The 54,777-nt window shown below is 64.6% G+C and carries 52 protein-coding genes and 3 pseudogenes (1 of these 55 cut by a window edge); 30 read left to right on the top strand and 25 right to left on the bottom strand.

What is annotated here, in order from left to right:
* On the bottom strand, positions 1 to 224 hold the 5' end (the start) of the coding sequence (locus ACYVD0_RS07320; protein ID WP_460426204.1) for a Bug family tripartite tricarboxylate transporter substrate binding protein. 757 nt of this gene lie to the left of the window's left edge; 224 of the gene's 981 nt are visible here — the first part of the coding sequence; it begins with the start codon at positions 222 to 224; the stop codon falls past the left edge of the window.
* A 387-nt stretch (positions 225 to 611) separates the two neighbouring features.
* On the opposite strand from ACYVD0_RS07320, the gene ACYVD0_RS07315 reads away from it, so the two are divergent.
* The 4 genes from ACYVD0_RS07315 to ACYVD0_RS07300 are packed head-to-tail and all read left to right on the top strand — an operon-like array spanning position 612 to position 4,589.
* Positions 612 to 1,283 (top strand): response regulator, encoded by a 672-nt coding sequence (locus ACYVD0_RS07315; RefSeq protein WP_460426203.1) that lies wholly within the window; start codon positions 612 to 614, stop codon positions 1,281 to 1,283.
* 13 nt (positions 1,284 to 1,296) lie between these two features.
* Entirely contained in the window at positions 1,297 to 2,700 is a 1,404-nt protein-coding gene (locus ACYVD0_RS07310) for a sensor histidine kinase (RefSeq protein WP_460426285.1), read from the top strand.
* A gap of 54 nt (positions 2,701 to 2,754) precedes the next feature.
* Positions 2,755 to 3,381 (top strand): IS607 family transposase, encoded by a 627-nt coding sequence (locus ACYVD0_RS07305; RefSeq protein ID WP_460426202.1) that lies wholly within the window; start codon positions 2,755 to 2,757, stop codon positions 3,379 to 3,381.
* Positions 3,378 to 4,589, top strand: coding sequence for an RNA-guided endonuclease InsQ/TnpB family protein (locus tag ACYVD0_RS07300; RefSeq protein WP_460426201.1), 1,212 nt, complete (start codon positions 3,378 to 3,380; stop codon positions 4,587 to 4,589). The genes ACYVD0_RS07305 and ACYVD0_RS07300 overlap by 4 nt, the downstream gene beginning before the upstream one ends.
* Positions 4,590 to 5,209: 620 nt before the next feature.
* On the opposite strand, the pseudogene ACYVD0_RS07295 reads toward ACYVD0_RS07300, so the two are convergent.
* Positions 5,210 to 5,560 (bottom strand): annotated as a pseudogene (locus ACYVD0_RS07295) (hypothetical protein); the annotation flags it as partial.
* Positions 5,561 to 5,685: 125 nt separating this feature from the next.
* On the opposite strand from ACYVD0_RS07295, the gene ACYVD0_RS07290 reads away from it, so the two are divergent.
* From ACYVD0_RS07290 to ACYVD0_RS07280, 3 genes are read left to right on the top strand one after another with little or no spacing between them, the layout of a single operon-like run.
* Entirely contained in the window at positions 5,686 to 6,867 is a 1,182-nt protein-coding gene (locus ACYVD0_RS07290) for an efflux RND transporter periplasmic adaptor subunit (RefSeq protein ID WP_460426200.1), read from the top strand.
* 5 nt (positions 6,868 to 6,872) lie between these two features.
* Positions 6,873 to 8,093, top strand: coding sequence for an ABC transporter permease (locus ACYVD0_RS07285; protein WP_460426284.1), 1,221 nt, complete (start codon positions 6,873 to 6,875; stop codon positions 8,091 to 8,093).
* The gene (locus ACYVD0_RS07280) at positions 8,086 to 8,826 is read left to right on the top strand and encodes an ABC transporter ATP-binding protein (RefSeq protein ID WP_460426199.1); all 741 of its coding nucleotides are present in this window, start codon (positions 8,086 to 8,088) and stop codon (positions 8,824 to 8,826) included. Before ACYVD0_RS07285 ends, ACYVD0_RS07280 begins: the two co-directional genes overlap by 8 nt.
* A 629-nt stretch (positions 8,827 to 9,455) precedes the next feature.
* Here the strand turns inward: ACYVD0_RS07280 and ACYVD0_RS07275 are convergent.
* From ACYVD0_RS07275 to ACYVD0_RS07250, 6 genes are all read right to left on the bottom strand, one after another.
* Positions 9,456 to 10,760 carry a CE1 family esterase gene (locus tag ACYVD0_RS07275; RefSeq protein WP_460426198.1) on the bottom strand — a complete coding sequence of 435 codons (1,305 nt, stop codon included), beginning with the start codon at positions 10,758 to 10,760 and terminating at the stop codon, positions 9,456 to 9,458.
* 32 nt (positions 10,761 to 10,792) lie between these two features.
* Entirely contained in the window at positions 10,793 to 11,209 is a 417-nt protein-coding gene (locus tag ACYVD0_RS07270) for a CopG family transcriptional regulator (protein WP_460426197.1), read from the bottom strand.
* Positions 11,210 to 11,802: 593 nt separating this feature from the next.
* Positions 11,803 to 13,095 carry an MFS transporter gene (locus ACYVD0_RS07265; RefSeq protein ID WP_460426196.1) on the bottom strand — a complete coding sequence of 431 codons (1,293 nt, stop codon included), beginning with the start codon at positions 13,093 to 13,095 and terminating at the stop codon, positions 11,803 to 11,805.
* A gap of 157 nt (positions 13,096 to 13,252) precedes the next feature.
* Positions 13,253 to 15,787 (bottom strand): lantibiotic dehydratase, encoded by a 2,535-nt coding sequence (locus tag ACYVD0_RS07260; RefSeq protein WP_460426195.1) that lies wholly within the window; start codon positions 15,785 to 15,787, stop codon positions 13,253 to 13,255.
* 112 nt (positions 15,788 to 15,899) lie between these two features.
* The gene (locus ACYVD0_RS07255) at positions 15,900 to 16,748 is read right to left on the bottom strand and encodes a hypothetical protein (protein ID WP_460426194.1); all 849 of its coding nucleotides are present in this window, start codon (positions 16,746 to 16,748) and stop codon (positions 15,900 to 15,902) included.
* Positions 16,748 to 17,728: an MbnB/TglH/ChrH family RiPP precursor modification enzyme gene (locus ACYVD0_RS07250; protein WP_460426193.1), complete on the bottom strand. Its 981-nt coding sequence runs from the start codon at positions 17,726 to 17,728 to the stop codon at positions 16,748 to 16,750. The genes ACYVD0_RS07255 and ACYVD0_RS07250 overlap by 1 nt, the downstream gene beginning before the upstream one ends.
* Positions 17,729 to 17,771: 43 nt before the next feature.
* Between ACYVD0_RS07250 and ACYVD0_RS07245 the strand changes: the two genes are divergently transcribed.
* The gene (locus ACYVD0_RS07245; protein ID WP_460426192.1) at positions 17,772 to 18,101 is read left to right on the top strand and encodes a hypothetical protein; all 330 of its coding nucleotides are present in this window, start codon (positions 17,772 to 17,774) and stop codon (positions 18,099 to 18,101) included.
* Here ACYVD0_RS07245 and ACYVD0_RS07240 read toward each other — a convergent pair.
* The 6 genes and pseudogenes from ACYVD0_RS07240 to ACYVD0_RS07215 all read right to left on the bottom strand — a co-directional run bounded on the left by ACYVD0_RS07240 (position 18,096) and on the right by ACYVD0_RS07215 (position 22,684).
* Positions 18,096 to 19,223 carry a M50 family metallopeptidase gene (locus ACYVD0_RS07240; protein WP_460426191.1) on the bottom strand — a complete coding sequence of 376 codons (1,128 nt, stop codon included), beginning with the start codon at positions 19,221 to 19,223 and terminating at the stop codon, positions 18,096 to 18,098. The genes ACYVD0_RS07245 and ACYVD0_RS07240 overlap by 6 nt on opposite strands.
* Before the next feature lie 62 nt (positions 19,224 to 19,285).
* Complete coding sequence (locus tag ACYVD0_RS07235; protein ID WP_460426190.1) at positions 19,286 to 20,206, bottom strand: class I SAM-dependent methyltransferase; 921 nt, start codon at positions 20,204 to 20,206, stop codon at positions 19,286 to 19,288.
* Positions 20,207 to 20,231: 25 nt separating this feature from the next.
* The gene (locus tag ACYVD0_RS07230) at positions 20,232 to 21,005 is read right to left on the bottom strand and encodes a class I SAM-dependent methyltransferase (protein ID WP_460426189.1); all 774 of its coding nucleotides are present in this window, start codon (positions 21,003 to 21,005) and stop codon (positions 20,232 to 20,234) included.
* Positions 21,006 to 21,277: 272 nt separating this feature from the next.
* Positions 21,278 to 21,451 (bottom strand): annotated as a pseudogene (locus ACYVD0_RS07225) (IS3 family transposase); the annotation flags it as partial.
* Positions 21,452 to 21,879: 428 nt separating this feature from the next.
* A complete protein-coding gene (locus tag ACYVD0_RS07220; RefSeq protein ID WP_460426188.1) occupies positions 21,880 to 22,053 on the bottom strand; it encodes a hypothetical protein in 174 nt (57 codons plus the stop codon).
* A gap of 436 nt (positions 22,054 to 22,489) precedes the next feature.
* Positions 22,490 to 22,684, bottom strand: a complete 195-nt coding sequence (locus tag ACYVD0_RS07215; protein WP_460426187.1) for a hypothetical protein — start codon at positions 22,682 to 22,684, stop codon at positions 22,490 to 22,492.
* 301 nt (positions 22,685 to 22,985) lie between these two features.
* On the opposite strand from ACYVD0_RS07215, the gene ACYVD0_RS07210 reads away from it, so the two are divergent.
* Both ACYVD0_RS07210 and ACYVD0_RS07205 read left to right on the top strand, forming a co-directional pair.
* Entirely contained in the window at positions 22,986 to 23,903 is a 918-nt protein-coding gene (locus ACYVD0_RS07210; RefSeq protein WP_460426186.1) for an aldo/keto reductase, read from the top strand.
* 15 nt (positions 23,904 to 23,918) lie between these two features.
* Positions 23,919 to 25,247: an NTP/NDP exchange transporter gene (locus tag ACYVD0_RS07205; protein WP_460426185.1), complete on the top strand. Its 1,329-nt coding sequence runs from the start codon at positions 23,919 to 23,921 to the stop codon at positions 25,245 to 25,247.
* Between the two features lie 11 nt (positions 25,248 to 25,258).
* On the opposite strand, the gene ACYVD0_RS07200 is transcribed toward ACYVD0_RS07205, so the two are convergent.
* Positions 25,259 to 25,720 carry an OsmC family protein gene (locus ACYVD0_RS07200; RefSeq protein WP_460426184.1) on the bottom strand — a complete coding sequence of 154 codons (462 nt, stop codon included), beginning with the start codon at positions 25,718 to 25,720 and terminating at the stop codon, positions 25,259 to 25,261.
* A 104-nt stretch (positions 25,721 to 25,824) separates the two neighbouring features.
* On the opposite strand from ACYVD0_RS07200, the pseudogene ACYVD0_RS07195 reads away from it, so the two are divergent.
* Positions 25,825 to 26,365, top strand: a pseudogene (locus tag ACYVD0_RS07195) (cytochrome b/b6 domain-containing protein).
* A gap of 27 nt (positions 26,366 to 26,392) precedes the next feature.
* On the opposite strand, the gene ACYVD0_RS07190 reads toward ACYVD0_RS07195, so the two are convergent.
* On the bottom strand, positions 26,393 to 26,848 hold the full coding sequence (locus ACYVD0_RS07190; RefSeq protein WP_460426283.1) for a c-type cytochrome: 456 nt from the start codon (positions 26,846 to 26,848) through the stop codon (positions 26,393 to 26,395).
* 207 nt (positions 26,849 to 27,055) lie between these two features.
* On the opposite strand from ACYVD0_RS07190, the gene gabD reads away from it, so the two are divergent.
* Together gabD and ACYVD0_RS07180 are read left to right on the top strand one after the other, a co-directional pair.
* On the top strand, positions 27,056 to 28,507 hold the full coding sequence (gene gabD / locus ACYVD0_RS07185) for an aldehyde dehydrogenase family protein (protein WP_460426183.1): 1,452 nt from the start codon (positions 27,056 to 27,058) through the stop codon (positions 28,505 to 28,507).
* A gap of 73 nt (positions 28,508 to 28,580) precedes the next feature.
* Positions 28,581 to 29,642 carry an NAD(P)/FAD-dependent oxidoreductase gene (locus tag ACYVD0_RS07180; protein WP_460426182.1) on the top strand — a complete coding sequence of 354 codons (1,062 nt, stop codon included), beginning with the start codon at positions 28,581 to 28,583 and terminating at the stop codon, positions 29,640 to 29,642.
* 37 nt (positions 29,643 to 29,679) lie between these two features.
* Here the strand turns inward: ACYVD0_RS07180 and ACYVD0_RS07175 are convergent, their stop codons facing one another.
* A complete protein-coding gene (locus tag ACYVD0_RS07175; protein ID WP_460426181.1) occupies positions 29,680 to 31,584 on the bottom strand; it encodes a putative bifunctional diguanylate cyclase/phosphodiesterase in 1,905 nt (634 codons plus the stop codon).
* Between the two features lie 146 nt (positions 31,585 to 31,730).
* Here ACYVD0_RS07175 and ACYVD0_RS07170 point away from each other — a divergent pair, with 146 nt between their 5' ends.
* The 4 genes from ACYVD0_RS07170 to ACYVD0_RS07155 all read left to right on the top strand — a co-directional run bounded on the left by ACYVD0_RS07170 (position 31,731) and on the right by ACYVD0_RS07155 (position 36,025).
* Positions 31,731 to 32,921: a DesA family fatty acid desaturase gene (locus ACYVD0_RS07170; protein WP_460426180.1), complete on the top strand. Its 1,191-nt coding sequence runs from the start codon at positions 31,731 to 31,733 to the stop codon at positions 32,919 to 32,921.
* Positions 32,922 to 33,014: 93 nt separating this feature from the next.
* Positions 33,015 to 34,001, top strand: a complete 987-nt coding sequence (locus ACYVD0_RS07165; protein WP_460426179.1) for a sensor domain-containing diguanylate cyclase — start codon at positions 33,015 to 33,017, stop codon at positions 33,999 to 34,001.
* A gap of 278 nt (positions 34,002 to 34,279) precedes the next feature.
* Positions 34,280 to 35,536 carry an OprD family porin gene (locus tag ACYVD0_RS07160; RefSeq protein ID WP_460426178.1) on the top strand — a complete coding sequence of 419 codons (1,257 nt, stop codon included), beginning with the start codon at positions 34,280 to 34,282 and terminating at the stop codon, positions 35,534 to 35,536.
* Positions 35,537 to 35,701: 165 nt separating this feature from the next.
* Entirely contained in the window at positions 35,702 to 36,025 is a 324-nt protein-coding gene (locus tag ACYVD0_RS07155) for an ArsR/SmtB family transcription factor (protein WP_460426177.1), read from the top strand.
* A gap of 10 nt (positions 36,026 to 36,035) precedes the next feature.
* Here ACYVD0_RS07155 and aguA read toward each other — a convergent pair whose 3' ends face one another.
* The 3 genes from aguA to ACYVD0_RS07140 all read right to left on the bottom strand — a co-directional run bounded on the left by aguA (position 36,036) and on the right by ACYVD0_RS07140 (position 39,643).
* Complete coding sequence (aguA, locus tag ACYVD0_RS07150; RefSeq protein WP_460426282.1) at positions 36,036 to 37,145, bottom strand: agmatine deiminase; 1,110 nt, start codon at positions 37,143 to 37,145, stop codon at positions 36,036 to 36,038.
* A gap of 15 nt (positions 37,146 to 37,160) precedes the next feature.
* Positions 37,161 to 38,039 (bottom strand): N-carbamoylputrescine amidase, encoded by an 879-nt coding sequence (gene aguB, locus ACYVD0_RS07145; RefSeq protein WP_460426176.1) that lies wholly within the window; start codon positions 38,037 to 38,039, stop codon positions 37,161 to 37,163.
* Positions 38,040 to 38,266: 227 nt separating this feature from the next.
* A complete protein-coding gene (locus tag ACYVD0_RS07140; protein ID WP_460426175.1) occupies positions 38,267 to 39,643 on the bottom strand; it encodes a glutamine synthetase family protein in 1,377 nt (458 codons plus the stop codon).
* Positions 39,644 to 39,915: 272 nt separating this feature from the next.
* Between ACYVD0_RS07140 and ACYVD0_RS07135 the strand changes: the two genes are divergently transcribed.
* The 13 genes from ACYVD0_RS07135 (at position 39,916) to ACYVD0_RS07075 (ending at position 50,575) form a co-directional block, all read left to right on the top strand.
* Entirely contained in the window at positions 39,916 to 40,668 is a 753-nt protein-coding gene (locus tag ACYVD0_RS07135; RefSeq protein ID WP_460426174.1) for a gamma-glutamyl-gamma-aminobutyrate hydrolase family protein, read from the top strand.
* Between the two features lie 34 nt (positions 40,669 to 40,702).
* Positions 40,703 to 42,064: a glutamine synthetase family protein gene (locus tag ACYVD0_RS07130; RefSeq protein ID WP_460426173.1), complete on the top strand. Its 1,362-nt coding sequence runs from the start codon at positions 40,703 to 40,705 to the stop codon at positions 42,062 to 42,064.
* 56 nt (positions 42,065 to 42,120) lie between these two features.
* Positions 42,121 to 43,494 (top strand): aspartate aminotransferase family protein, encoded by a 1,374-nt coding sequence (locus tag ACYVD0_RS07125; protein WP_460426172.1) that lies wholly within the window; start codon positions 42,121 to 42,123, stop codon positions 43,492 to 43,494.
* Positions 43,495 to 43,622: 128 nt separating this feature from the next.
* Positions 43,623 to 43,871, top strand: a complete 249-nt coding sequence (locus ACYVD0_RS07120) for a DUF6429 family protein (protein WP_460426171.1) — start codon at positions 43,623 to 43,625, stop codon at positions 43,869 to 43,871.
* Positions 43,872 to 44,109: 238 nt separating this feature from the next.
* The gene (locus tag ACYVD0_RS07115) at positions 44,110 to 44,454 is read left to right on the top strand and encodes a toxin (RefSeq protein ID WP_460426170.1); all 345 of its coding nucleotides are present in this window, start codon (positions 44,110 to 44,112) and stop codon (positions 44,452 to 44,454) included.
* The gene (locus ACYVD0_RS07110; RefSeq protein WP_460426169.1) at positions 44,451 to 44,765 is read left to right on the top strand and encodes a helix-turn-helix domain-containing protein; all 315 of its coding nucleotides are present in this window, start codon (positions 44,451 to 44,453) and stop codon (positions 44,763 to 44,765) included. Before ACYVD0_RS07115 ends, ACYVD0_RS07110 begins: the two co-directional genes overlap by 4 nt.
* A 120-nt stretch (positions 44,766 to 44,885) precedes the next feature.
* Entirely contained in the window at positions 44,886 to 45,116 is a 231-nt protein-coding gene (gene vapB / locus ACYVD0_RS07105) for an AbrB/MazE/SpoVT family DNA-binding domain-containing protein (protein ID WP_460426168.1), read from the top strand.
* A 2-nt stretch (positions 45,117 to 45,118) separates the two neighbouring features.
* Positions 45,119 to 45,529 (top strand): type II toxin-antitoxin system VapC family toxin, encoded by a 411-nt coding sequence (locus tag ACYVD0_RS07100; protein ID WP_460426281.1) that lies wholly within the window; start codon positions 45,119 to 45,121, stop codon positions 45,527 to 45,529.
* A gap of 157 nt (positions 45,530 to 45,686) precedes the next feature.
* Positions 45,687 to 45,956 carry a hypothetical protein gene (locus ACYVD0_RS07095; RefSeq protein WP_460426167.1) on the top strand — a complete coding sequence of 90 codons (270 nt, stop codon included), beginning with the start codon at positions 45,687 to 45,689 and terminating at the stop codon, positions 45,954 to 45,956.
* A gap of 282 nt (positions 45,957 to 46,238) precedes the next feature.
* The gene (locus tag ACYVD0_RS07090; RefSeq protein ID WP_460426166.1) at positions 46,239 to 47,387 is read left to right on the top strand and encodes a polyamine ABC transporter substrate-binding protein; all 1,149 of its coding nucleotides are present in this window, start codon (positions 46,239 to 46,241) and stop codon (positions 47,385 to 47,387) included.
* 271 nt (positions 47,388 to 47,658) lie between these two features.
* Complete coding sequence (locus ACYVD0_RS07085) at positions 47,659 to 48,810, top strand: ABC transporter ATP-binding protein (protein WP_460426165.1); 1,152 nt, start codon at positions 47,659 to 47,661, stop codon at positions 48,808 to 48,810.
* The gene (locus ACYVD0_RS07080; RefSeq protein WP_460426164.1) at positions 48,807 to 49,709 is read left to right on the top strand and encodes an ABC transporter permease; all 903 of its coding nucleotides are present in this window, start codon (positions 48,807 to 48,809) and stop codon (positions 49,707 to 49,709) included. Before ACYVD0_RS07085 ends, ACYVD0_RS07080 begins: the two co-directional genes overlap by 4 nt.
* Entirely contained in the window at positions 49,706 to 50,575 is an 870-nt protein-coding gene (locus tag ACYVD0_RS07075; protein WP_460426163.1) for an ABC transporter permease, read from the top strand. Before ACYVD0_RS07080 ends, ACYVD0_RS07075 begins: the two co-directional genes overlap by 4 nt.
* 97 nt (positions 50,576 to 50,672) lie before the next feature.
* Here ACYVD0_RS07075 and ACYVD0_RS07070 read toward each other — a convergent pair whose 3' ends face one another.
* Genes ACYVD0_RS07070 through ACYVD0_RS07050 form a run of 5 tightly spaced genes read right to left on the bottom strand, consistent with a single transcriptional unit; the run spans position 50,673 to position 54,526 of the window.
* On the bottom strand, positions 50,673 to 51,302 hold the full coding sequence (locus tag ACYVD0_RS07070; RefSeq protein ID WP_460426162.1) for a glutathione S-transferase family protein: 630 nt from the start codon (positions 51,300 to 51,302) through the stop codon (positions 50,673 to 50,675).
* The gene (locus ACYVD0_RS07065; protein WP_460426161.1) at positions 51,299 to 51,670 is read right to left on the bottom strand and encodes a hypothetical protein; all 372 of its coding nucleotides are present in this window, start codon (positions 51,668 to 51,670) and stop codon (positions 51,299 to 51,301) included. Before ACYVD0_RS07065 ends, ACYVD0_RS07070 begins: the two co-directional genes overlap by 4 nt.
* Positions 51,667 to 52,029 carry a NifB/NifX family molybdenum-iron cluster-binding protein gene (locus ACYVD0_RS07060; protein ID WP_460426160.1) on the bottom strand — a complete coding sequence of 121 codons (363 nt, stop codon included), beginning with the start codon at positions 52,027 to 52,029 and terminating at the stop codon, positions 51,667 to 51,669. The genes ACYVD0_RS07065 and ACYVD0_RS07060 overlap by 4 nt, the downstream gene beginning before the upstream one ends.
* A gap of 13 nt (positions 52,030 to 52,042) precedes the next feature.
* On the bottom strand, positions 52,043 to 52,831 hold the full coding sequence (locus tag ACYVD0_RS07055) for an ankyrin repeat domain-containing protein (RefSeq protein ID WP_460426159.1): 789 nt from the start codon (positions 52,829 to 52,831) through the stop codon (positions 52,043 to 52,045).
* An 18-nt stretch (positions 52,832 to 52,849) separates the two neighbouring features.
* Positions 52,850 to 54,526: a SagB/ThcOx family dehydrogenase gene (locus tag ACYVD0_RS07050; protein WP_460426158.1), complete on the bottom strand. Its 1,677-nt coding sequence runs from the start codon at positions 54,524 to 54,526 to the stop codon at positions 52,850 to 52,852.
* Positions 54,527 to 54,777: the final 251 nt, after the last annotated feature.

The raw sequence follows: 54,777 nt of genomic DNA, 5'->3' as shown, positions 1-54,777 counted from the left end.
GCCACCGCGCCGACGCCGCCCGGCATGTAGGTGACGCGCATCGGCTTCTCCAGCAGCTTCGCGTCGACCAGCGCGCTCTGCACCAGCTTGCAGGTGAGGTCGAAACCGCCGCCGGGGGCGGCCGGGGCGATGCATTCGGGACGCCGGGGCTCGGCGCTCAGCGGAGCGGACAGCAGCACGGCCGAGCCGGCCGCCAGCAGGGTGTTGCGCAGCGATGGGCGCATGGAGGTTTTCCTCTGGTTTGTTGTTGTTGTCGCAGGAAATGCGGTTTCAGACGGACGGGCAGGCTGTCGCGGGCGGGCGCCGGCGGCGGGCACGAGCCAGGAGAAAGGCGGTCTGGAGCGGGCGGGCGCGCAGGGGCGCCACCGGGGCGAACGGGGTGCGGGACATAACAGTGGTTTCCATTGTTGTTGTTGTCGGGTAGCCGCATCACTGCACGGCGGCTGCCGGGGCGAGGCTCGTCCGTGGTGGTTTGGCGGACCCGGCGAGCGACTCTGAGAGCTATCTTAGAGAGCCAAGCTTTCGCCAAGCTTTCGCCGGTGATCCCCGCTGATCAATCTGGCTTCGTGCCTGTACACTGGCCGGTATTCCCCCAGCCTGCGGAGACCGGCATGCGAATTCTATTGGTCGAGGATCACGCCCCGCTGGCCGACAGCGTGGCCCAGGCGCTCCGCGCGGCGGGGCTGACCGTGGACGTCCTGCACGACGGGGTGGCCGCCGACCTGGCGCTGTCCAGCGAGGATTTCACTCTGGTGGTGCTCGACGTGGGGCTGCCCCGGCTCGACGGCTTCGAGGTGCTGGCCCGCCTGCGCGAGCGTGGCAACCGGGTGCCGGTGCTGATGCTCACCGCCCGCGCCGAGGTCAAGGACCGGGTGCAGGGGCTGAACCTCGGCGCCGACGACTACCTGGCCAAGCCCTTCGAGCTGACCGAGCTGGAAGCGCGGGTCAAGGCCCTGCTGCGGCGCAGCGTGCTCGGCGGCGAGCGCCAGCAGCGCTGCGGCGAGCTGGTCTACGACCTGGCCACCAGCCGCTTCAGCCTGGCCGGCGAGCCGCTGAGCCTGACCGCCCGCGAGCAGGCCGTGTTGAGCGCGCTGATCGCCCGGCCGGGGCGGGTGATGAGCAAGGAGCAGCTGGCCTCCCAGGTGTTCGGCCTGGACGACGAGGTCAGTCCCGAGGCCATCGAGATCTACATCCACCGCCTGCGCCGCAAGCTGGAGGCGAGCGCGGTGCGCATCGTGACCTTCCGCGGCCTCGGCTACCTGCTGGAGGCGCGCGGTGAATGAGCCGGCCGGCGGCATCCGCGTCGACGGCAGCCTGCGCGGCCGCCTGCTGCGGCGCATGGCCGGGCTGCTGGCGGTGCTGCTGGCGATCAGCGGACTGACTGCCTACTACAACGGCCGCCAGGCCGCCGACCGGGCCTACGACCGCACCCTGCTGGCCTCGGCGCGGAGCATCGCCGCCGGACTCTCCGAAACCGACGGCAGCCTGCGCGCGGATATCCCCTATCTGGCCCTGGACAGCTTCGCCTTCGACAGCGCCGGGCGCATCTACTACCAGGTGCTGGACATCCACGGCCAGCTGCTGTCCGGCTACGAGAACCTCCCCGGGGCGCCGGTGGACACCCTGCTGACCCGCGACTACCCGGCCCTGGCGCGCTTCTACGACGCGCACTACCGGGGCCAGAGCGTGCGGGTGGTCAGCCTGCAGCAGCCGGTCAGCGAAACCACGCTCAGCGGCATGGCGGAAATCCGCGTGGCCGAGACCGAGGAGGCCCGCGAGCGCATGGCCCGCGGCCTGCTCGTCGACACCCTGCTGCGCATGGGCCTGCAGGCGGTCGGCGCCATGGCCCTGGCCTGGTTCGTGGTGACCGCCGCGCTGCGCCCGCTGGAGCGCCTGCGCCAGGCAGTGGAGGAGCGCTCCCCGGAGGACCTGCGGCCCTTGCCGAGGGTCACGGTGCAGCGCGAACTGCTGCCGCTGGTCTCCGCTCTGAACCTGTTCACCGGCCGCCTGCGCCACCTCCTGGAGCGCCAGTCGCAGTTCATCGCCGACGCCGCCCACGAGCTGCGCACGCCGCTGGCGGCACTCAAGGCGCGCCTCGAGCTGGGCCTGCGCGAGCGCGACCCGGACGCCTGGTACCGCACCCTGGAGGAGGCCCGGCAGAACGGCGACCGGCTGTCCCACCTGGCCAACCAACTGCTCTCCTGGGCGCGGATCGAAAGCAGCGCCCAGGCGATTGCCGAGGGCGGCGCCGAGCCGGTCGAGCTGGGCAGTCTGTGCCGCGAACTGGGCCTGGCCCTGGCGCCCCTGGCACACGCCCGCGGCGTGGCGCTGGCCTTCGAGGGGCACGGTGAGGTCTGGGTGACGGGCGAGCCTACGCTGCTCAACGAACTGCTCAGCAACCTGGTGGACAACGCCCTGGCGCATACCCCGCCGGGCGGCAACGTGATCCTGCGGGTAGCCGCGCCCGCCGTGCTGGAGGTGGAGGACGACGGCCCGGGCATCCCGGAGAGCGCCCGGCAGAGGGTCTTCGAGCGCTTCCAGCGGCTCGACCCGCAGCGCGGCGGCGCCGGGCTGGGGCTGGCGATCGTCGGCGAGATCTGCCGGGCGCACCAGGCGGCCATCCGGCTGCTGGATGGGGCCAGTGGAGGGCTGCGGGTGCGGATCGAGTTTCCGCCAGTGAGAGGGGAGGATTTTTCGTAGAGGGCTTTAACAGTTTGATTGAAGCACCATCATAGCTCTGCAATGCTATCCAATATGGATAGATTAGTAAGCATTGGTGAAGCCGCCAAGGCGCTGGGCGTGTCGATCACGACGCTGCGCCGCTGGGAGGCATCGGGCAAACTGGTTGCCGAGCACACGGCAGGCGGCCACCGCCGCTACGACCTCGCCAAACTGAAGCCTGAGCTGTTCCGTTCGGAGGCCGAGGCCTGCCGCAGGACGGTGGCCTACGCTCGCGTTTCCAGCCACGACCAGAAGGACGACCTGGAGCGCCAGAAGCAGGCGCTGGAGCTGTACTGCGCCCGCCAGGGCTGGACGTTCGAGGTGATCGCCGACCTGGGCTCCGGCATGAACTACCAGAAGAAAGGGCTCAAGCGCCTGCTGGAATCCATCATCGAGGGGCAGGTCGGGCGACTGGTCATCACCCACAAGGATCGCCTGCTGCGCTTCGGTGCTGAACTGGTGTTCGCCATCTGCGAGGCGAAGAGCGTCGAGGTGGTCATCCTGAACCAGGGTGAGGACACTACCTTCGAGGAGGATCTGGCCAAGGATGTGCTGGAGATCAGCACCGTATTCAGCGCCCGGCTGTACGGCTCCCGCAGCCGCAAGAACCAGAAGCTGCTCGATGGCGTGAAAAAAGCGGTGGAGGACGCGCAGTCGTGATCCTCGCCCACAAGATCGCCCTCGATCCCCACAACGCACAGGCGACCTACTTCGCCCGTGCGGCGGGCGTGGCGCGCTTCGCGTTCAACTGGGCGCTGGTGGAATGGGGGCGGCAGTACGAGGCGCACAAGGCCGACCCGGCGCAACCCAAGCCGTCGCAGGCCGCGCTGCGCCGCCAGCTCAACGCCATCAAGCGCGAGCAGTTCCCCTGGATGCTCGAAGTCACCAAGAACGCCCCGCAGATGGCCATCATCCAGCTCGGGGAGGCATTCAAGAATTTCTTCGCCGGCCGGGCCAAGCACCCCCGGTTCCGCCGTAAAGGCATGCACGACCGCTTCACCCTGACCAACGATCAGTTCGCTCTCGACGGCTGCCGCATCCGCATCCCCAATCTCGGCTGGGTGCGGATGCGGGAGGCGTTGCGCTTCTCCGGCAAGATCCTCTCGGCCACGATTTCCCGCGTGGCTGACCGCTGGTTCGCCAGCATCACCGTGGATACCCAGGACCTGACCCACCTGCCCAAAGCCGAAAACCAAGGCGTGGTCGGTGTGGATCTGGGGGTGTCCACGCTGGCCACGCTCACGACGGGCGAGGTGATCGCCGGGCCGAAGGCGCATGCCGTCCTGCTCAAGCGCCTGCGTCGGCTGTCGCGCAGCCTGAGTCGCAAGCAGAAGGGGTCGGCCAACAGCAAGAAGGCCCGCGCCCGGCTGGCCCGCCTGCACGCCCGGATCGCCAACATCCGCCAGGACGCCCTGCACCAGCTCACCACGAGTCTGACCCGCCGATTTCCGGTGATCGGCATCGAGGACTTGAACGTGGCCGGGATGTTGAAGAACCGCGGGCTGGCACGCGCCATCGCGGACATGGGGTTCTTCGAGTTCCGCCGCCAGCTCGACTACAAGAGCGAGATGCGCGGTGGCGAGGTGGTGGTGGCGGATCGCTGGTTCGCCAGCAGCAAGACCTGCTCGTGCTGCGGGCATGTGCGGGAGAGCCTGCCGTTGGCGGTGCGTACCTGGACGTGCCCAGACTGCCAGACCCGGCACGACCGGGACGGCAACGCGGCAATCAATCTGAAGCATTACACCGTGAGTTCCACGGTGTCAGCCTGTGGAGGGGAAGGCGCTGGCCCTGGCGGCAACGCCAGGGTGAAACCGGCCCCGTCGAAGCAGGAAGTTAGCAAAAAGCTACCTATGGGTAGCTTTGGATAGGTCTAACAGAACGGAATAGGCACGTTTCTCGGGTGCATGACGAAACGCTTTCCTCAGCCCCACCGACAGATTCTGCCTTTCACGGTGGGTCACTTTTGTCAGTCGCGCCTGCCCGGCCGGGACAAAAGTAACCAAAAACGCTTGCCCCTATCATCCGGCCCTGCGCTTCGCTCCGGATTCCCTCCGTCGCCGCCCCAGGGGCCCGCTGCGAAGGGCCATCCATGGCCCTCGCAGCTCTCGCGGCATCCATGCCGCTCGACCCCTTGCGCGATGACTCCGCTCGGCCTCCTGAAAGGGGCGTTCGGCGCTGCCTGTTGGTCTCTGCATGAAGAGCAAAAGCAAGGCTGCAGCCAGCTTGCTTTTAGGCTTTCCGCCCAACCTTCAGCTCACTCCCCTGTCCCGTCAGGAGGCCGAGTGCCGGAGCGAGGGAACCCGTAATGGAGCGCAGCGCAGTGAAGGGCCGGATGTCTGGTGCCCTTCTTCCTTGGTTCCTTTCTTCTTGGGCAAGCAAGAAGAAAGGAACTCGCCGTGCAAGGCGAAACCTGTCGCTCGTGCCGAGGAAAGCGCTTCGTCCGCACACCCAGTGCTCGGGCCAACAAGCCCAACTCAATCGTTCCTGGTCAGTTGATGCTATACCCCCGCCCACTCAGACAAGCCCCCAACGCCCGCCGGTGGTAGTAGTCCGCCGTGGCCACCGCCGGCGCCTGGCTCGCGGTGGACGGGTCGAAACCACTCTGGTTGACCGCCCAGCGATGGCACTTATAACTAACGGTCGCGCGCCTGCTGGTCCTGGCTCTGCCCGGCCGACGGATAGGCGATCACCGTAGCTGCCGGCCGGCAGCGCCGGGACCGCGGGCGGCGGCTGGACTACCACGTACTGCTTGCGGTCGACACTCCACCGGTAGTAGGTGCCAGCGGCGAGGAAGTACAGGATGCTGCCCGACCCACACCTCGCGGGCGAAGTCCGGCAGGCCGTGGCCAGGGCCGCTTACACCGGCTCGCGCATCGCCTGCTGAAGCGTCCCGTTGGTGCTTCGCTTGCTATGCTGGGGGCGTCCGTCACGACTGGCCACCCTGGCCGGATTCGAGGAGACCCGGTGCTTGCTCCCCTACGCTTGCGTTTCTTCTGGCTCGCCCTGCTGTCGCTGGCTATCGTCGGCGGATGGCTCTGGCGCAGCTGGCGGGGCCCCGAGCTGCCCGGCTATCGTCTAGAGTTGCGGCCGCTGGTGCAGCGGGTGGTGGCCAGCGGTGAGGTGGGCAGCCAGTCCGTCGCCCAGGTCGGCAGCGAGATCACCGGGGTGGTAATGGCCCGGCACGTGCGCGAGGGCGATGCAGTGCATGCCGGCGACCTGCTGCTTGAACTGCGCGACGACGAGCAGCGGGCCCGCGTGCGCGAGGCCGAGGCGGCGCTGGAGCAACTGCTGCATTCCACCCGCCCGCAGGCCGAGGCGCTGTTGCGCGAAACCCAGACCAACCTGGAGCAGGCGCGCCGCGAGCGGGAGCGCCGCGACATCCTCTCCGAGCGCCGGGTGATCGCCGCCGAGGAGCGCGAGCAGGCGCGCCGCGCCGAGACGGCCGCGCGGGTGGCCCACGAGCGTGCGCGCCTTGCCGCGGCGGCCCTCTCCGAAGGCGGCAGCGAGGAGCAGGTGCTGCGCCAGCGCCTGGAGGCGGCCCGCGTGGAACTGTCGCGCACACGTATTCACGCCCAGGTCGACGGCATCGTGCAGACCCGGGCGGTGGAGCCGGGCGATCTGGTGCAGCCGGGCCGCACCCTGCTGGAGATCGCCCGCGCAGGCGGCCGCGAGATCCTCCTGCCGCTGGACGAGAAGGACCTGGCGCCGGTCGTGCCCGGGCAGCTCGCCCGGGTGGTGGCCGACGCCTATCCCGAGCGGATCCTCGCCGCCCGGGTCAGCTACCTGGCCCCGGCCGTGGATACCAGTCGCGGCACCCTCGACGTGCATCTGGACCTGCTCGAGGCGGCCGATTTCCTGCGCCAGGGCATGACGGTGTCGGTGAACATCGAGACCGGCCGCCGCGAGCAGGCGCTGGTGCTGCCCAACGATGCCGTGCAGGGGCGCGACGGCTCGCGTGGCGAGGTGCTGCGCCTGCAGGACGACCGGGTGGAGCGAGTGCCGGTACGTCTGGGGTTGCGCGGCACCGCGCTCAGTGAAGTGCTCGAGGGCCTGGCGCCCGGCGACCGGGTGCTGGCCGTGGCGGCCGAGGAAGGCCGGCGCGTGCGCTGGCGCGAGCAGCCGTTGCCCCTGGGCCGGGCGGACTGATGGCGATGGGCCTGGCCGGGTCGCTGTGGCTCGAATGGAAGATCGCCCTGCGCTTTCTCCTCGACAACTACCTGCAGACCCTGCTGATCCTGGTCGGGATCACTGTTGGTTGTGCAGTGATCGTATTCATCACCGCGCTGGTCACCGGGCTGCAGAGCAACGTCATCGCGCGCACCCTGGGTACCCAGGCGCACATCCGCATGCTGCCGCCGGACGAGGTCAACCGCGTCCTGCCCGCCCCGCCTGGGGTGGTTGCCCTCGACCTGGAAAACCCGCGGCCGCAACGCCTGCGTTCGATCAGCAACTGGCAGGACGTGCGCGACGTGCTCGACCGGGAGCCCAGCATCCTCGCCGTGTCGCCGGTGGTCAGCGGTCCGGCCATGGGCCGGCGCGGCGTGGCGCGGGCCTCCGTCTCCCTGCTGGGCATCGATCCCGAGCGCTACCAGCGCGTGGTGCCGGTGGCCGACGACCTGATCGCCGGGCGTTTCGAGGTCGGCGTCGGGCATGCCGTGATCGGCAAGGAGCTGGCCGGCGACCTGGGCCTGGACCTGGGCGACAAGCTGCGCCTGGATGCCGGCGAGGGGCGCGAGGCGATCGTCGACATCACTGGCATTTTCGAGCTCGGCGTGCGCGAGCTGGATGCCCGCCACGTCTACCTGGATCTCAAGCAGGCGCAGACCCTGCTCGACCTGCCCGGCGCGGTGACGGTGATCGACACCAAGGTCGGCGACATCTTCGCCGCCGAGGACATCGCCGTGCGCCTGGCCCGGCTCACCGGGCTGAAGGCCGAGAGCTGGATGGCCACCAACGGCGAGCTGCTCAATGCGCTGCGCTCGCAGACCATGACCACCCAGATGATCCGTATCTTCGTCGGCCTCTCGGTGGCCTTCGGCATCGCCAGCGTGCTGGCGGTGAGCGTGGTCCAGCGCACCCGCGAGATCGGCATCCTGCGCGCCATGGGCAGTCCGCGCGGGCAGATCCTGCGGGTCTTCCTGATCCAGGGCGGGCTGCTCGGGCTGCTCGGCTCGGGGGTAGGCGGGGCGCTGGCCTGGGTCTTGGTGCAGGCCTTCAACCGCTTCGGCGCGCGGCTGTTCGAGATCCTGGTCGAGCCGACCCTGATTCCCGGCGCCATGGCGGTGGCGACCCTCACCGGCGTGCTCGCCGCCGCCGTGCCGGCGCGCCGCGCCGCCCGCTACGACCCGGCGGTGGCGATCCGTTATGTCTGAGTCCGTGAACGGCCCCAGCGAGGTGCTGCGCCTGGCCGGCGTGCGCAAGGTCTACAACCCCGGCACGCCGCAGGAGAGCGAGGTGCTGCACGGCATCGACCTGCGTCTGGAACGCGGCGAGCTGACCGCGCTGATCGGTCCGTCCGGCTCGGGCAAGAGCACCCTGCTCAACGTCATCGGCCTGCTCGACAGCCCGACCGCCGGCGAGCTCTACCTGCAGGGCCGGGCGACCCGCGAGCTGGACGACGCGGCACGCACCCGCCTGCGCAACCAGGCGATCGGCTTCGTCTTCCAGTTCCACCACCTGATCCCGGCCTTCAGCGTGCTGGACAACGTGCTGATGCCGCTGATGATCCGCCACGGCAAGCCCGGTGCCGAGGACATCGACCGCGCTCGCGGTCTCCTGGCCGAGGTCGGGCTCGAGGGCTTCGCCGGGAAGAAGGCCACCGAGCTGTCCGGCGGCCAGCAGCAGCGCGTCGCCATCGCCCGCGCGTTGGTCAGCCACCCGGCCCTGCTGCTGGCCGACGAGCCGACCGGTAACCTGGATACCCATACCGCGGAAAACGTCTTCGAACTGTTCCGCCGCTTCAACGCGCAGTTCGGCTGCGCGGTGCTGGTGGTCACCCACGACCCGCGCCTGGCGGCTGGCTGCGCCCGTACGGTCGAGCTGGTGGATGGGCGGATCGTCAGCGACCTGCGTGAGCAGTCCGACCCAGCCTCTGCCGCGCAGTAGCAGGTCGAGCGAAACCGAAGAGCCGAGGGGGGACCAGCGATCCTGTATACCCGGCCAGCCAACGAGACTCCCCGCAGCCATGTATGGGTGGATGCAACCCGCCAGCAACCTGCTTCGTCAGTTGATGCTGTACCCCCGCCTGCTCAGACAGGCCCCCAGCGCCCGCCGGTAGTCGTCCGCAGTGGCAGCCGCCGGTGTCTGGCTCGTGGTGGACGGATCGAAGCCGCTCTGGTTGACCGCCCAGCGATGCTCTCGCAATGGTCGCGTGCCTGCTGGTCCTGGCTCTGCCCGCCCTACGGGTAGGCGATCGCCTCGTGGCTGCTGGCCGGCAGCGCCGGGGCCGCGGGCGGCGGCTGGACCACCACGTACTGCTTGCAGTCGGCATTTCACAGTAGAAAGGGCTGTCAGAGCAGGGTAAAGGATGGGTAAGGGAGAGAGTGTGTATTTGTAGTGGAGTGGGCACTGGGGTTGGTGTCAGGACGATTGCTGCTCCATCAGTCCTTTCGCCGCATCCATGCGGCTCAACCAGCTGGACAGCCCCGAAACCCGGCACCACCGTCTCCGCTGGCGCCGGGAGCGTTCGAACGGATCTCCGCTTGCCTCGACGGCTCTGCGTTCCGCGCTCGAATTCAATCGAAAGGGTGCGTGAGAAAGAAGCGCATCATTTCCCTCGTCGCGTCCGGGCCCTGAGGATCGGTATAGGAGCCGCGGGTGCTGCCCCCGGACCAGGCGTGACCCCCGCCGTGAATCGTCCACTGCTCCACGTGCGGCAAGCCGCTCGGGTGGTGATAGATGGTACGGGTGTAGGCATGCCCCTTCGGCGCCTGGCCCCGTTCCACCTTCACATCCACATCCGGATTCGCGCCGGTTTTCGGCTGGGCAGCGGGGCGGGAGGCGGTCGGCGAAAACTGGATGATCACCTGGTCGCCATTGCCAGGATGAACAGTCGTATCGCAGTCCCCATGGAAGACGATGATTGGGACGGGACGTGCGGGCGCTCTGCCGTTTCCTGCGCTCGTCGCCTGCTGCCCGGCGCGCTTGGCTCCCTGCTGCATCGCGGCGAATGCGGAAGGCAGGTCGTGCGCGGCCGCGTGGGGCAGCCCGGAATGGATGCCGGCAGCGGCATACAGGTCGGGGTAGGTCATCGCCATCGTCGTTGCCATTGCGCCGCCGGCCGACAGGCCGGCGACATAGATACGCCGCGGATCGGCCTTGTAGCTTGCCGCGACAGTGCGCGTCATGCCGGCGATCAGCGATGGCTCGCCCTGGTCGGCGCGCTGGTCCGTCGGATTGAACCAGTTCCAGCATCTCGAACAATTCGCCGCGGTCGACTGGGCCGGATAAAGCACGAGACAGGGCTCCTGCTCGGCAAATTCGTTCATGCGGGTGCCGGCGGCAAAGTCGTCCGGACTTTGTGTGCACCCATGCAGCATGACGACCAGGGGCAACGGCTGCCCCTGATAGCCACTCGGGACATACAGCTTGTAGCTGCGGGTACCCGCAGGATTGGTGTACGAGCCCGTAATGAATCTGGCGCCCTCAGGTATCGCATCCGGCGCTTGCTGGGGGATGATCGGGTCGAAGACCGGCGTCGGTCCCCGGAAATTGACCAGTTTCTCGCGCAGGGTGGCACCGAAGCGCGACGACGGGAAGATCGGTTCGATAACGGTTTCGCGCTTGTCCCAGGTGTATGCCTTATCCCGGTCAACGTTCTGCGTCGTGCTGTCCGTGGCAAACGGGCTGCTATCGATGACGCGGAAGCTGCCTTCGATCACCGTTTCCCCTGCGCTGCTTTTCGAGGAGGGATTGGCCGTGGGCTGTGGCGCCGAGTGCCCCCCCAGCGCACGTTGAATGAGGGCCGTTGCTTCGAGAAGCTGGCCGGAGCGCGTCAGCCGTGTGGCTTCGAGCAGGTCGGAATTGGGTTGTACGTTCATTGGATTGAGTCTCCTTGGGGCCGCTCTTGCGGTCACCTGATTCGGCCCGCCAGCGCGGCCTTCACCGCGGCGCTGGCATGGAGCGCGCCGAGCACGACGATCGAATCGATCGTCGCCAGCGCGAGTTCGGGAGGTACATCCGTTGCAATGCTAGCAAGTCCCAGGACCTGGATCTGGAGCTTTTGTCCGGCTGCCTGCACGGCCTCCAGATCGCGGCGGGTGTAGTGCTGCAGGCCGAGGACGAAGGTCTTGCGGGCGGCCGTTTCACGAATCACTTCGGCATGAGGCGCCAATTGATTTCGAATCGCCGTGCGAATGAAATCGGTTCGATTCGAATAAAAGCCTTCCTGAACCAGCAGGTCGATCTGTCCCAGGTCGACGACCCCCAGGTTGATCGTGATCTTTTCGGTCGTTTCTCCGGCCTTCGGTCGAAATTCGTGAATGCTCATTTCCATCCCCTCGCCATCTATATGGATGGTAGTCCAGATTAAGTAACAGCGAAGTCAAGGCTTGATTCGAGGACTCCTTTCCGACGGCCGGGGCGCTGGATGAGTGGGGAAGGGCATCGGCAAGGGTGACATCCTCTGGGAAGCCGGGCGTAAACCAAGGATGCGCGTCGACAGCGAATAAGCATCCCAGCGGTTAGATTGAGTCGAGTTCGGCGAGATGCGAAAAATGCGCGGTGATGCCGGACCAGTGGGGAGTCCGGGTGGGACGCGATGAGGGGACGTAGTGAAGAGCCGTGCCGCAGTTGCTCCCACGAGGCTTGCTCGCCCCCAAGCGCCGAGCGCCTTCGGAGGTGGTTGGCGGCGCGCTATGCCGTGCCTTGAATGTAGGGGCTTAAGTGTTCACCTTCGAAAGTGCCGCCCTGGTCTGTAGCATGCCCTGATACCAAAGGCCTCAGTCATAAGCCAAAGTGACTTGTGCTGGTAGCGAGCTGGCGGAAATTCCGGCTTCGGTCTTCCGGCATCTTGCTACCAGCTCAATGGATTTTTGGATGATTTGATATCCCCCCCGGCTAAAGGCCGGGGGGATATCAACGTTAAGAACTGCGCTGCCAAGGGCGAAAACTGATCCATAGCAGAATGCCGGGAATCTGAAGCAGCAGATTAATACCGAGTGCTATCCGGTAGGCTTCTTCCGGATACATGCCATTGCTGCTTGTCCATTGGTTGATGATGCTACCTAGCCCCCACTGCACTGCAAACGCTAATAGGAATACCAGCAAGTTGAAAGAGGTGCTGACTCGTCCGGTTAGATGGGAAGGCACGCTTTGGGCGACGATGGCATAGTTCATGGTGGTGGCTGTGCCAAAAAGACTGAAACCGATAACCACCAGCAGAGGATTAACCGGAACCCCGGAAATCATCAGGCCTTGGAAGAGCAGAAAAATGCAGACCCCCGTGCCACAGACGAAAACCGGCTGGAAGCCGTATTTGCGCAGGGCGTCGGTGATCCAGCCGAAAGCTAGGGAACCGGCAACCATTGCCACGGTACCGGAAAACAGCACATTAGCTATCTCCGGGCGGGAGAGATGCCCAACGTCTCGCAGCCAGGGGCCCATCCATAAACCTTGCACTGCCATATAGGTAGCGTGGGCGAACAGGGTATACAGGGCAAGCCGCCAGAAGGACCAGGCACTGTATAGCTGGCCCACGGCTCTGGCCATGTCGGTCAGACGGGTTTTCTGCTTCTGCGGATGCTCCGGCACCACGGTAAAAATCAGTACGCTCACCAAAAGGGTGCTCAGGCCCAGAAACAGAAAGGCCTCTCGCCAGTCCGTGTGGTTGAGGGCGATCTGCATGGGGGTGGTAGAGGCCATGGCTCCCATTCCGCCTACCGAGAGCAGTACGGCAGTGGATAGGGGCAGCCTTTCCGAGGGCAGCCATAGCGAGCAGGCCTTGATGGCCGCCATCAGGGACCCGGCCACGCCAAAACCGATCAAACCCCGTGCTATTGCCAGCTCCCCGAGGGAATGGGCGTGTGCGAACAACAAGGCGCCGGCAGCAGCCACCATCAACATAGGCACCTGTACCTTGCGTGGCCCGAAGCGGTCCAGGGCTACGCCAAGGGGCAACTGTGCGATGGCAAAGGTGAGGAAATAGGCGCTGGTCAGCAAGCCCAGACTGTTGGCCGCCAGGCCCAGATCCCTGGCCAAGTCTGGGTAAACCACTGCGTTGACCGTACGGTAGAGGTAGGAAGCGAAGTGGGCTAGGGCAAAAGGGAGCAATACCGTTGCCAGCAATTGGAGTAGGCGGCGATGTGCTTGCTCCTGGGTACCCCCGGAGGGGGAGTTTCCCCCTCCGGTCGGATTGCCCGTGTCGATTTGTTGCATATCAAGCTTTTCTCGTAATGATGGGAGGGGGTGGTCCTAGTGGGTCAATAAATTGGTAGCCAGGTGCCTGCGCTTCCCGTGGATTACCTCCTGCGCGGCAGCCCGGCGCTCAACGCCAAGTCCCGTGTTTGAGCTTTGCCACTGCCTATAGTGGGGCTCATACATGCGGTATCTGCACTTGTGCCACAGTAGGATTAAGGGAGACGAAGGAGGTGCGGAATTCACTGCAATAACGCCCTCTGCCGTCTTTCAACCACAGTTCGTCGGGGGTAGGACGCATTTCTGAGAAGAGCATGTCCTGTGGGGTCTTGCACAGGTTGGCTAGCAGATCAAGGGAAAGGGGGTTGCCGAAATCCACAAAAATGGGCTTGGGCTCCCCAGTGATCTTGACGAACACGTACCGTGGCATGTCCCGCAAGCGGCCCCACTGGCGCCACTGCAGGTAGCTGTGCAGATCTTCCGCTGGCAGGCCCGGGCCAGGCAGGTCCTGCGGGCGTATGTTCCAGCTCCGGCGCTTAAGGATCAGGCGGGAACACACCACCCGGGCGGAAATACCATAGCCAAGCAGGTTCCTGGCCAGGGCAAAGCAGGCCCGATGCAGCTCGCTGGGGATCACTGTGAGCAAGTCCTGAGTAAAACCGGTGAAACTATCCTGATAGTAAAGGATGCCCTGATCGAGGATCACTTTTCCCCGCCCTGCAGGTAGGCAGCGCTCGCTGTCGACGCGGCCAACGCTGCCCGGAAGCACGACCTGGTAGAGTGATTCGACATCGAGCCAGTCGATATGGGAGCGCTGGTAAGTTTCCGAGGAGTCGGCCAGTACTGCCGTGGCTGGAGCCAGGAGGTCGGTTACCTCTGTGCGGATTGCCGCTGGGTCCGGGCAGAAGGGCTGAGCCACCGGTTGAGAGACGGTATGCACCGCCGGGTGGATCTCGCCAATCACCCAGGCATAGTCACCGGCTGCTACAGCAGCCTCGTCACGGGCGGCCAGCATGAAATCCGGGGAGTGCACCCCCAAGGTGAAACCGGGGAAACAGTTGGCCCGGGGCTCCTGCTGTTGCAGGATGGCCAGCAGGGCGCCCAGATCTTCCTCGCTCAGGCGCAGCTCATCCGGAGACGCCGTCAGGGTCTCTTGAGCCAATTTTTCCCAGGCAGCTTGAAGGATGGCACGGATCTCCCCGGTTACCCCCTGGCAGTCCTGATGCCCTTGCACGGCATTGTAAAATTTCAGGAAGTCCACTGCCCGGGACTCATCCCTTGAGGCCAGGGCCTGCCAGTGCTGCAGGTAGTGATCATGCAAGCGTACTGCCACAGCACCGGCTAGCCAGTGGTTCAATTCCATCACGATCTGCATGGCGTGTTGGATGTCCGACGCCAGAGGGTCGCCTAAGGTGACGTGTAAGTTACGGCCACAGTCTTCATACACCGGAAAACGCCCCACATACATTTTTCCCTGAGCGCGGTAGAGGTCTACCCTGGCCCCGGCCAAAGTCCGGCTCATGGCCTCCAGTGCCTTGCAACGGGTTTCCAAATCTCCCCGGGCAAATACTTGGCGCTGGGCTTCCAGTTGGTCGATCACCTGTAACCAGGGGGCTTTGGCGGTTGCCGGAGCGTCCAAGGCATGCACCTGGGCACGCAATTGCGCCATGGCCTGAGGGTGTCCCGGAGGAACCGCCAACTGGGCCTCCAGTACTCCTTTGTCCAAGAGGAATCCCAGGAGGGGGAGATACTCTTCCCTGGATATCCCTTCGGCTGTCAGGGTGTGGTGCAGTTGTTTTTGGCTGCGGGGAATAGATTGGCCGCAATCCGTTTGCAAGGCTTGGAGCACGGCCAGGGCGGGGCCGTGCAGGGGCCATTGCTTGTCCAGTGGGAAGTGAAGCTGTTTATTTCTGACATGGCAGCCTGGAGTTAGGGTCAGGGGAATTGCCGGGTGGAGCAAGGGGTCTTCGATAATGGCCCGGGAAAGGCGCAGGATGACCCAATGCTCAAAGAAGGTCTGACGGCTGGCCAGCCAGGGGCCGGGAGGACACTGCACCTGTAGGGGCACGTCGCAGTCTGGACGGAAGCGTCCCCAGGTGATCGGCCCGAAAAAGCTGGAAGTATCGTTTTTCGCACATAACCGCTGCAGGTAGTTCCAGCCAAGGCGCAGGCGTTGACGGCTACGCCTGTCCAGGGACGCTTGGTCATTGGCGAGCGAGGCGGTCAGGGCATCGACCCGTTGCAGTGATTCGGGATTGGAGAGAAACAGTGCTTCCCTGGCTTCCGGGCTACTCAGGCAGGCAAGCAGGCGGCGTCGGTTATCCCCCAGCTCCATGGAAAACGTCGGGAGCAGCTGCTCGCACAAGGTTTGAGCCTCTTGCAGATCGGCCAGGCGCCGGGCAAACCACGGGCCGCCTGCTTCACGTACTGACTGGGGCATGTCGCCGCTTCCGAGGGGAGCCCGTTCCTTGAACTTGCGCTCCAGCTTGGCCAGGGCTGTTGGAGCGTTTGCGGCGACGATGCCTTTGAGCATCTCCTCAGCGGTATGGATACTGTCCAGCAATTCCTCATAGCGCTGCAGCAGGGGCGAGCTCTCTAGGACGCTCAGGGAGTCGAGCAGTTCAAAAGGAAACCCCGCTGAACGCATCCAGAAAAAATCCGAGCAGCGGGCTTTGGGCCATTGCCCTTGCTGCCGGGAGGCGGCGGGGACCATGGGATGTTCCTCCGGGCTGCCCGGTGCGCCGGGTTCAGCGATGAATGCGGCCGGCGAGAGGGTGCTCTCTTCCTGGGATATGTGGCGTAGAGGGTTTGCTTTGTGGGTCAATTCAGCAACCCTCGCCACAGAGTGCCCGCTGGGCCTTCAATTGAATCAGACAGTGCTCGTCGTCCTTGCTGCTGGCGGCAAAACCCAGCGATACCAACCGGGCGGGCAGCTCCTGACGTGGACAGGGTTTTTCCAGGGCAGCCAGGATTTCCACCGCCCGCAGGGGTAGCAGCGAGTATTTATGGGAGAGTTCAACATGCGGCAGGAATACTAAATAGTGTTCCGTTTCTGCTTCCAGGCTCACCCGGCCCAGTGACTTCTTGTCGCGCAGGCAGTGGGAAAGCTTGCTCTTGCTACAAAAGGTTTTGGCGTAGGGAGTGCGCTGCAAGGGGCCGGTATCCACGGTGATCTCTTCTGTCGTGAGGCTGGGCTGGTCTGCCAGGTCGCGCATCAGCGCCACCACAGTCATTTCCAGTCCGATCAGATCCCGCAAGCCGAAAGGTTCCGCACTCACTTCATGGCGGGCAAGAAAATCCAGAGCGGCCTGGCAATAGCTGTAGACGTAAGGGCCGAAATCTTTCCATTCCTGAGTATCCAGAAATTCCTCGCCGAGCTGATTGATATTCGCCCCCTTGTTCAATAGAGCGCGCAACACGAGCGGGGCCCCGGTTTCCAGGGCATTCAGAAAGGAATTGGAGAGGCGGAAGCGGTAGTTGAGTACGAACCACTTTGCCCGATCCGCTTGGCTCGCGTAGGCCCGGGCCGCTGCCTGTTGTTCCTCGTTCAGCCCGAATGAGGCCAGCACATCCGCAGCTGGGCCTTCGTGAGGCCGGGTATTGAACAAGGCATTTTGCAATGGAACTTCGCGCATGATGCGCCGCCATACCTGCCATACGGTTTGAGCTTGCATCAAGCTATCTCCTCTCCCGAAGGGGACTGGTTTTTTTGCGTAGGGAGACTGGAGGGGGCTCCACGATAACGGTGCCAAAGGGCTTTGGCCTGGGCGAGATCTTCGTAGATCATATCGGCATCCTCCGTCTTGCCGAGGATGCGTGTGTCCGGGTGATGGGCCTGCCCTTGGTATTCCAGGATGATGGCCGAGGGGCTTGCCCGCTGCAGGATTTCCTCGTACAGGTCCCACACCGGCTCAGGAATGCTGGCGTCATGCCAGTCGTGGTAGAGGCCACCAAACCAGCTTCCCCCAGCCAGGTGAACGGCAATGACGCGATCAAGGGGAATAGTGTTCAGATAATCCTTCAGGTCATAGCCTGGCAAGTTGATGGAATTGGTATAAATGTTGTGCAGATCCAAGTGCAAAAAGGTGCCTGACCGCTCCACCAGGCGGGCCATGAACTCCGCCTCGCGCATTTCCGCTCCCGGGCAGGGGAGGTAGTAGGCCGCGTTCTCATGGGCCAAGGGTCGCCCGTACATTTCCTGCAGGTGGTGGGCCCGCAGGGCGCAGCGCTCGACTTCCTCGCGGGAAAACTGCACAGGGCTGCTCCAACTATCCAGCCAGGACTCATCCCCGTAAAAGCAATGGTTCGCTACCCAGGGACTACCGATCATGTGACTCAGGGCAATGTGGCGGCGGGCGGCGGCAGTCTGCTCCAAGGGGGAGAAGCCGAAATCACAGCCATAGTTGGAGTGGGCGATCAGTGGGCATTTGCTGCGCAGCCGCTCGATGGTTTTGCGGGCAGAAGGCTTTATGATCTGCGGCCCATCCAAGGGGGCCATAATGTTGTCTACCAGAATCTCGTAGAGATCGACCTGCAGTTCTTCAAAGGGGAACCAATCGAGAATCTCCGGGTTGTACTGAATACCAACGCCGATTGCATCAGGTTTTGTGAAGATCATATTGATTTCGATGTGATGAATGACATAGAGAACCATTCGTCCCCATCCCTTTCCGGTGCTTTCGCATAGAGAGGGATGGGTGAAGATGGCAACCTTTATGGCAGGCCTTCGTGGCGTTCCAGATAAATACGTGGAATTAAGCGAAGACCTTGCTCTCGATTACTTCAATGTCATCAAGATCGAACTCTTCGAAACCTTGAGGCGTCTTTTCCGGGGTCACAGGGGTGACCTCATTGCCGGACTCTGCAACCTCTTCTTCATCGAGTTTGAGCAGGAGGGGGTCCTTGTTACTGTTGCTCATACATTACTCCTTGTATTGAAAACGGATGAAATCGCCCAGACTGGTGTCAGGGAGAAAAGCGTTGCAGCAATGAGCGGCCCTTTTATCCGCGGGTACGGTAAGTTATGAGAATAGCCATTGGTAAATTAGTAAGGCCAGTTGCACTAACAGTGCCCACACCACCACCCAGCCCAAGGCAGTGCCGGCTACGGTCAACCAGTACAGCAGCTTTCGGCGGGGGCTTAAGTGTTCCTTATGGGGACTGCGGCTACCCAAGCCCTTCACATAGCCGAAGGCACGCTGGCGCAGGCGGGGAATACCGATCAACTCGGTAATGGCTAGGTAGGTGTCCCCGTTAAACATGGGCAGCAAGGTGGGAATCAAGGCCATAGTGGAGCTGACGGCCATCACTACGCCAATGGTGTGCCAGAATGCCAAGGCATCTCCGACCGAAGAGCCCGCGCCCATCAGCATAGTCCTGGTGCCTTGCCAGAGGAGCACCCCGATAGCTGCAAACAGCAGACTGGCATAGGGCCCCATAACAATGCTGATGATCCTCTGGTGCTTGTGTAATGCGCTCCAGTCCCCTTGCAAGGGGCGCGCCCAACCAGTAGCCAGAAGCAGATAGACGGCAATGCCAAAGTCCGTGATACGCACCCGGTAGTGGCGGCAAGTCAGGGCATGGCCGATTTCATGGAAGAAGATGGATACCACCACCACCGGGTAATGCCATAGCAGCCAGCTGGCATTACCTCCGTAGACAGCCTTGGTATCTTGCCAGAACGCCTCATGGCCGTTGGCGATACAGGCCAGGGCAGCCAAGATGATCCCCGCACCTAAAATGGCGAAACCCGGAGTGCACAACCAGCGGCAATGCCAATAGAGAAAATTCAGCATGACTGCCGGATTCATGCGCAGCACTGGAATCATCAGCAAGGCTTTCAGGGGGCCATAACTAATGCCGATGGCCGGGTCCAGCAGTTTTTTCGACTTGGCCTCCAGAGAGTCTGCCAACAGGCCCAGCTGGATGAGCTTGTGCTCAAAAGCAGCCAGTGTTTTCATGGAGCACGCTTTACCGTGCTCTCGGGCCAAATGGGCGGCGATGTCTTCCAGGCTGCGTTGTCCGTCAAACAACTGCGCCACCAGCAACTCCCCGGCTCCCAGGAAATAGGACAGGTCGGTTCTCGGGTCATATATCGTATGGCGGCGATCTCCAGCATCGCCCTGGGGCGGGAACAGGCGCAGGTCCATGCGGAAGATGCGTAATGGCCGAACTGGCTCAGTGGCTGGCTTTTCGTACTCGCACTCTCCGCTCACGCCACACCTCGCAGTTGGGAGAGCTTCTGATGCACATCCGCCAAGCGGTCTCGGTGCCCTCGAGCAATTTCCTGTTGCAAGATGGAAGGCTCCATGGGTGCGCAAGCCCGCCCCAACACATACACGCCCCCTGGCCGGGTTGGGCCACAAAGGGGGGCCGCTGTTGATAGCACGGGTAACCAGCCGTGCTTGAGCATCAGCAGTTCTATGGAGGTGGCACTGAGGTAGCGGCGGTGGTTATGGCTGAAAAAGCCTTTTTGCACTCCATAACCCAGAGCCCGTCCCTCAATGAACATCAGACCATTTGGTTTGCAAGCCCGACGGCAGATCTCCAATACACCATTCACATCGAATACGTGTTCCAGAGAACCGGTAATAACCGTAAGGTCAAAATATTCATCGGGCAAGTCCATGTCTTCGGCGGCTACGGGGAGGATATCCAGGCCGAGCTTTTCCCTGCCGAACCGGGCGTAAGTACTATCCGGGTCCGTGCCAAAAACTTTCCAACCCCGCTTGGCGAAAGCCACCATCAATCCCCCGGCAGAGCAACCCACATCCAGTAGGTGCCCTTTGGCAGGTAGGTATTTTTCTAGACTTTGGTACAGGTACTCGCCCCGTCGTAGCTGATCCACTACGAAGTCTCGCTCCAATTGGCTATTGCCAAAGAGCATCAAGCGATAGTATTTGTCATAGTAGGTATCGTAGAAATCCCGATTGAAGCGGGGGTTCTGGTAGAGATGGCCACAATGAATACACCCCACCACAGGTAGTCGGGCAAAGCGCTCCGGGCCTGTTTCCACCTCCTCAACAACAATCTCGTGATCAAGACTTCCACATATTTCGCAGGGCACCGTGCTGGCAGTGATACCTTCAACTATGCCGACGGACTCCAGATATTCGCAAAGATAGTTTTCCATAATCATGGAACCAGACCGGGCATGGTTATTTGATGCAGAAAAAACCTTCGAAGCAGATATGCTTGAAGACGGTCATGATGTCGGTGAATCCGGCACGCCTAAGCATGTCCAGGTTCCCGTTGGTGGAAAACGGCTCCAGAACGCCCTTCAGGCTACGGGCTTTGGCAATCACTTCAGCGGGGGCATAGCCCTGATTGAGCTTGTAGTCGGTGTAAATACTGCTGATGATGTCCTGGAAGCGAGCATCAGGGCCTCTTACCTTCTCAAACAGTAAGAAGGCTCCACCCCAGTTCAGAGACTGATAGATGCAGTTGTAGATATCCTGGCGAATCCTTGGATGGACGAACTGCACCGTATAGTAGGCCACCATGAAGTCAGCTGGTTCATAGGGATAGGTGAGAATATCGTCCACCACATAGGTGACGTTACTGACTTCCGGCATTTCCTTGTTTAGGATTTCCCGAGCCTGAGCGATCATATTGGGTTCAACATCGATGCCTACCCAGCGGGTAGAAGCTGTATGGCGGGTCGCCAGTTTGCGAGTCAGTGCGCCGGTGGAACAGCCTAGCTCGTAACAGACCGAATTGCTTTTGACAAAAAAATCACTGGTGGCCAGAACGATGTCGTGACCATCGGCGTAGCGAGGCACCGATTTGGCGACATGACTTTCGAAATGCTTTGGCGTATCGCCACCGAAGGTCCAGGCGGCATTCGGCGAGGTTATTCCATCGCCGACGAACTGCGATAGATCTGACTGCATCAGTGTAGTGGCAACTGACGCATCATTTGCGTTCTTCATTTCTCAAGTCCCTTTGAAAAATTGCCTATTCGCAAAAATCAGCTTAATGCAAATAAATCGGAACGGCTCGATTAAGGGCTCCACTGCCAAGCCCATAACTCATCGCTCAAACCTAAGGATTTCAGTGGATGTTGTCAAATGAAGTTTTGATCGTTGTGGTGGCATAATGGTTCTGGAGGGCTCGGTAGGAGGACACTCTACCGCTCAGCCAGAAGTGGCCCCGTTTATTTGAACAGCCAAGCCCGGTTCGATAAGTGGATTGCCTGCGGTTCTCAAGCTGCCTTGGGCATGGGCAGCGCTGGAAAGCACGCCTGATCTAGTGTCCTGCGATCAAGTGCCGTGTGCGGCCGACGTAGATTGTAGAAGTCGAAGTAGCATCCGAATGATGACTTGGCATGGCTGGCGCTGTCGTAGGCGCGCAGATAGACCTCATTAGTTTTATCACTCCCTACACGCACTCAAAATAATCAAAGCCGAATCGCTTCCTGAACATGTCTCTTGCCAACTGCTGCACCCTAGGGCTAGTCGCCGAATTTTCAAGGAGTTCAATACACAACCGGTCCATGTACGCGACACATTCTCTGATGCGCCGTTTCCTGCGTGCGCGTTCCATGTCGACTATGTTGCTCATGACTCTTCCCCCCCTCATTGACGAGCTTGGCCGTGGCTTCTTGGTAGGCCTGCTCCAGTTTCTACTTGGTGTGCCTCCTGTCCACTTCGTCATACCTGCTGCGGGGAATGCGGGGTGGGAGACGTGCGGATGGATGAACTGCTAATGCAGACAGTTAGGCCCATGTCGGCCGTCAGTTAATAAGTCTCCAGCTGCCAACCGGTTGATAGACGAATGCCAGGGCAGATATTGGGTGGAGTTGGTTCATTGTTCGGCCACTTCTTTCGGGAATTCCTTCAGCTTCTTCAGCTGCCCACGGTGATGCCCATAGGCTGGTAGCACACGGTACACATGGACCAGCTCGCCGCTGACGGTCCTCAACACAACATAGCTTTTGCCGTCAAACTCCCGGACTGTGCTCCGGGTCATGCTCGGCATTTGCATAACTTCTACCCCCGTGTAGTAGGCGCGGTCCGCGCGTCGGATCAAATTGTTGGTTTCCCTGGTTCATTGTCCCTGTCCTTGATTTGGAGTCGACCTTAGGTGGCTAACGTTAGGTCGCTAACATGTAGCTTGTAAACGCGAAGTAGACGAATGGCCGAGCTGGTTCCAGCGCAACGGGAGCTCGCTTTGGCGAGAAGAAAAAATTCTTTTAAATCAAAAAGATAACAGTTGGATAATTATCCAGCTTTTCGGGCGGGTTATCGCTGGAAGCGCAGCGCTTCGTTGGAACAACAGAGGTGAGAGGCAGTGAGCGCAATGCGTAGGCTGTAGCCCGGCCGGCTATGTCTCCTGGCATCGTGCAGGGGCACAGGTTTGTGCTCATCAGCCAGACGGCGGTGTCCTTGGCGAGCCCCCAGAACGGACTGCCCCTTCAATGCCGCGCCGCCGCCTCGGCGATTTCCTCCCGCCAAGTGCGTTCCAGGCGTTCGCCGATGAATTCGACAAAGCGTCGCACCCGCGGCGCCAGGTGGCAGGTGTGAGGGTAGACGGCATGCAGCGGGATGGCGGCGAGCGGATGGCCGGGCAGCACCTGCCTGCAGGCGGTCGGCCCTGAGGTCGGCGGCAACGCTCCAGAACGATTTCAGCGCGATGCCGGGCCCTGCAGCGCCAGGGCATGGGCGGTTTCTCGCGCCGCCGCCGAGAGGCTGCCGGTGGCGAGGATGCGGTCGAACAGCCTGAGGTTGGAAAGGCCGCTTAGCATGGGATTCTCAGGATTGCAGCTATAGTTCATGTCCCTTATAGCAATAATGCATAGGAGCGGGCTGTCCATACTGTGCGCCCAATCAAAAAGGCTTGTTGCAGCCTTTTCGTTCGGGCGTCATGAAAGGCCATGCCCGGGCTATCGGTTCATCAAGGAGGAGGATCCCATGCCCACCCGTCGTCAGTTCCTGCAGCGTTCGGCCCTGCTCGCCGCCATGGCGACCATGGCGCCGCTGCTGTCCGCGCCGTCCCTGGCTGCAGAGGCGCTGCTCGCGCGGCGCATTCCCTCCAGCGGCGAGGAGTTGCCGGCGATCGGCCTCGGCACCTCGCGGACCTTCGACGTCAAGCTCGACGATGCCGCGCTGGCCCCCCTGCTGGAGGTGATGCGCACCCTCGTCGAGGGCGGCGGCAGCCTGATCGATACCGCGCCGAGCTACGGCCGCTCCGAGCAGGTGACCGGCGAGCTGGCCCGGCGTCTCGGCGTGCGTGATCGGCTGTTTCTCGCCAGCAAGGTGTCCTCCACCGGGCGGGAAGCCGGCCGCCGGCAGATCGAGGCCAGCTTCAAGGCGCTGCAGACCGACCGCATCGACCTGATGCAGGTGCACAACCTGCAGGATACCGCCACCCAGTTGGCCCTGCTGCGTGAGCTGAAGGAGCAGGGGCGGCTGCGCTACATCGGCGTGACCCACTATCGAGACTCGGCCCACGACGGCCTGCTGGCGGTGCTGCGCCGGGAGAGGGTCGATTTCGTGCAGTTCAACTACTCGGTCGGCGAGCGCAACGCCGAGAAGCGCCTGCTGCCGTTCTGCGCCGACAACGGCATTGCCACCCTGATCAACCGGCCGTACATGCGTGGCGAGCTGTTTGCCCAGGTCAAGGGCAAGCCGCTGCCTCCGCTGGCACAGGAGCTGGGCGCGACCTCCTGGGCGCAGCTGCTGCTCAAGTACATCCTCGCCGAGCCGGCGGTCACCGCGGTGATTCCGGCCACCGACAATCCGCGCTACATGGCCGACAACCTGCTCGCCGGCCAGGGTCGCCTGCCGGATGCCGGGCAGCGCGCGCGGATCGTCGAGCTGTTCGCCTGAGCCGGGAGGCGGCGCATGACTTCGACCCTGCCGGCACCGCTGCGGCGGCTGGCCGGCCTGATCGGCGCCGGCCCCGGCCCCGGCGAGCTGGCGGCGGCGCTGTCCGGCTTCGCGCTATTCTTCTGCCTGTTCGCCGGCTACTTCATGCTGCGGCCGATCCGCGAGACGATGGGCGTGATGGGCGGCGTGGAGAACCTGCAGTGGCTGTTCAGCGCCACCTTCGTGGTCATGCTGGCCGCCGTGCCGCTGTTCGCCTGGCTGAATTCGCAGGTGCCGCGGGCGCATTTCATCGACTGGGTGTACGGCTTCTTCAGCCTGAACCTGCTGCTGTTCGCCGCGCTGTTTTTCGCTGCGAGGGAAAGCGTCTGGCTGGCGCGGACCTTCTATGTCTGGCTGTCGGTGTACAACCTGTTCGTCGTCTCGGTGGCCTGGAGCCTGATGGCCGACGTGTTCGACGCGCCCCAGGCCAAGCGGCTGTTCGCCTTCATTGCCGCCGGGGCCAGCGTCGGCGGCCTGACCGGGCCGGCGCTGAGCACCCTGCTGGTGGCGGTGCTCGGCGAGGCCGGCCTGCTGGCGCTGTCCGCCGTGCTGCTGCTGGCGGCGCTGGGGCTGAAGCATTACCTGATGCACTGGCGGGCCGTCGGCGGCGCCGGCCGGCCCGGCGCGCAGCTGTCGGAGAGTCCGCGGCGGCCGGTGCCGGGCAATCCGTTCAGCGGCCTGACCCGAGTGCTGGGCTCGCCCTACCTGCTCGGGGTCAGCGCCTTCGTGATCCTGCTGGCGACGGTCAGCACCTTCCTCTATTTCGAGCAGGCACGGCTGGTGGCCGAGCTCTTTCCGCAGCGCAGCGAGCAGATCCGTGTCTTCGGCTTGATCGATTTCGTGGTGCAGGCCGGGGCGCTGCTCTCCCAGCTGTTCATCACCGGCCGCATCGCCCAGCGCCTGGGCGTGCGGGTGCTGCTGGCCTGTGTGCCGGTCCTGATGTGCCTGGGCTTCGTCGCCCTGGCGCTGATGCCGACCTTCGCCGTGCTGGCCACCCTGATGATCGTTCGGCGCATCGGCGAGTATGCCTTCGTGCGGCCGGGGCGGGAGATGCTGTTCGCCCCGCTGGATGCCGAGAGCAAGTACAAGGCGAAGAACCTCATCGATACCGTGGTCTACCGTGGCGGCGATGCCATCAGCGGCTGGGCCAAGAGTGGGCTCGACCTGCTCGGCCAGGGCGCCTGGCTGGCGGCCCTGGTCGGTGCAGCCTGCGCTGCACTCTGGGGCCTGCTCGGCTGGCAGCTGGGCGGGCGGGCCGACCGCGAAGCGTGTGCCGCGCGCGGCGAGACGGGCGTGTCGGGCTGACTCCGGCCGCCTCAGTCCGCCGGCTGCTTGAGCAGGGCGCCCTCGGTGTCGCGGACCCACAGACGGACGGGGATGCCTTGGGCCACGCTGCGGCCCACCGCGCAGAATTCCTCGAACTGCTCGAGGATGCGCGGCAGGTGCTCCAGCTCTGCAGCGCGGCGGCCCAGCTGCAGGGTGATCCCGATACCCAGAACGCGCAGGCGGTTCTGCTCGTTGCGGCCGACTTCCGCGCTGGCCTCGCAGTGTAGCGGCTCGGCGTCCTGCTTGAACTTGCGCAGGGCGAACAGCAGACTGGCGGTCAGGCAGTTGGCCACGGCGGAGAGCAGCAGCTGCACCGGGCTGGGGCCCTGGCCGCTGCCCAGCGGCGGCGGCTCGTCGACGATCAGCGGCGGCTGGCCATTGCCGAAGTCGAGGCTGCAGCGGTAGTCCTCCAGCTGCTGCAGGGTCAGGGTGACGCGCTCGGTTTCGCTCATGGGAGGCTCCTTGCTGGGAGTTGCCGGCAGCCGGGCGGCTGCTACCCTGCGGGGGGCGCCTGGGTATCGGCCGGGGGCCGGTTCGGAAAGAGAGAGTCTAGGACATGTCGGACAGTATCAAGGTCTGGGACGCGCCGCTGCGTCTGTTTCACTGGTCGCTGGCGCTGGCCGTCGGCGGCGCCATCCTCACCGGCTGGCTGGGCGGCAATCTGATGGTCTGGCACAACCCGCTGGGCGCCCTGTCGGTGCTGGTGCTGCTCGGCCTGCTGGCTTTCCAGACCCTGAGCGGGCTGATGGCCAGCGACGACATCGCCTTCCAGGGGCCGCTCTACCGGCTGGTGGAGGCCGACACCAGCGCCTGGCCTGACCGGCCTGCACCGGCAGGCCTGGTGGCTGCTGCTGGGGCTGATCGGCCTGCATCTGCTGGCGATCCTCTTCTACGCTCTGGTGCGCCGGCAGCCGCTGGTGCGGGCGATGATCGGCGGGCGCAGCCCGCGGGAATATCCCGAGCAGCGCTAGGCCATCGGCGGGGCGCCCTGGGCGCTGGCCGTGGCGCTGGCCGGCGCCTTGCTGCTGGTCTGGGGCGTGCAGTCGGCAGCCGGCTGGCTGGCGCAGCCGCCCGCCCCGGCGGTGCTCGACTGGTAGGTGGGGGCCGGCCGGCCGGTGGTCGGATCAGTCCGTGCGGAACTGGTCGTGGCAGGCCTTGCAGGTCTTGCCGACCGCGCCGAAGGCGGTCTTGATGCGCGCCTGGTCGCCGCTGGCCGCCTCGCTGGCCAGCTTGTTGATGGCGCCGGTGAAGTCGCGGGCCAACTTGTTGGCTTGGTCGAGGTTCTTGAAAAACTCCGGCTTGAGCCTGGTCTTGTCGCCCATCTTGTCCCTGGCGGTGCCGGGGGCGAATAGGGAACCCATGCCGGAATTGGCGATGGCGGCGATGGCGCTGGCGGCGGCGGCCAACTGATCCTTGTTGTAGGGCACGCTGCCGTCCACGACCTGAGCCTTGATCCTGCCCATGTTCCAGGCCATGAAGTTGTAGCCGGCCTGGCGGTACTTGATCTGGTCCTCTGGCTTGAGCTGGGCCTGGACACCCAGGGTGGCCAGCAGCAGGGCGGCACCGAGGCCGCCGATCATCAGTTTCCTCACGATATCTCCTTGTTGGTTCCGGGATGTTTTCCGGTAGTGGCGGACGGCCGGGAGCCGTCCGCGCGGGGCTATACTCCCCGCCAAACTGCGACGAGCGCAAGCCGGGGGGCTGGCGCAGGCCTGCAGAGAGCGCAGCGCGACGGGCTGCCGCACTGGCGGCCGTCGCTCCCACCGGTTACGAAGGAGTGGATCGCAATGCAATTGAACGATGCCCAGCTGTTCCGCCAACAGGCTTACATCGAGGGTTGCTGGCTGGATGCCGACAGCGGGCAGACCCTCGCGGTGAACAATCCGGCCAGCAACGAGATCCTCGGCAGCGTGCCGAAAATGGGCGCAGCCGAGACCCGCCGCGCCATCGAAGCCGCCGAGCGTGCGCTGCCGGCCTGGCGTGCGCTGACCGCCAAGGAGCGCGCGGGCAAGCTGCGTCGCTGGTTCGAGCTGTTGATGGAGCACCAGGACGACCTCGCCCGGCTGATGACCCTCGAGCAGGGCAAGCCGCTGGCCGAGGCGCGCGGCGAGATCGCCTATGCCGCGTCCTTCCTCGAATGGTTCGCCGAGGAGGCCAAGCGCGTCTACGGCGACACCATTCCCGGCCACCAGGCGGACAAGCGCATCCTGGTGATCAAGCAGCCGATTGGCGTCTGCGCGGCCATCACGCCATGGAACTTCCCTGCGGCGATGATCACCCGCAAGGCTGGTCCAGCGCTGGCTGCCGGCTGCACCCTGGTGCTCAAACCGGCCTCGCAGACGCCGTTCTCGGCGCTGGCGCTGGCCGAGCTGGCCGAGCGCGCGGGTATTCCGGCGGGGGTGCTGAACGTGGTCACCGGCAGTGCCTCCGAGATCGGCGGTGAGCTGACCGGCAACCCCACGGTGCGCAAACTGTCCTTCACCGGCTCCACCGAGATCGGCCGCCAACTGCTGGCCCAGTGCGCCGCGGACATCAAGAAGGTCTCTCTCGAACTGGGCGGCAACGCGCCCTTCATCGTCTTCGACGACGCCGACCTGGACGCCGCGGTAGAGGGCGCGCTGGCCTCGAAATACCGCAATGCCGGGCAGACCTGCGTCTGCGCCAACCGCCTGTACGTGCAGGACGGCGTCTACGACGCCTTCGCCGAGAAGCTCAAGGTCGCGGTGGCGCGCCTGAAGGTCGGCAATGGCCTGGAGGAGGGTGTCACCATCGGCCCGCTGATCGATGACAAGGCCGTGGGCAAGGTCCAGGAGCACATCGCCGACGCGCTGGCCAGGGGCGCCCGGGTGATCGCCGGTGGTCAGCCCCATGCGCTCGGCGGCAGCTTCTTCGAACCGACCATCCTCGCCGAGGTGCCGGCGGATGCGAAGGTCGCCCGCGAGGAGACCTTCGGGCCGTTGGCCCCGCTGTTCCGCTTCCGGGACGACGCCGAGGCGATCGCCCTGGCCAACGCCACCGAGTTCGGCCTCGCCGCCTACTTCTACGCCCGCGACCTGGGCCGGGTGTTCCGCGTGGCCGAGGCGCTGGAGTACGGTATCGTCGGCGTCAACACCGGCCTGATCTCCACCGAGGTGGCGCCGTTCGGCGGGGTCAAGGCTTCGGGCTTGGGCCGCGAGGGCTCCAAGTACGGCATCGAGGACTATCTGGAGATCAAGTACCTTTGCCTCGGCGGCATCTAAGGGCACGGCGGCGAGGCTGCTCATACTGCGTTGCGACCCGTGGGCATGGAATGAATGGGAGGTGGTTATCGATATGCTCTTGATCGGTGCCGGGCACAGCCATCTGGGCGTGCTCCGGCGCTGGGCCCGGGGGCGACGGCCGAAGGGGCGTCTCGGGCTGGTCAGTGCCGTGCCGCAAGCCTGGTATGCGGGGACGTTGCCTGGGTTGCTCGCCGGACGCTATGCAGCGCAGGACTGCTGCATCGAGCTGGAGCCGCTGTGCCAGGCTGCGGGCGTCGAACTGATCGTCGGCGAGGTGCGGGCGCTGCAGGCCGAGACGCGCGAGTTGCAGCTGGCCGACGGGCGGCTGGAGCGGTCCGACTGGCTGTCGCTGAACGTTGGTGCCGGGCGGCTTGCGCCATCGCAGCAGAGCGAGGGTATGCAGTTGCTGTCGGCCAAGCCTTTCGCCGGTTTCCTTGACGGCTGGCAGCGCTGGCGGCAGGAACCGCAGCCGCTGGCGATTCTCGGCGGCGGGCCGGCCGGGGTCGAGCTGGCCCTGGCGCTGGCCGGACAGGTGCCGGCGCTGTCGCTGTTCTGCGCCGGGCCGCTGCTCGAGGGCCTCGGGGCGGGGCTGCGCTTGCGTGCCCTCGGTGCGCTGCGCCGGCGCGGCGTGTGGGTGCGCGAGTACTGCCCGGTCAGCGGGATCGACGGGCAGCTCCTGCTCAGCGCCGGGGAGCCGGTCTGGCAGGGTTCGCGCCTGCTGTTGGCGAGCGGCGCCACGGCACCACCCTGGCTGGCGCAGAGCGGCCTGGTCTGCGACGCGGCCGGCTTCGTGCAAGTCGGCGCGACTCTGCAGAGCCTGTCCCATCCGCAGATCTTCGCCGCCGGCGACTGCGCCGCGCTGCCCGGGGTGAGCAGGAGCGCCTTCCAGGCGCTACGCCAGGCGCCGGTGCTCAGTCACAACCTGCGTGCGGTACTGGCTGGCCGCTCGCTGCACCACTACCGGCCGCCACGGCAGAACCTGCTCCTGCTCGCCACCGGTGACGGCAGCGCGCTGCTCGGCTGGCATGGCTGGAGTGCCGGCGGGCGCTTCTGCGGCTACTGGAGGGAGCGGCTGGACCGGCGCTTCATTCGCCGCCATGCCCTGGGCGGCTGAGGAGCAGAGGGGGCGCCGAGCCGGGGATGCCGTCGACTCAGCCGACCAGGGTATTCGCCTGCAGCACGGTCGGCGCCCGGAAGAGCTCCTCCGCTGGCAGCGGCCTGCCGAAGAGGTAGCCCTGGCCGAGAGGGCAGTGGCTGCGCTTGAGGAAGTCCGCCTGCTCCGGCTGTTCGATGCCTTCGGCGAGAACGGTCAGTCCCAGGCTGTGGGCGAGTACGATCACCGAGCGGGCGATGGCGGCATCCTTGCCGTCGGACGGCAGGCCGGCGACGAAGCCGCGGTCGATCTTCAGCTTGTCCACCGGCATGCTCTTCAGGCGCTGCAGCGAGGAGTGCCCGGTGCCGAAGTCGTCGATCGCCAGGCGCACGCCCAGATCGCGCAGCCGCTGGAGTTGCCGGCGGGCGCAGTCCGGATCGTCCATCACTGCGCTTTCGGTGATTTCCAGCTCCAGGTGGCGTGCATCCAGGCCGGTCTTGGCGAGGATTTCGGCGACCTGCAGGTCCAGTCCGCCACGGCTGAACAGGCGGGTGGAGATGTTCACCGCGACGCACTTCAGCGCGTGCCCGGCCTTCAGCCAGCTGCGCATCTGCCGGCAGGCCTGCTCCAGCACCCACAGGTCGATGGCGCCGATCAGACCGTTCTCCTCGGCGACCGGGATGAATTCCCCCGGCGGCACCAGACCGCGTTCGGGGTGCTGCCAGCGCACCAGCGCCTCGACGCTGACCAGTTGGCCGTTCCTGAGGTTGTGGATCGGCTGGTAGTGGACGCGCAGCTCGCCGTGCTCCAGGGCGTGGCGCAGGGCGGCGATCAATTCGACGCGCTGCCGGGCGTAGGTGGTCAGCTCCTGGCTGTAGAAGGTGTAGGTGCCGCGCCCATTGCTCTTGGCCTTGTGCAGGGCGGAGTCGGCGTTGCGCAGTGCCTGCTCGACGCTCTGCGCGTCGGTGGGGAACAGGCTGATGCCGAGGCTGGCGCCGATCAGCAGCTCGTGCTGGTCCAGGTGGACCGGCTGGTTCAGTGCATCGAGGATCTTCATGGCCAGGGTGGCGGCCTGCTGCGGCGAGCAGTTTTCGCAGAGCAGGCCGAACTCGTCGCCGCCCAGATGGGCAAGGGTAATGCCCTGATGCTCCACCTGGTAGGTCAGGAGCTGACTGATGGTCTTGAGCAGCTGATCGCCCAGCTTGTGGCCGAGGCTTTCGTTGATGTGCGCGAAATGATCGAGGTCGAGCAGCAGGACCGCGCCCTGGCCCTTCTCCAGCGGGGGCCGCTCCAGTGCATGCTGGATGCGTTCCTTGAAGAGCAGGCGGTTCGGCAGGCCGGTCAGCGGATCGTAGTGGGCCAGGTAGTCGAGTTCGGCCTGGGAGCGCTTGAGCATCGACAGGTCGGAGAACACCGCCACATAGTGCGTGATAGCGCCTGCCTCGTTGCGAATGGCGCGGATGCTCTGCCACTGGGGATACACCTCGCCGGTCTTGCGGCGATTCCAGATCTCGCCGCTCCATTCGGCGCGCTGGCCCAGCGCCTGCCACATCTTCCGGTAGAATTCGCCGTCGTGCCGGCCGGACTTGAACAGGGTGGGCAGCTGGCCCAGCACCTCGGCCTCTCCGTAGCGGGTAATCCGGGTGAAGGCCCGGTTGATATAGACGATCCGCTGCTCGGCATCGGTGACCAGCACGCCTTCAAGGGTGCTGTCGAACACTGCGTCAGCCTGGCGCTGGCGGGCGGCGTGGGCGGTGCGGTCGGCGAGCTGGCGGCGGCCGAGGAAGTAGAACAGCAGGGCGGTGAAGAGAATGGAGACGATGCCCTTGAGGGTCTGCCATACATTCAGGTACGCGCTATCCTCCAACAGAGACAGCAGCAGCCAGTCGCTGACCGTGATCCATAGAAGGGAGAGGAAAACGTAGGCCAGGCAGGCCAGCAGCAGGGGGAGGTGCCTTTTCATCAGTAAGGCCCAATCCATGACCGCCGGACAGGATGATCGTGCTGTGGAAACATTTCTTATCCAAAGAAAGGCGCGGGTTTTCCAGCCAAGCGCGCTAATAATGAGGCTCACCATAGGCCGCTGTTCGAACTCCGAGGCATGCACTCATGTGGTACGACGGTTTTCTCGATCTGACGCCCTGGCAACTCATCATAGTGACCCTGCTGCTCACTCATTTGACCGTGGTCAGCGTCACCGTGTATTTGCATCGTTATTCGGCGCATCGTGCGCTGGATCTGCATCCGGCTGTGAAGCACTTCTTTCGTTTATGGCTGTGGCTGACCACCGGCATGAACACCCGCGAGTGGACCGCCGTCCACCGCAAGCACCATGCCCGCTGCGAGACGCCGGAGGATCCGCACAGCCCTCTGTACAAGGGACTGTCGAATGTCCTGTGGCGGGGCGCCGAGCTCTACAAGGCGGAGGCGGGCAACGTCGAGACGCTGCGCACCTACGGCAGGAACTGCCCGGACGACTGGATCGAGCGGCATGTCTACTCGCGTTTCCCCAACGGCGGGGCGACACTCATGCTGCTGATCGACCTGGCCCTGTTCGGCGTGCTCGGCCTGACCGTCTGGGCCGTGCAGATGATGTGGATCCCGTTCTGGGCGGCCGGCGTGGTCAATGGCCTCGGCCATGCCGTGGGCTATCGCAATTTCGAATGCCGTGACGCCGCCACCAATCTGGTGCCCTGGGGCATCCTGATCGGCGGCGAGGAACTGCACAACAATCACCACACCTATCCCAACTCGGCCAAGCTTTCGATCAGGGCCTGGGAGTTCGACATGGGCTGGGCGTGGATCCGCCTGCTGGTCCGGCTGGGGCTGGCCGAGGTCAAGCGCACCGCGCCGATTGCCTACCGGGTAGAGGGCAAGCGCCAGCTGGACATGGACACGGCCATGGCGATCCTCAACAACCGCTTTCAGATCATGGCGCAGTACCGCAATCAGGTGATCGCCCCGCAGGTCCAGGTGGAAGTGGCGCGGGCCGAGGCTCCGATGCGTCACCTGTACCGCAGGGCCAAGGGCCTGCTGGCGCGTGAGACCAGCCTGCTCGAGGCACGCCAGCAGGCGCGCATCCAGTCGATCCTCGAGCAGAGCCAGACGCTCCGGGTGATCTACGAGAAGCGCCTGGCGCTGCAGCAGATCTGGGCCCGGACCAGCGCCAACGGCCATGAGATGCTCGCCGCGATCCGTGACTGGATCCATGAGGCGGAGACCAGCGGCATCCAGTCCCTGCGCGAGTTCGCCGAGCAGCTGAAGACCTACTCGCTGCGCCCCGCCCCGGCGCTCGCCTGAGGGGGGGCGGGCGAACTTTGCCGACTGCCGTTGATCTGATGGCCTGTGCCCATTAGATGGGTGTTGTCGTTCAGGTCAAGGGAGCGGGATTGCATGAGCCTCAAGGGAGCATTAGTCACCAGCGGGGAGCTGGCCGTCAGGCCGGGCGAGGTGTTGTCGGCCCTGCGGCAGGCACAGACCGAGATGCGCCGCCTGCAGGCTCGCGAACAGCTGTTCGGCATGCTGCTGGCCAGCGTCAATGCGGTGCTCTGGGCCTACGACTGGCAGGCGCGGCGGATGCTCTACCTCAGCCCGGCCTACGAGCGGATCTTCGGCCGTCCGTCCGGGCCGCTGCCGGATGCCCTGGCCGGTTGGCTGGAGTGCGTCCACCCGGACGATCGCGACTACGTCCTGGGCAGCCTGGGCGAGGTGTTCGACAAGGGGGCCGTCGAGCAGCGCGAGTACCGCATCATCCGCGGCGACGGCCAGCTGCGCTGGCTGAACGACAAATGCTACTGCGGCGACCCGGACGAAAGCGGGCGGGCACGGATCATCGTCGGTCTCGCCGAGGACATCACCGAGCGGAAGCAGCTGGAGGGCGAGCTGCAACGCCTCGCCAGCACCGATGGGCTGACCCGCAGCAGCAATCGCCGGCATTTCTTCGAGTGTGCCCAGCGCGAGCTGCAGCTCGCCCGCCAGTACGGCACGTCGCTGGCCTTCCTGTTGCTGGACATCGACGATTTCAAGCGGATCAACGATACCCATGGCCACCAGGTCGGCGACCAGGTGCTGCAGCGGCTGGCCGACTGCTGTGCCACTACGCTGCGCGGCGGCGACCTGTTCGGGCGAATCGGTGGCGAGGAGTTCGCCGCATTGTTTCCCCGCTGTCGGCCGGAGCAGGCCCTGCCGATCGCCGAACGCCTGCAGCGGAGCATCGGGGAGCTGGTGTTCCATGCCGGCGGCGACACCTTCCGCATCACCGTCAGCCAGGGGCTGGTCGGCCTGGGACCGGACGACGATCTCGGTGCGCTCTATGCCCGTGCCGATGCGGCCATGTACCAGGCCAAGCAGCAGGGCAAGGATAGAGTCGTGCTGCTCTGAATCCTGCGCCTGTTACCTGCAGTCCTTTTTCTGCCGGCTCGAAGCGGCGAAAGCGCGGATCATTGGATGCCCTCTGTTGATGGGTGCTTATCATTGTTTTTCATTTATGTAAATAAGTAATTTCCCTTATATTTTTGCTTATTTTTTCTGGCTATCGTTGGCGTGCTCCTGCGTGACGGTTGCAGGATGCCCAATGAGTTCTGCCCGTGGCCTGTCCTGGACAGCAAAAGCCATGCTGCTGCAGTACCACTCGAAAAATAAGAATGGAGAATAACAAGATGACAAAAGCCCCCCTGGCGCTGGCTGTGGCGGCCGGTATTCTGGGCCTATCGGTGACTCAGCAGGCTGCTGCCGAGTTTTTCAAGGACAGCAAGGCCAGCCTGGAGCTGCGCAACTTCTACATGAACAAGGACTTCCGCGATGGCACCGGTCAGGCCAAGCAGGACGAATGGGCGCAGGGTTTCATTCTGCGGGCGGAGTCCGGCTATACCGAGGGGCCGGTCGGCTTTGGCCTCGACGTGCTTGGCCTGGTGGGGGTGAAGCTGGATTCGAGTCCGGACGACGCCGGAACCGGCTTGCTGCCGGGGGGGTATGGCAACCGGGCGCCGGACGACTACAGCGAGCTGGGCGTGACCGCCAAGGTCAAGTACTCCAAGAGCGAGCTCAAGGTCGGCACCCTGCTGCCGAAGAACCCGGTAGTGCTCTACAATGATACCCGCCTGCTGCCGCAGACCTTCCAGGGCGGCAACCTGCAGATCAAGGAAATCGAGGGGCTGACCCTGGACTTCGGTTACCTGAACCAGGTCAACTACCGGAACTCTACCAACAACGAAGAAATGAGCCTGGTCCGCGCCAACCGGCGGAACATCACCATCAAGAGCGGCGGTGAGAATGAGGCGAACTTCTTCATGTACGGCGGCGCGACCTACCAGGTGACCAAGGGGCTGGCCGCCACCTACTACTACGGCGAACTGGACGACCTCTACAAGCAGCACGCCGTCAACCTGGTGCATGTGCTGCCGCTGGGCGGCAAGCACTCTCTGAAGACTGATGTGCGCTATGCGCGCTCCACGGACGATGGCGAGGCCCATGTCGACAACCATGCCTTCGGGCTGCTGACCACCTACGCCATGGGCGCCCACAAGTTCGGGCTGGGCCTGCAGAAGATGCAGGGCGACACCGGCTTCGCGCAGGTCGCCGGTACCGACCCCTTCCTGGTCAATTACATCCAGGTCAGCGACTTCGCCAATGCCGACGAGCGCTCCTGGCAGTTGCGCTACGACTACGACTTCGCGGCGCTCGGCGTTCCCGGCCTGACCTTCATGACCCGCTACGTATCGGGCGACCATGTCGACCGCGGCCCGGGCTCCGATGGCAAGGAATGGGAACGTGACACGGATATCGCCTATGTGTTCCAAAGCGGCATGCTGAGGAACCTGAGCCTGAAGTGGCGCAACGCGACCATGCGCAGCAATTTCGTCCGCGACGTCGACGAGAACCGTCTGATTGTCAGCTATACCCTGCCGCTGATGTAACTCCCGGGGCGGCCGTGCCGCCTCTTTCCGGCGCTCCCATCCGCCTGGGTGGGGGTGGCTCGGCAGTTGCCCGCTCCCCGCGTTGTGCCCTCTCTGTGCCGTCAGGCGTTGAAAAAGCTGTTGTCTCTAAATAGCTTATGCCCAGCGCAACCGAGCCTTCTGCCCATGACCGAAACGACTCCTGCCATCGACATCCAGCGCTTGCGCGAATCTGCCGGCCAGGCGGAGCAACTGCTCAAGGTGCTGGCCAATCCGGATCGCCTGATGCTGCTCTGCCAGCTGTCCCAGGGCGAACGCAACGTCGGCGAACTGGAGGCCCTGCTGGGCATCCGCCAGCCGACCCTGTCCCAGCAACTCGGCGTGCTGCGCCGCGAGGGGCTGGTGGAAACCCGCCGCGACGGCAAGCTGATCCACTACCGGATCAGCAGCCCGCAAGCCCTGGCGGTGATCGACACGCTCTACCAGCTGTTCTGCACGGACGAACGCTGAGCGGCGCCGCTCAGCGACGCCGCTGCGCTGCCGGTTGCTGCTGGGTGATGCAATGGATGTTGCCGCCGCCGAGGAGGATTTCCCGGCCGGGCAGCATCAGCACCTCGCGTCCGGGGAACAGTTGCCTGAGCAGGGCCTCGGCCTCGGCGTCGCGGGGATCGTCGAAGCCTGGTGCGATTATGCCGCCGTTGACGATCAGGAAGTTCACGTAGGAGCCGGCCAGGCGGATCGACGGATCACGCGGCTGGCTGCCGGCGACCAGGTCGACGCCGGCGCATTCCTCCTCGCTGGCGTACAGCGGGCCGGGGATCGGCATCCGCTGTACGCTGAGGGCGCGGCCGCGGGCGTCGCTGGCCTTCTCGAGCACTTCCAGAGCAGCCCGGCAGCGCGGGTGGTTGGGGTCCTGCGGGTCATCGGTCCAGGCCAGCAGCACTTCGCCGGGGCGTACGAAGCAGCAGAAATTGTCGACGTGGCCGTCGGTCTCGTCGTTGTACAGGCCCTGCGGCAGCCAGATCACCCGCTCGATGGCCAGATGCTCGGCGAGCATGGCCTCGATTTCCTCGCGGGAAAGGTGCGGATTGCGATTCGGGTTGAGCAAGCATTCCTCGGTGGTGAGCAGGGTGCCCTCGCCGTCGACATGGATGGCGCCGCCCTCCAGCACGAAGTCCTCGGTACGATAACGGGCGCAGCGCTCGATGCCGAGAATCTTGCGCGCCACCTGGTCGTCACGGTTCCAGGGCGCGTACAGGCCGCCGGCGAAGCCGCCCCAGGCATTGAAGGTCCAGTCTACGCCGCGTGCCGCGCCGGCGTCGTTCACCACGAAGGTCGGTCCGGTGTCGCGTACCCAGGCGTCGTCGCTGCTCAGTTCGATGACTCGGATGTCGGCTCCGGCCAGGCGGACGCAGGCGTTCTCGTATTGCGCGCTGGATACGCAGACGGTCACCGGCTCGAAGCGGGCGATGGCGTGGGCCACCGCGGCGAAGGCAGCTTGCGCCGGCTTGCCGCCGAGCCGCCAGTTGTCCGGGCGTTCCGGCCAGATCATCCAGGTCTGGCTGTGCGGTTCCCACTCGGCGGGCATGCGGAAACCGTCGGTACGCGGGGTGCTGCTCAGGGTTTGCATCGGCTTGGCCACGCCTCAGGACTCCAGCGTGCCGTCGAGGGTCTTGATAGCGCCGTACAGGTTGGGCCGGCGGTCGCGGAACACCCCCCAAGCGCTGCGGATGTGTTCCAGGTGGTCGAGATCGAAGCTGTGCACCAGCACGCCTTCTTCCGTCTCGTTCAGCTCCTCGACCTTGGCGCCGAACTGGTCGGCGATGAACGACGAGCCGTAGAAGTCGATGTGGTAGTCCTCCTGCACCTCGCGGCCGACGCGGTTGCTGGCGATCAGCGGTGTCAGATTGGCGCCAGCATGGCCCTGCTGCACGCGCTGCCAGTGATCGCGGGAGACGATGCCAGGGTCGTGGGGCTCGCTGCCGATGGCAGTGGGGTAGAGCAGCAGCTCGGCGCCGCGCAGCACCATGCTGCGCGCGCTCTCCGGAAACCACTGGTCCCAGCAGATGGCCACGCCGATCCGGCCGTAGCGGGTCTGCCAGACCTTGAAGCCGGTGTCGCCGGGGTTGAAGTAGTACTTCTCGTGGTAGCCTGGGCCGTCCGGGATGTGGCTCTTGCGGTAGAGGCCGAGCATCCGCCCGTCCGCATCGAGGATGGCGATGCTGTTGAAACGCGCTCTCCCAGCCCGCTCGTAGAAGCTGATTGGCAGCACCACGTTCAGTTCGGCGGCAATCTTCTGAAAGTGGCGAATGGCCGGGTTGTCCTCGACCGGGGTGGCCAGCTGCAGGTACTCCGGGTTGGGCTTCTGGCAGAAGTAGGGGGTCTCGAACAGTTCCTGCAGCAGGACGATCTGCGCGCCCCTGGCCGCGGCCTTGCGCACCAGTTGCTCGGCCCTGGCGATGTTGGCGGCGCGATCCCAGGAGCAGGCCATCTGGGTGGCGGCGACGGTGACGATGCGAGACATGGCGACCTCGTGACAACGGATGGGCGGGAACCTTCAAGCTGGCAGAGGATGATGTCGGGGTCAAATGACGTTAAAAAGTTGGTATCAGTCGGCCAGAAAGCGTAGCGAGCGAAGGCCAGGCAAGGCGAAGACAGGCGAGGACGCGGAGTTTACGAGCTATAGATGAGCAAGTCCGAGCCTGTTTTCAACGCAGCATGGCCGAGCGCAGCAGCTTTCCGGCCGACTGATCAGACCGTGTGCAGGTACCAGTTGTATTCCAGATCGGAGATCGAGTGCTCGAACTCCTCCAGCTCGCTCTCCTTGCAGGCGACGAAGATGTCGATGTAGTCCGGGCTGATGTAGCGGGCGAGGATCTCGCTCTCGTCCAGCCGGCGCAGGGCGTCGCGCAGGTTGTTGGGCAGGCTGGGCTCGACCTTCTCGTAGGAGTTGCCCTCGACCGGCTCGCCCGGCTCGATCCGGTTGGTCAGCCCGTGGTGCACGCCGGCCAGCAGCGCGGCCATCACCAGGTAGGGGTTGGCGTCGGCGCCGGGGACGCGGTGCTCGATGCGTACCGCATCCGAGCTGCCGGTCGGCACGCGCAGGGCCACGGTGCGGTTGTCCAGGCCCCAACAGGGTGCGTTGGGCACGTAGAACTGGGCGCCGAAGCGGCGATAGGAGTTGACGTTGGGACAGAGGAAGGCCATCGAGGCCGGCATGGTCTCCAGCACACCACCGATCGCATGACGCAGAGCGGCGTTCTGCTGGGGATCATCACCGGCGAAGATGTTATTGCCGTCCTTGTCGAGGATCGAGATGTGCACGTGCAGCCCGTCGCCGGCCTGGCCCGGATAGGGCTTGGCCATGAAGGTGGTGTCCATCTCGTGGTCGTAGGCGATGTTTTTGATCAGCCGCTTGAGCAGTACGGCGTAGTCGCAGGCCTTGATGGGGTCGGCGACGTGGTGCAGGTTGACCTCGAATTGCGCCGGGGCGCTCTCCTTGACGATGGCGTCGGCCGGGATGTCCTGTTCCTTGGCGCCTTCGAGGATGTCCTGCAGGCAGTCGACGTACTCGTCGAGATCGTCGATCAGGTAGACCTGGCTCGACTGCGGGCGCTTGCCGGAGATCGGCGAGCGCGGCGGCTGCGGCCGACCGTTCACGTTCTCCTGGTCGATCAGGTAGAACTCCAGCTCGAAGGCGGCGCAGACGGTCAGCTCCAGCGCCTCGAACCGGTCCACCACCTGGCGCAGCACCTCCCGTGGGTCGGCGAAGAAGGGCGTACCGTCGCGCTCGTGCATGGTCATCAGTAGTTGCGCGGTGGGGCGCTTCTGCCAGGGCTCCTTGCTCAGGGTGTTGGGGATCGGGTAGCAGATGCGGTCGGCATCGCCGATGTCCAGACCCAGGCCGGTGCTCTCGACGGTGGCGCCGTTGATGTCCAGGGCGAACAGCGAGGCGGGAAGGTTGATGCCCTGTTCATATACCTTATGCAGACTGGTGCGTTCGATGCGTTTGCCGCGCACCACGCCGTTCATGTCGGCGATGAGCAGGTCGACGAACAACACCTCGGGATGTTCCTTGAGGAACGCGTTCGCTTCGTTGAGCTGAACGGCACGCGGGGGTACCGACATGATGTAACACCTTGATTGTTTAAAATTTCAATCATTCATTGAGTTAATGTTGAGTCAATCCCAAAGCTCTGGCGCTGTCAAGGCACGCTGCCGCTACTTCGGAATAGGGCTTGCATGCCGATTTTACGGCCTTTCGGAGCCTCTCCTGCGGAGTGGTCCAAAGCCCGCCATGGCTGGCAAGGCCCCTGCGCGCCGTTTCGCCGCGGAGGCTGTTGTCTAAAAAAATGAACAAGACTAAGCTCGGTTCCACCCCCGACAGTCAGGATGATGCTATGCCCCGTCTGCCCCTGATCGGCGTGACCGCCTGCACCCGCCAGATCGGCCTGCACCCTTTCCATATTGCCGGCGACAAGTACCTGCGGGCGGTGGCGGAGGGCGCCGGCGGCCTGCCGCTGATCATTCCCGCGCTGGGCGAGCTGATCGACCAGAAGGCCCTGCTGGAGCGGCTCGACGGCTTGCTCTTCACCGGCTCGCCGTCGAATGTCGAGCCCCACCATTACCAGGGCGTTGCCAGCGAGCCGGGCACCCACCACGATCCGGCCCGCGACCGCACCACGCTGCCGCTGATCCGCGCCGCGGTTGCCGAGGGCGTGCCGCTGCTCGGCATCTGCCGGGGCTTCCAGGAGATGAACGTGGCCTTTGGTGGCAGCCTGTACCAGAAGGTCCACGAGGCCGGTCCCTATGCGGATCATCGCGAGGTGGAGGATGAGGCGCTGGAGGTCCAGTACGGGCCGCGCCATGCGCTGCACGTGCAGTCGGGCGGGCTGCTCGCCGGGATCGGCCTGCCCCGGCAGATCGAGGTCAACTCGCTGCATGGCCAGGGTGTAGAGCGCCTGGCGCCCGGTCTGCGCATGGAAGGGTTGGCCCCGGACGGGCTGATCGAAGCGTTTTCCGTCGAGGGCGCGCAGACTTTCGCCCTCGGCGTGCAGTGGCATCCGGAATGGCAGTCCCGCTGCAATCCCCATTCCCAGGCCCTGTTCCAAGCCTTCGGCGATGCCTGCCGGCGTCGGGCGGAGCGCCGTTAGCGGGCCGTCCGGCCCGAGCGCAAGGAGTTTCATCATGAACGCCAGTGGCAAGCTCGACCGTCTCACGCTCTGGCTGAAGGAGCGCAAGATCACCGAGGTGGAGTGCCTGATCAGCGACCTGACCGGCATCGCCCGCGGCAAGATCGCCCCGACCAGCAAGTTCATCGCCGAGAAGGGCATGCGCCTGCCGGAAAGCGTGCTGCTGCAGACCGTGACCGGCGACTACGTGAACGAGGACATCTATTACCGGCTGCTCGACCCGGCCGAGATCGACATGTTCTGCCATCCCGACGAGAGCGCTGTGTTCCTCGTGCCCTGGGCCATCGAGCCCACCGCCCTGGTGATCCACGACACCTGCGACAAGTGGGGCAATCCCATAGAGCTGTCGCCGCGCAACCTTCTCAAGAAGGTGCTGGCGATGTATGCCGAGCGCGGCTGGCAGCCGATCGTCGCGCCGGAGATGGAGTTCTACCTGACCCAGCGCAGCGACGACCCGGACTATCCGCTGCAGGCGCCGGTGGGCCGTTCCGGGCGGCGGGAGACCGGCCGCCAGTCGTTCTCCATCGACGCGGCCAACGAGTTCGACCCGCTGTTCGAGGACATGTACGACTGGTGCGAGGCCCAGGGGCTGGATCTGGACACCCTGATCCACGAGGAAGGCACCGCGCAGATGGAGATCAACTTCCGCCACGGCGAGGCGCTGCACCTGGCCGACCAGATCCTGGTGTTCAAGCGCACCATGCGCGAGGCGGCGCTCAAGCACAACGTGGCCGCCACCTTCATGGCCAAACCGATGACCGGCGAGCCGGGCAGCGCCATGCACCTGCATCAGAGCGTGGTCGACTGCGAGGGTTGGAACATCTTCTCCAATCCGGACGGCTCCATGAGCGAGCTGTTCCTCAACCATATCGGTGGGCTGCAGAAGTACATTCCCGAGCTGCTGCCGCTGTTTGCGCCCAACGTCAACTCGTTCCGCCGCTTCCTGCCCGGCACCTCGGCGCCGGTCAACGTCGAGTGGGGCGAGGAGAACCGTACCGTCGGGCTGCGCGTGCCGGACTCCACGCCGCACAACCGGCGGGTGGAGAACCGCCTGCCCGGTGCCGACGCCAACCCCTACCTGGCCATCGCCGCGAGCCTGCTGTGCGGCTACATCGGCATGGTCGAGCAGCTGCAGCCGAGCGCGCCGGTACAGGGCCGCGGCTATGAGCGGCGCAGCCTGCGCCTGCCGCTGACCCTGGAGGCAGCGCTGGAGCGCATGGAGAACTGCCATGCCCTGGAGCGCTACCTGAGCCCGCGCTTCATCACCGCCTATGTCGCGGTGAAGCGCGCCGAGCACGAGAACTTCAAACGGGTGATCAGCTCCTGGGAGCGGGCCTTCCTGCTCCTCTCGGTGTAACCCGCCAGGCGTTTCCCGGCCCGCCCGACGGGCCATGCCCTGAGGAGGGAACTCCCATGAAAGGCACTTCCGGCAATCCGCAAACCCGGCAGTGGCAGGAACTCAGCCGCGCCCACCACCTGCCACCGTTCACCGACTACAAGCTGCTCAACGCCCGCGGCCCGCGGATCATCACCCGTGCTTCCGGCGTCTACCTGTGGGACAGCGAAGACAACCGCATCCTCGACGGCATGGCCGGACTGTGGTGCGTCAACGTCGGCTACGGCCGCGAGGAACTGGTCGAGGCGGCCAGCCGGCAAATGCGCGAGCTGCCCTACTACAACCTGTTTTTCCAGACCGCCCACCCGCCGGCCGTGGAGCTGGCCCGGGCGATCGCCGAGCTGGCGCCGCCCGGCATGCACCACGTGTTCTTCACCGGCTCCGGCTCGGAGGCCAACGACACTGTGCTGCGCCTGGTGCGCCACTACTGGGCGACCCGCGGGCAACCGCGGAAGAACGTCATCATCGGCCGCTGGAACGGCTACCATGGCTCCACCGTCGCCGGGGTCAGCCTGGGCGGCATGAAGGCCATGCACGGCCAGGGCGACCTGCCGATCCCCGGCATCGCGCACATCGACCAGCCCTACTGGTTCGGCGAAGGCGGCGACCTAGACCCGGAGGAATTCGGCGTGCATGTCGCCGATCAGCTCGAGCGCAAGATCCTCGAGATCGGCGAGGACAAGGTCGCCGCCTTCGTCGCCGAGCCGATCCAGGGAGCCGGCGGGGTGATCATCCCACCGGACAGCTACTGGCCGCGGATTCGCGAGATTCTCCACAAGTACGACATCCTGTTTGCCGTCGACGAGGTGATCTGTGGCTTCGGCCGCACTGGCGAGTGGTTCGGCAGCCAGTACTACGGGCTGCAGCCGGACTTGATGATGATCGCCAAGGGGCTGACCTCCGGCTACCTGCCGATGGGCGGGGTGGTGGTACGCGATGCGCTGGTCGAGGTGCTCGAGGAAGGCGGCGAGTTCTACCACGGCTTCACCTATTCCGGGCATCCGGTGGCGGCGGCGGTGGCTTTGGAGAACATCCGTCTGCTGCGCGAGGAGGGCATCGTCGAGCGGGTCAGAATGCGGACCGCGCCCTATCTGCAGCAGCGCTGGCGGGAGCTCGCCGAGCATCCGCTGGTTGGGGAAACCCGCGGGCTAGGGATGCTGGCCGCGCTGGAACTGGTCAGGGACAAGCGGACCCGCGAGCGCTTCGCCAGCGACCTGGCGGTCGGCCTGCGCTGCCGCGAGCACTGCTTCGACAACGGGCTGGTGATGCGCGCGGTCGGCGACACCATGATCGTCGCCCCGCCCCTGGTGATTTCCGAGTCGGAGATCGACGAGCTGATCGCCAAGGCGCTGCTCTGCCTGGACCTGACCGCGAGCGAAATGCCGGGTTGAGGTAGGGCGGGTAAAACCCGCCGATTTCGGCGTATGTCTTCGCCATGTCCGGCGGGTTGCACCCGCCCTTCCTGCTATTTGGTAGCGAATAGTGGTTGGGCAGCGCATTGAGAGGGATCATTGAAATTATGAATACGGATTACGATCAAACCCGCATCGAGGATGCCGTTCTGGCTCTCCTGGCCGTTTTCAGTTTTGACGAGGGCCGGGTATGGAAGGGCTTCGACTTCGACGTAATGGATAGCTTGCATTCACAAGGATTCATCAGCGATCCAAAGAGCAAGTCCAAGTCGGTATGGCTCACTCCAGAGGGCATCGAACGGGGCCGAAAGATCGCAGAGCGTCTATTCGGTAGTTCTTCTGCGGATACTGTCTAATTTTCATGCAAGCCGGACTCGCGTTGCAGGCCGGCTTGATATAGCTCCGTAGCCTTGTAGGGCGGGAGAAACCCGCCAACTTCGGCGTGGTTTAGCGCCATGTCCGGCGGACTTCACCCGCCCTACCTACTGGAGAAGCGCCTGTAGGCGGCGGGCAGGGCGGGCAGGGCGGGAAGAGGCGTGAGAGCATGCCCCGCCCTGCTTGCTCGAATATGAGCAAGTTGCTTACACTTTTTCCATGAAAGCCATCTTCGTCGAAACCATGAGCTTCACCGCCACGGTCGGCGACTACCTGACCGACGACGAGTATCGGCAGCTCCAGAGGGAGCTGCTGAAGAACCCCGAGGCCGGCGACGTCATGCCGCGCACGGGCGGCTTCCGCAAGCTGCGCTGGGCCGATGGACGCAGAGGGAAGGGAAAGCGTGGTGGCTTGCGCGTCATCTACTACTGGCTGCTCGACGATGGCCAATTCTGGATGTTCGCCATCTTCGACAAGGACGAGCTGGAGAACCTGACCGCCGAGCAGGAGAAGCTGCTCAAGCAGGCCATCACCGCAGAGCTGAAAAAGCGAGGTGCCAAGTGAAAAAGCGTGATTTGTTTGCCGAGCTGATGCAGGGCATCGGCGAAATGGCGGCGCACCGCGAGGGCAAGATCACCCTGCGCCAATACGAGGTCGAGGAAAAGCCGGCGCCGGAGGTGTCGGCGAGCGAGATCGTCGCCCTGCGCAAGAAAATGCACATGTCCCAGCAGGTGTTTGCCCGCCGCTTCCGCATCAGCACGGGCACCCTGCGCAAATGGGAGCAGGCCAAGGCCAAGCCGAACGCCCAGGCCGCCGTTCTCATCAGGCTGGTCGAGCAGTACCCCGACATGGCCGAAAGACTGGCCGCGATCTGACCGCGGAGTCCCATATGGCCATCAGCAGTTCCCGTTCCACCCGCACAAAGCATATGCTTTGCATACGCCTTGATCTGTTGCTATATTGCATATGCTCAACATATGTTTTAGGGGGTAGGCATGCGTACTGTCTCTATTTTCAAGAACGGCAAGAATCAGGCGATTCGACTACCGAATGACATGGCTTATGAAGGCGTCGGGGAGCTGGAGATTTCGCGCGAGGGCGACGTAATCACTCTTCGCCCGGTGCGGCCAACATGGCAATCCCTGGCCGATGTGCCGAAAGCCGATGCCGACTTTCTTCAAGAGCGCCCGCCTGTTGTTGGTAATGAAGGCAGGTTCAATCTGTGACTGTGACGACCTACATGCTCGATACCTGCATTTGTTCGTTCATCATGCGGGAACTCCCTGAGTCGGTTTTGCAGCGGTTGGCGGCAGAAGTTAGCCACGGCAATCGAATCGTTATTTCTACCGTCACCTACGCCGAAATGCGTTTCGGCCAGATCGGTAAGAAAGCCTCAGCCAAGCATAAAACTTTGGTTGATGAATTCGTGAAACGGTTAGACGCCGTGTTGCCGTGGGATCAACGCGCCGTAGATGCGACCGTTGAAGTAATGCGAGCGCTGACCGAGGTGGGCACGCGAATCGGCCCCAATGACACTGCTATCGCAGGTCATGCGATAGCCTCCGGCTGTACGCTTGTGACAAATAATGTTCGTGAATTTGGCCGTGTACCTGGCCTTGTTTACGAAGACTGGGTTTAAGATGAAAATATTTTGTAGGTTAGGGTGAGCTTGCGAACCCCAACGAATCGTGTCGACGATACCCTTGCAACGTTGGACTTCGCGGAGTTCAGCTCGGCTTATGGGCTTCGCGGCTCGGCTTAATTAAGATGTTAGACTTCGTTTTGCAGGCTGATGAGTGAAATACAGCGATCAGAATGTAAAGGAAATTATGAACATTGTTGAGCAACTGAAGCGAGATTTTCCTGGGCGTTCCTTGAAGAGAATAGTAAAAGATGCTGAGCGTGTTTATTGGAATCGCAAAACACATAAACCAATAAAGAGCGGAGCGCCAGATCATGTCCTAAAAAATATTGAAAGAGTAAAAAAGGCAGAAGGAGAAAGAAAAAAACAAGGGCGTAGTCTGCCAAGAGCTAGTTTTGTACAGGGTGGTACAGCAGCTCCGTAGGTTAGAGTGAGCTTGCAAATCCCAACTTCCGTGTCGACGATCCCCCCTGCAACGTTGGGTTTCGCGGGGCTCAGCCCAACCTATGGGCTGAAGCGTTCAACCCGACGCTGCTGAGCGGCGCCTACATATAAGTTCCGCATATCCCCCTTCATGGTGCTTGTAAAGCAGCCCCGAGCCTTGCCAGACTGCGCGCCGTTGCACCACCTCGAGCCGGCCGGGCAGGGCGGCGGCGCACAGGCGCCCGCCCGCCCGGAGACCTCAACGACAAAAGGAGCGGTACGCATGAAACACCTTGGCAAGACCCTTCTCGCGCTGTCCCTGGGCATGCTCGCCGCGTGCGACAAGCCCGCCGAGAACGCGAGCAAGCAGGCGGAGATCGGCGCGGCAGCCCCCGCGTCGCCGGCCGCGCAGACCCTGCACGTCTACAACTGGTCGGACTACATCGGCGAGAGCACCCTGACGGACTTCTCCGCGGAAAGCGGGATTCAGATCGTTTATGACGTATTCGACAGCAACGAGGTACTGGAGGCCAAACTGCTCGCCGGCAGCTCCGGCTACGATGTGGTGGTGCCGTCCAACCCCTTCCTGGCCAAGCAGATCAAGGCCGGCGTGTTCCAGAAACTGGACCGCAGCAAGCTGCCGAACTGGCAGAACCTCGACAAGGATCTGCTCAAGGCGCTGGAGCCGAGCGATCCGGGCAACCAGTACGCGGTGCCCTACATGTGGGGCACCGTCGGCATCGGCTACAACCTGGACAAGGTCAAGGCCGCTCTTGGCGACCAGGCGCCGCTGGACTCCTGGGATCTGGTGTTCAAACCCGAGAACATCGAGAAGCTGAAGGCCTGTGGCGTGGCCTTCCTCGACTCGCCGACCGAAATGCTGCCCGCCGCCCTCCACTACCTGGGCTTCGCGCCCGACAGCAGCAACCCCGAGGAGCTGAAGAAGGCCGAGGAGCTGTTCCTGCAGATCCGCCCGCAGGTGGCCTACTTCCATTCCTCCAAGTACATCTCCGACCTGGCCAACGGCGACACTTGCGTGGCCATCGGCTACTCCGGTGACATCTACCAAGCCAAGGCGCGCGCCGAGGAGGCCGGCAACGACGTGAAGATCGCCTACAGCATTCCCAAGGAAGGCGCCGGCAGCTTCTTCGACGTGCTGGCCATTCCCGCCGATGCGAAGAATGTCGAGCAGGCCCATGCCTTCATCAATTATCTGCTGAAGCCGCCGGTGATCGCCGAAATCACCAACGAGGTGCAGTTCCCCAACGGCAACGCCGCGGCCACGCCGCTGGTCGACGAGGCGATCCGCACCGATCCGGGCATCTACCCGAGTCAGGATGTCCTGCAGAAGCTCTATACCTACCCGGACCTCGCTGCCGACACCCAGCGCGCAATGACCCGCAGCTGGACGCGGATCAAGTCGGGGACCTGAGGGTCCTGACGGGGTCGGCGGAGACGCGCTTGTCGCCGCCCGGTTCCGGTGCACAGCGGACGTGTCGCGCCGCAGGCCGGCCGCGTCTCCTGCAGCAGGCCGCCGAGCCCTGGCAGGAAGACTTGGCCCGCCCGCATACCACGCGGAGCGCCCCGCCGGCCGCGGCGGACGCTCCGCAACCCGATTGCCGCCTCCCACGGGCTGCCTGAACGGTTGGCCGAAGGCCGACGGGGCGACCGGAGGCCCCCTGTTCATTAGTGGAGTTGTGACCATGGCGACTGTCGCCAGTGCTAACAAGAATGCTCTCGCCGACGATCAGCCGGCGAAGGAGGTGCTGGTCAGGATCGACCGGGTGACCAAGAAGTTCGATGAGATGGTGGCGGTGGACGACATCTCCCTGACCATCCACAAGGGCGAGATCTTCGCCCTGCTCGGCGGCTCCGGCTGCGGCAAGTCGACCCTCTTGCGCATGCTCGCCGGCTTCGAGCGGCCGAGCGAGGGACGCATCTATCTGGAGGGTCAGGACATCACCGAGCTGCCGCCCTACGAGCGGCCGATCAACATGATGTTCCAGTCCTATGCACTGTTCCCGCACATGACGGTGGAGCAGAACATCGCCTTCGGCCTCAAGCAGGACCGCCTGCCCAAGGCCGAGATCGACGAGCGCGTGGCGGAAATGCTCCGGCTGGTGCAGATGACCCAGTACGCCCGGCGCAAGCCGCACCAGTTGTCCGGCGGCCAGCGCCAGCGCGTGGCCCTGGCCCGCTCGCTGGCCAAGCGGCCGAAGCTGCTGCTGCTCGACGAGCCGATGGGCGCGCTGGACAAGAAGCTGCGCTCGCAGATGCAGCTGGAGCTGGTGCAGATCATCGAGCGGGTCGGGGTGACCTGCGTGATGGTCACCCACGACCAGGAGGAGGCGATGACCATGGCCGCGCGCATCGCCATCATGCATCAGGGCTGGATCGCCCAGGTCGGCTCGCCCATGGACATCTACGAGACCCCGGCCAGCCGGCTGGTCTGCGAGTTCATCGGCAGCGTCAACCTGTTCGACGGCGAACTGGTGGACGACAGCGCCGACCACGCGATCATCGCCTGTCCGCAGCTGGAGCGGCCCATCTACATCGGCCACGGCATCTCCACCCGCGCCGAGGAGAAGCGCGTGACCTACGCCCTGCGCCCGGAAAAGGTCCAGCTCGGCACGGAAAAGCCCGAGCTGCAGCACGCCGAACACAACTGGTCGAACGGCCGGGTGAAGGACATCGCCTACCTGGGTGGCCACTCGATGTACTACGTCGAGCTGCCCTCGGGGCTGGTGGTGCAGGCGTTCATGGCCAACGCCGAGCGCCACGGCCGACGCCCGACCTGGGGCGATCTGGTGTACGTCAGCTGGTTCGATGACGGCGGGGTGGTGCTGCACACATGAAAAGACTTCGCCAACTGCTCCCCGGCGGCCGCCAGCTGGTCGTCGGCATCCCCTTCGTCTGGCTGCTGCTGTTCTTCCTGCTGCCCTTCGCCATCGTGCTGAAGATCAGCTTCTCCGAGGCCGCGGTGGCGATTCCACCCTACACGGAGATCTTCGCCTACGTCGACCAGCGCCTGCAGGTGCTGGCCAACCTGAACAACTATGTGTTCCTAGGCCAGGACGCACTGTACCTGTCCGCCTACCTGGGCTCGCTGAAGATCGCCACCGTCGGCACCCTGCTCTGCCTGCTGATCGGCTACCCGATGGCTTATGCCATCGCCCGCGCCAGCAAGGAGATGCAGGCCGTCTGCCTGCTGCTGATCATGATGCCGACCTGGACCGCGATCCTGATCCGCGTCTACGCCTGGATGGGCATCCTCGGCAACAACGGCCTGCTCAACGGCCTGCTGCAGGGTATCGGTCTGATCGACGAACCGCTGCGCATCCTCAACACCGATCTGGCCGTGTACATCGGCGTGGTCTATTCCTACCTGCCGTTCATGGTCCTGCCGCTCTACGCCAACCTGGTCAAGCACGACCCCAGCCTGCTGGAGGCCGCCGCCGACCTGGGCGCGCACCCGCTCGCCAGCTTCTGGAAAATCACCGTGCCGCTGTCGAAGAACGGCATCGTCGCTGGCTGCATGCTGGTGTTCATCCCGGTGGTCGGCGAGTTCGTCATCCCCGAGCTGCTCGGCGGCCCCGAGACACTGATGATTGGCAAGGTGCTCTGGCAGGAATTCTTCAACAACCGCGACTGGCCGGTGGCCGCGGCCCTGGCGGTGGTGATGCTGGCGATCCTCCTGGTGCCGATCATCCTGCTCAACCGCAACCAGGCCAAGGAACTGGAGGAGCGGCTATGAAGCGTCCGAGCTTTTCCAGCCTCATGCTGTGGGGCGGTCTGCTGTTCATCTACTTGCCGATGGTCATCCTGGTGATCTATTCATTCAACGACTCGCGGCTGGTGACCGTGTGGGGCGGCTGGTCGGTGCGCTGGTACGCCGGGCTGCTCGACAACCGGCAGCTCCTGGGCGCGCTCGGACGCTCCCTGCAGATCGCCCTGTGCACCGCCATAGCAGCAGTGGCCCTCGGCACCCTGGCGGCCTTCGTGCTGACCCGTATCCCGCGCTTTCGTGGCCGGAGCCTGTTCGGCGGGCTGGTTACCGCGCCGCTGGTGATGCCCGAGGTGATCACCGGCCTGTCGCTGCTGTTGCTGTTCGTGGCCATGGCCCAGATGATCGGCTGGCCGGCCGAGCGTGGCCTGACCACCATCTGGATCGCCCACACCACCTTTTGCACTTCCTACGTGGCGGTGATCGTGGCGGCGCGCCTGCGCGAGCTGGACTTGTCCATCGAGGAGGCGGCGATGGACCTGGGCGCGCGGCCCTGGAAAGTGTTCCTGCTGATCACCATGCCGATGATCGCCCCCTCGCTGGGCGCTGGCGGCATGTTGTCCTTCGCCCTGTCGCTGGACGACCTGGTGCTGGCCAGCTTCGTCTCCGGCCCCGGCTCGACCACCCTGCCGATGGAGATCTTCTCTGCGGTGCGCCTGGGGGTGAAGCCGGACATCAACGCCGTGGCCAGCCTGATCCTGCTGGCGGTGTCGCTGTTCACCTTCCTTGCCTGGTTCTTCATGCGCCGCAGCGAGGCCCGCCGGCGGCGGGCGCTGCAGCAGGTCCACGAGGACGAGAAGCGCCAGCCTTCCTGGCAGCCGGCCGGCCAGTCCTAGAAGCCCGTAGTCGTGTAGGGTGGATGGCCGGAGCCATCCACCATGGTGGAAAAGACCTGCGGTCGTTTTCCACCCTACTCGACTACCGAGGATGGGCTCAGCGCAGCGCCGCGGCGTAGCCTTCTTCCTGCAGCACCTGGCGCACCGCCGGGCGCTGGAGCATCCGCCGGTAATGGGCCTGGCAGTTGGCGGGCAGGGCGATGCCGGTGCGGTCGGCCCAGAACTCCACGTAGAACAGCGCGCAGTCGGCGATGCCGAAGGTGCCGGCCAGGTAGTCGCGCCCGTCGAGCAGCCGCTCGGCGACTGCGAAGCCGCGCACGAGGATCTCCCGCCCTTGCGCCTTGACCGCCTCGTGCTCCGCCGCGCTGGCGGCGAACTTCTCGGTGGTGAAGATCCGCGCGAAGCCCTGGCCGTGCAGGGTGCCGACCGCGAAATTCATCGCCTCCAGCACCCGCGCCTCGCCGTCGGCGTCCTCCGGCAGCAGCCGGCGTTTCGGATGGCTGCGTGCCAGCCACCAGGCGATGGACTGGAAGTCGGTGAGCGCCGTGCCGTCGTTGCGCACCAGGGTCGGGATGGTCGCCTTGGGGTTGATGGCCAGGTACTCGGGTTTGTGCTGGTCGCCGGCCAGCAGGTTGACCAGGTAAACCTCGAACACCAGCTCCAGCTCTTCCAGCAGGATGTGGATGCCGGTGCTGCAGGAGCCGGGGGTCATGTAGAACTTCATCATGCCTCGGCTTCCTCCTGGTCGAGCTCCGGCTCGAGCAGGCCCCGCTCGCGGAGCATGGCCTTGAAGCCCTTCATCACCGGGCGGGAGATCATGGTCTCGGCCAGCACGCGCTTTTCGTAGAGGAGGAACTGCATGTCCTCGTCAAGGCACTTGCGGGCATCGGCGATCAGCTGATGGATATCCGCCCCGAGTTTCTCGCCGGGACGACCCTTCGCCTGCTCGTAGAGCAGCGCCATGACCAGCTTCTCGGTGGGCTTCATCTTGCACTTGCCGTCGAGGATCTTGAGCATCACCGCGCTGGCGCAGTCGACATGGATCGGCGACAGCGGATGCTCCTCGGCCCAGCGGGCCACGTGCTCGGCGCTCATGCCATCTCCTCGCCGGCGGCGCTGCGCCGCGCGTAGTCGAGCAGGGATGTCTCGATGGCCTCCCAGGCATAGGCGGAAACCGCGCGCACGCCGATGGCCCCGAGTTTCTCGGTCGGCCCGTCGCCGATCTTGGCGACGAACACCGCCTGGCAGTCCTTGATGGCTTCGAGGATACCGGCCATCGCACTCTGGCTGGAGCTGTTGCCCAGGCAGTAGTGCTCCACCTCGCGCGATTCCAGCAGACGGCAGCTTTCCGGGGTGACCTCGTAGATTGCGAAGCGCTTGGCGTGGCCGAAGTGCTCGCTGATCGCCTGGCCTTCCTTGCTGGCCACCGCCAGCTTCACCGGGAATTCGATCATTATTGTTGTTCCTCTAATCAGCGGTATGGCGCAAGAGTTTCAGGCAGGCCCGCGAGGCGGCCAGCTCCACCGCGCGCAGGTCGTCGAAGTTGCGCACGTGCGGGTCGGCGCCAGCCGCCAGAAGGACCGCCAGCAGTTCCGGGCGGTCACTCGAGGCGGTGTACATCAGCGCCGTGGAGCCGGCGTCGTTGCGGTTGTCCAGCTCGATGCCGGCATCGATCAGATCCTGCACCAGAGCGGTATCGCGGGACACGCAGCCGAGCCAGAGGGCGGTATTGCCGTCGTCGTTGCGCGCCTGGATGTCGGCGCCGAGGGCCAGCAGCTCCCGGACGATCTCCCGGCGGCCCTGCAGGGCGGCGCGCATCAGCGGGGTCAGGCCGTGCTGGCCGCGGGCCTCGAGGCCGCCCGCCGGGTACTGCCACTCGGCGAGGAAGGCGGCCAGTTCGGCACTGGGCGCGCCTTCCGGCGAGGCTGCGGCTTCGGTCAGGGCGTTGGCCAGCGGCCGGTAGCCGCCGTCGACGCTGTAGACGCGGGCGAAGCGGAAGTCGCTGAACATCTGCGCGAAGGTCTTGCTGGAGTTGCCGTGGTAGCAGTAGATCAGCACCGGCTTCTCCTTCGGCAGGCGGCCGAGCCACAGCGGCACGCGGTCCTCGGAGAGGTGCATGGCGCCGTCCAGGTGCTCCTGCTTGTAGCTGTGCATGTCGCGCACGTCGAACAGGCTGAGCTCCGGCTCGGCGCGGATCAGGTCCGCGGCCTCGACCGCGGAAAGGCATTGGTAGGGAATCCGTTCGGCAGGGGCCATGAAGGGTCTCCGCAGGCGTCAGTGGGGGAGGGTGTCGGGGTCGTCGGCGTAGGCCGGCGCGGATTCGATGCGCGGGTCCTCCACCGGCAGGCCGACGGTGAAGTGGTAGAGCGTCTGCCAGGCGCTGCCGCCGAGGCCGAGCAGGGCGTGCACCGGGTCGTCGAAGAAGCAGCCGATGCCGGTGCCGCGCAGGCCCTGGGCCTCCGCCTCCAGGTAGAGCGCCTGGCCGATCAGCCCGGCCTCGCGGTACAGGCTGCGGTAGGCGGCCGGGCCGACCGCCAGCGCGGCATCGAATTCGGCGAGCATGCCGAGGGCGAAGCAGGCGTTGGCGGCGATGTCCTGGTGGCAGTGCAGGCTGCGGGTGGCGCGCTGCAGTTCGAGCGGCTCCAGGCTGGCCAGCTGCAGCAGGGGCTCAAGGCCGGGTACCGGGTCGAGGGCGAAGCGCCCGGCCAGCATCGGGCGCAGGGCCTCCAGCTGCACCGTGTTGCGCGGCAGCAGATAGAGGCCGGGGGGCAGCCCTTCGACGCGGGCGACGAACAGCACCAGCGCCATCCGCGGGACCTCGCCGAACACATCCCAGGGCAGCCCGGCGGCCGGCTGCAGGCGGGCGAGGATCGAGGCGAACTGCGCCTGGGTCATCACATGCTGGCGGTCGAAGCGCTGGGCGCTGCGCCGCTCGCCGAGCAGCGCCTGCACCGGCTTGGCGGCCTCGCCGGGGGCGCGCGGGACGGCCACGGGCAGTGCGGCGGCGGGCTGCACCGCACCGTCGACGCGGCGAGTGGCGGCGGCCACCTGGGCGATCGCTGGCCAGCGATACATGGGATGGCGATCGATGGTCGAGGCCACGCCGTGCCACTCGGCATGCTCGGCCAGGGCCTGCAGTTCGGTGCTCGCCAGCGGTGCCGGCGCGGCGGCGGAGAAGCTCGCGGCAAGGAGGATTTCCGCTTCCTCCAGCTCGGTTTCAGCGCGCTTGCGGGCGGGGAACTCGGCGAGCCGGTCGATGCCGGCCAGCCGCGCGAGCGTGTCGCTGCCGATGTGCGCCTGCTCGGCCAGCCGCCAGCCGAGCGCGGCGGCAGCGTAGCGCAGGGCGCCGGCGGCATGGCCGGTGTCCAGCTGGCAGTAGCGGAAGGCGCGCTCGCCGTACTTCCAGGCCTCGCGCCACATCACCGAGGTGAGCAGGATGGCCAGGCTCGGCCCCTGGCCTGCGGCGTGGTGCGCGGCGCGCAGCTCCAGTGTGTGGTTTTCGGGACGGTAGTGGTACAGACCGTCCTGCAGCGCGTCGAAGCCGGCGATCAGCAGGTAGGCCTCGGTGGGGTGCAGGTTGCCGCTCGACGGGTTGGCGCGCACCGCCCAGCGGTCCGGGCCGTAGCGCTTCCAGGCGGTGAGGCCGAGCGACAGCTGCAGCAGGGCGGCGAGGCTTGCCAGATCGGGCGGCAGCGGCGTCTGCCGCGGATCGTCCAGCCGGGCGAAGGGCCGCTGCAGCGCAGCGTGCAGGGCGCTGCCGGGCGGCACTGCCGAAAGCCGTGGCAGGACGATTTGCGGCGCGCCGGTGAAGTGGCGGAACGGTGCCGGCTGGGCGTCCCAGTCGAGGGTTCCGGGACCGGGGGCATAGGCCTCGAAGCGGTGCTTGGTGCGCTGGTGGTAGTCCAGCACGGTCGCCAGGGCGGCGGGGGCGGGCGGAGTCTGGGTCGGCATGGCTCTGATGGAATTTTTGTAGGCCGGGGGATCTTACCTGCAAGAGCAGTACCAGACTGCGGATTGCCCGTCTGACAAGGGTTGCTGCGGTCTGGCAGTGGGGCGGTGGTGCGACATTGTCGGCTTTATGACAGGGCACCAGGGGAAAATCGGTGCACTGCGCCTGTGCCGTGTAAGGTTCGGCTGACATATCCTGTGCCTGTGTAAAAGTCCGGGTAAAGCCTGACTGACAATGGTTCTTCCGCGCTCTG

Source organism: Azotobacter armeniacus, from assembly GCF_054779355.1.
Note: the sequence above shows the minus strand (reverse complement) of the source record. Positions and strands in the feature narration are given on the sequence as shown.

What these genes read in the sequence shown, in the direction of transcription:
- ACYVD0_RS07315 (WP_460426203.1), top strand. Translation starts at nt 612, where the DNA reads ATGCGAATTCTATTGGTCGAGGATCACGCCCCGCTGGCCGACAGCGTG.
- ACYVD0_RS07305 (WP_460426202.1), top strand. Translation starts at nt 2,755, where the DNA reads ATGGATAGATTAGTAAGCATTGGTGAAGCCGCCAAGGCGCTGGGCGTG.
- ACYVD0_RS07285 (WP_460426284.1), top strand. Translation starts at nt 6,873, where the DNA reads ATGGGCCTGGCCGGGTCGCTGTGGCTCGAATGGAAGATCGCCCTGCGC.
- ACYVD0_RS07280 (WP_460426199.1), top strand. Translation starts at nt 8,086, where the DNA reads ATGTCTGAGTCCGTGAACGGCCCCAGCGAGGTGCTGCGCCTGGCCGGC.
- ACYVD0_RS07275 (WP_460426198.1), bottom strand. Translation starts at nt 10,760, where the DNA reads ATGAACGTACAACCCAATTCCGACCTGCTCGAAGCCACACGGCTGACG.
- ACYVD0_RS07270 (WP_460426197.1), bottom strand. Translation starts at nt 11,209, where the DNA reads ATGAGCATTCACGAATTTCGACCGAAGGCCGGAGAAACGACCGAAAAG.
- ACYVD0_RS07265 (WP_460426196.1), bottom strand. Translation starts at nt 13,095, where the DNA reads ATGCAACAAATCGACACGGGCAATCCGACCGGAGGGGGAAACTCCCCC.
- ACYVD0_RS07260 (WP_460426195.1), bottom strand. Translation starts at nt 15,787, where the DNA reads ATGGTCCCCGCCGCCTCCCGGCAGCAAGGGCAATGGCCCAAAGCCCGC.
- ACYVD0_RS07255 (WP_460426194.1), bottom strand. Translation starts at nt 16,748, where the DNA reads ATGCAAGCTCAAACCGTATGGCAGGTATGGCGGCGCATCATGCGCGAA.
- ACYVD0_RS07250 (WP_460426193.1), bottom strand. Translation starts at nt 17,728, where the DNA reads ATGGTTCTCTATGTCATTCATCACATCGAAATCAATATGATCTTCACA.
- ACYVD0_RS07240 (WP_460426191.1), bottom strand. Translation starts at nt 19,223, where the DNA reads ATGGACCTGCGCCTGTTCCCGCCCCAGGGCGATGCTGGAGATCGCCGC.
- ACYVD0_RS07235 (WP_460426190.1), bottom strand. Translation starts at nt 20,206, where the DNA reads ATGGAAAACTATCTTTGCGAATATCTGGAGTCCGTCGGCATAGTTGAA.
- ACYVD0_RS07230 (WP_460426189.1), bottom strand. Translation starts at nt 21,005, where the DNA reads ATGAAGAACGCAAATGATGCGTCAGTTGCCACTACACTGATGCAGTCA.
- ACYVD0_RS07220 (WP_460426188.1), bottom strand. Translation starts at nt 22,053, where the DNA reads ATGCCGAGCATGACCCGGAGCACAGTCCGGGAGTTTGACGGCAAAAGC.
- ACYVD0_RS07210 (WP_460426186.1), top strand. Translation starts at nt 22,986, where the DNA reads ATGCCCACCCGTCGTCAGTTCCTGCAGCGTTCGGCCCTGCTCGCCGCC.
- ACYVD0_RS07205 (WP_460426185.1), top strand. Translation starts at nt 23,919, where the DNA reads ATGACTTCGACCCTGCCGGCACCGCTGCGGCGGCTGGCCGGCCTGATC.
- ACYVD0_RS07200 (WP_460426184.1), bottom strand. Translation starts at nt 25,720, where the DNA reads ATGAGCGAAACCGAGCGCGTCACCCTGACCCTGCAGCAGCTGGAGGAC.
- ACYVD0_RS07190 (WP_460426283.1), bottom strand. Translation starts at nt 26,848, where the DNA reads ATGATCGGCGGCCTCGGTGCCGCCCTGCTGCTGGCCACCCTGGGTGTC.
- gabD (WP_460426183.1), top strand. Translation starts at nt 27,056, where the DNA reads ATGCAATTGAACGATGCCCAGCTGTTCCGCCAACAGGCTTACATCGAG.
- ACYVD0_RS07180 (WP_460426182.1), top strand. Translation starts at nt 28,581, where the DNA reads ATGCTCTTGATCGGTGCCGGGCACAGCCATCTGGGCGTGCTCCGGCGC.
- ACYVD0_RS07175 (WP_460426181.1), bottom strand. Translation starts at nt 31,584, where the DNA reads ATGAAAAGGCACCTCCCCCTGCTGCTGGCCTGCCTGGCCTACGTTTTC.
- ACYVD0_RS07170 (WP_460426180.1), top strand. Translation starts at nt 31,731, where the DNA reads ATGTGGTACGACGGTTTTCTCGATCTGACGCCCTGGCAACTCATCATA.
- ACYVD0_RS07165 (WP_460426179.1), top strand. Translation starts at nt 33,015, where the DNA reads ATGAGCCTCAAGGGAGCATTAGTCACCAGCGGGGAGCTGGCCGTCAGG.
- ACYVD0_RS07160 (WP_460426178.1), top strand. Translation starts at nt 34,280, where the DNA reads ATGACAAAAGCCCCCCTGGCGCTGGCTGTGGCGGCCGGTATTCTGGGC.
- ACYVD0_RS07155 (WP_460426177.1), top strand. Translation starts at nt 35,702, where the DNA reads ATGACCGAAACGACTCCTGCCATCGACATCCAGCGCTTGCGCGAATCT.
- aguA (WP_460426282.1), bottom strand. Translation starts at nt 37,145, where the DNA reads ATGCAAACCCTGAGCAGCACCCCGCGTACCGACGGTTTCCGCATGCCC.
- aguB (WP_460426176.1), bottom strand. Translation starts at nt 38,039, where the DNA reads ATGTCTCGCATCGTCACCGTCGCCGCCACCCAGATGGCCTGCTCCTGG.
- ACYVD0_RS07140 (WP_460426175.1), bottom strand. Translation starts at nt 39,643, where the DNA reads ATGTCGGTACCCCCGCGTGCCGTTCAGCTCAACGAAGCGAACGCGTTC.
- ACYVD0_RS07135 (WP_460426174.1), top strand. Translation starts at nt 39,916, where the DNA reads ATGCCCCGTCTGCCCCTGATCGGCGTGACCGCCTGCACCCGCCAGATC.
- ACYVD0_RS07130 (WP_460426173.1), top strand. Translation starts at nt 40,703, where the DNA reads ATGAACGCCAGTGGCAAGCTCGACCGTCTCACGCTCTGGCTGAAGGAG.
- ACYVD0_RS07125 (WP_460426172.1), top strand. Translation starts at nt 42,121, where the DNA reads ATGAAAGGCACTTCCGGCAATCCGCAAACCCGGCAGTGGCAGGAACTC.
- ACYVD0_RS07120 (WP_460426171.1), top strand. Translation starts at nt 43,623, where the DNA reads ATGAATACGGATTACGATCAAACCCGCATCGAGGATGCCGTTCTGGCT.
- ACYVD0_RS07115 (WP_460426170.1), top strand. Translation starts at nt 44,110, where the DNA reads ATGAAAGCCATCTTCGTCGAAACCATGAGCTTCACCGCCACGGTCGGC.
- vapB (WP_460426168.1), top strand. Translation starts at nt 44,886, where the DNA reads ATGCGTACTGTCTCTATTTTCAAGAACGGCAAGAATCAGGCGATTCGA.
- ACYVD0_RS07090 (WP_460426166.1), top strand. Translation starts at nt 46,239, where the DNA reads ATGAAACACCTTGGCAAGACCCTTCTCGCGCTGTCCCTGGGCATGCTC.
- ACYVD0_RS07085 (WP_460426165.1), top strand. Translation starts at nt 47,659, where the DNA reads ATGGCGACTGTCGCCAGTGCTAACAAGAATGCTCTCGCCGACGATCAG.
- ACYVD0_RS07080 (WP_460426164.1), top strand. Translation starts at nt 48,807, where the DNA reads ATGAAAAGACTTCGCCAACTGCTCCCCGGCGGCCGCCAGCTGGTCGTC.
- ACYVD0_RS07075 (WP_460426163.1), top strand. Translation starts at nt 49,706, where the DNA reads ATGAAGCGTCCGAGCTTTTCCAGCCTCATGCTGTGGGGCGGTCTGCTG.
- ACYVD0_RS07070 (WP_460426162.1), bottom strand. Translation starts at nt 51,302, where the DNA reads ATGATGAAGTTCTACATGACCCCCGGCTCCTGCAGCACCGGCATCCAC.
- ACYVD0_RS07065 (WP_460426161.1), bottom strand. Translation starts at nt 51,670, where the DNA reads ATGAGCGCCGAGCACGTGGCCCGCTGGGCCGAGGAGCATCCGCTGTCG.
- ACYVD0_RS07060 (WP_460426160.1), bottom strand. Translation starts at nt 52,029, where the DNA reads ATGATCGAATTCCCGGTGAAGCTGGCGGTGGCCAGCAAGGAAGGCCAG.
- ACYVD0_RS07055 (WP_460426159.1), bottom strand. Translation starts at nt 52,831, where the DNA reads ATGGCCCCTGCCGAACGGATTCCCTACCAATGCCTTTCCGCGGTCGAG.
- ACYVD0_RS07050 (WP_460426158.1), bottom strand. Translation starts at nt 54,526, where the DNA reads ATGCCGACCCAGACTCCGCCCGCCCCCGCCGCCCTGGCGACCGTGCTG.